The 55,607-nt window shown below is 63.6% G+C and carries 53 protein-coding genes, 1 tRNA gene and 3 pseudogenes (1 of these 57 running past the window's edge); 42 read left to right on the plus strand and 15 right to left on the minus strand.

The features are described 5' to 3' along the window. From BRAS3843_RS26315 to BRAS3843_RS26335, 5 genes are all read left to right on the plus strand, one after another. Positions 1-332, plus strand: a 332-nt coding sequence (locus BRAS3843_RS26315) for a putative zinc-binding metallopeptidase (RefSeq protein WP_008972144.1), incomplete at its 5' end; no start/stop codon positions are given. 64 nt (positions 333-396) lie between these two features. Continuing rightward, entirely contained in the window at positions 397-603 is a 207-nt protein-coding gene (locus BRAS3843_RS26320) for a hypothetical protein (RefSeq protein WP_008972145.1), read from the plus strand. A 147-nt stretch (positions 604-750) separates the two neighbouring features. Next, complete coding sequence (locus tag BRAS3843_RS26325) at positions 751-2,766, plus strand: acetyl/propionyl/methylcrotonyl-CoA carboxylase subunit alpha (protein WP_008972147.1); 2,016 nt, start codon at positions 751-753, stop codon at positions 2,764-2,766. 167 nt (positions 2,767-2,933) lie between these two features. Then, complete coding sequence (locus tag BRAS3843_RS26330) at positions 2,934-3,800, plus strand: isocitrate lyase/PEP mutase family protein (protein ID WP_008972148.1); 867 nt, start codon at positions 2,934-2,936, stop codon at positions 3,798-3,800. Continuing rightward, the gene (locus BRAS3843_RS26335; RefSeq protein WP_008972149.1) at positions 3,797-4,102 is read left to right on the plus strand and encodes an acylphosphatase; all 306 of its coding nucleotides are present in this window, start codon (positions 3,797-3,799) and stop codon (positions 4,100-4,102) included. The genes BRAS3843_RS26330 and BRAS3843_RS26335 overlap by 4 nt, the downstream gene beginning before the upstream one ends. Positions 4,103-4,108: 6 nt before the next feature. Here the strand turns inward: BRAS3843_RS26335 and BRAS3843_RS26340 are convergent, their stop codons facing one another. Beyond that, a complete protein-coding gene (locus tag BRAS3843_RS26340; RefSeq protein WP_008972150.1) occupies positions 4,109-4,933 on the minus strand; it encodes a class I SAM-dependent methyltransferase in 825 nt (274 codons plus the stop codon). 167 nt (positions 4,934-5,100) lie between these two features. Here BRAS3843_RS26340 and BRAS3843_RS26345 point away from each other — a divergent pair, with 167 nt between their 5' ends. Genes BRAS3843_RS26345 through BRAS3843_RS26355 form a run of 3 tightly spaced genes read left to right on the plus strand, consistent with a single transcriptional unit; the run spans position 5,101 to position 7,779 of the window. After that, positions 5,101-5,670, plus strand: coding sequence for a MarR family transcriptional regulator (locus BRAS3843_RS26345; protein ID WP_008972151.1), 570 nt, complete (start codon positions 5,101-5,103; stop codon positions 5,668-5,670). 16 nt (positions 5,671-5,686) lie between these two features. After that, on the plus strand, positions 5,687-6,346 hold the full coding sequence (locus BRAS3843_RS26350; RefSeq protein ID WP_008972152.1) for a DUF4166 domain-containing protein: 660 nt from the start codon (positions 5,687-5,689) through the stop codon (positions 6,344-6,346). Further along, entirely contained in the window at positions 6,343-7,779 is a 1,437-nt protein-coding gene (locus tag BRAS3843_RS26355; protein ID WP_008972153.1) for a TIGR01777 family oxidoreductase, read from the plus strand. Before BRAS3843_RS26350 ends, BRAS3843_RS26355 begins: the two co-directional genes overlap by 4 nt. A 4-nt stretch (positions 7,780-7,783) precedes the next feature. On the opposite strand, the gene BRAS3843_RS26360 is transcribed toward BRAS3843_RS26355, so the two are convergent. Together BRAS3843_RS26360 and lipB are read right to left on the minus strand one after the other, a co-directional pair. After that, positions 7,784-8,764 (minus strand): AraC family transcriptional regulator, encoded by a 981-nt coding sequence (locus BRAS3843_RS26360; protein ID WP_035982835.1) that lies wholly within the window; start codon positions 8,762-8,764, stop codon positions 7,784-7,786. Between the two features lie 218 nt (positions 8,765-8,982). After that, positions 8,983-9,705: a lipoyl(octanoyl) transferase LipB gene (lipB, locus tag BRAS3843_RS26370; RefSeq protein ID WP_008972155.1), complete on the minus strand. Its 723-nt coding sequence runs from the start codon at positions 9,703-9,705 to the stop codon at positions 8,983-8,985. Between the two features lie 63 nt (positions 9,706-9,768). On the opposite strand from lipB, the gene BRAS3843_RS26375 reads away from it, so the two are divergent. The 10 genes from BRAS3843_RS26375 (at position 9,769) to BRAS3843_RS26415 (ending at position 17,345) form a co-directional block, all read left to right on the plus strand. Further along, on the plus strand, positions 9,769-10,017 hold the full coding sequence (locus BRAS3843_RS26375) for a FliM/FliN family flagellar motor switch protein (RefSeq protein ID WP_008972156.1): 249 nt from the start codon (positions 9,769-9,771) through the stop codon (positions 10,015-10,017). 135 nt (positions 10,018-10,152) lie between these two features. Continuing rightward, a tRNA-Leu gene (locus BRAS3843_RS26380) sits at positions 10,153-10,237 on the plus strand. Between the two features lie 214 nt (positions 10,238-10,451). Next, entirely contained in the window at positions 10,452-10,628 is a 177-nt protein-coding gene (locus BRAS3843_RS39840) for a TrbI/VirB10 family protein (protein ID WP_244425479.1), read from the plus strand. A 3-nt stretch (positions 10,629-10,631) separates the two neighbouring features. Continuing rightward, entirely contained in the window at positions 10,632-10,862 is a 231-nt protein-coding gene (locus BRAS3843_RS26385) for a DUF2274 domain-containing protein (protein WP_035982838.1), read from the plus strand. 306 nt (positions 10,863-11,168) lie between these two features. Continuing rightward, entirely contained in the window at positions 11,169-12,341 is a 1,173-nt protein-coding gene (locus BRAS3843_RS26390; protein WP_008972160.1) for an ROK family protein, read from the plus strand. Between the two features lie 60 nt (positions 12,342-12,401). Then, a complete protein-coding gene (locus BRAS3843_RS26395) occupies positions 12,402-13,688 on the plus strand; it encodes an ABC transporter substrate-binding protein (protein WP_008972161.1) in 1,287 nt (428 codons plus the stop codon). Between the two features lie 20 nt (positions 13,689-13,708). After that, positions 13,709-14,614: a sugar ABC transporter permease gene (locus tag BRAS3843_RS26400; protein ID WP_035982854.1), complete on the plus strand. Its 906-nt coding sequence runs from the start codon at positions 13,709-13,711 to the stop codon at positions 14,612-14,614. Next, positions 14,607-15,464: a carbohydrate ABC transporter permease gene (locus BRAS3843_RS26405; RefSeq protein ID WP_008972163.1), complete on the plus strand. Its 858-nt coding sequence runs from the start codon at positions 14,607-14,609 to the stop codon at positions 15,462-15,464. Before BRAS3843_RS26400 ends, BRAS3843_RS26405 begins: the two co-directional genes overlap by 8 nt. A 7-nt stretch (positions 15,465-15,471) precedes the next feature. Then, positions 15,472-16,581, plus strand: coding sequence for an ABC transporter ATP-binding protein (locus tag BRAS3843_RS26410; protein WP_008972164.1), 1,110 nt, complete (start codon positions 15,472-15,474; stop codon positions 16,579-16,581). Next, a complete protein-coding gene (locus BRAS3843_RS26415) occupies positions 16,578-17,345 on the plus strand; it encodes an SDR family oxidoreductase (protein WP_008972165.1) in 768 nt (255 codons plus the stop codon). Before BRAS3843_RS26410 ends, BRAS3843_RS26415 begins: the two co-directional genes overlap by 4 nt. A 448-nt stretch (positions 17,346-17,793) precedes the next feature. On the opposite strand, the gene BRAS3843_RS26420 is transcribed toward BRAS3843_RS26415, so the two are convergent. Together BRAS3843_RS26420 and BRAS3843_RS26425 are read right to left on the minus strand one after the other, a co-directional pair. Next, entirely contained in the window at positions 17,794-18,726 is a 933-nt protein-coding gene (locus BRAS3843_RS26420) for an N-acetylmuramic acid 6-phosphate etherase (RefSeq protein ID WP_035982840.1), read from the minus strand. 19 nt (positions 18,727-18,745) lie between these two features. Further along, positions 18,746-19,687, minus strand: a complete 942-nt coding sequence (locus BRAS3843_RS26425) for a BadF/BadG/BcrA/BcrD ATPase family protein (RefSeq protein ID WP_008972167.1) — start codon at positions 19,685-19,687, stop codon at positions 18,746-18,748. 116 nt (positions 19,688-19,803) lie between these two features. Between BRAS3843_RS26425 and BRAS3843_RS26430 the strand changes: the two genes are divergently transcribed. Together BRAS3843_RS26430 and BRAS3843_RS26435 are read left to right on the plus strand one after the other, a co-directional pair. Beyond that, entirely contained in the window at positions 19,804-20,058 is a 255-nt protein-coding gene (locus BRAS3843_RS26430; RefSeq protein ID WP_008972168.1) for a hypothetical protein, read from the plus strand. A 17-nt stretch (positions 20,059-20,075) separates the two neighbouring features. Next, entirely contained in the window at positions 20,076-20,981 is a 906-nt protein-coding gene (locus BRAS3843_RS26435; RefSeq protein WP_008972169.1) for a ribonuclease Z, read from the plus strand. A 42-nt stretch (positions 20,982-21,023) separates the two neighbouring features. Here the strand turns inward: BRAS3843_RS26435 and dinB are convergent, their stop codons facing one another. The 3 genes and pseudogenes from dinB to BRAS3843_RS26445 all read right to left on the minus strand — a co-directional run bounded on the left by dinB (position 21,024) and on the right by BRAS3843_RS26445 (position 23,842). Then, positions 21,024-22,127 (minus strand): DNA polymerase IV, encoded by a 1,104-nt coding sequence (gene dinB, locus BRAS3843_RS42295; protein WP_008972170.1) that lies wholly within the window; start codon positions 22,125-22,127, stop codon positions 21,024-21,026. 552 nt (positions 22,128-22,679) lie between these two features. After that, positions 22,680-22,982, minus strand: a pseudogene (locus tag BRAS3843_RS42300) (response regulator transcription factor); the annotation flags it as partial. Between the two features lie 65 nt (positions 22,983-23,047). Further along, the gene (locus BRAS3843_RS26445) at positions 23,048-23,842 is read right to left on the minus strand and encodes an IclR family transcriptional regulator (protein ID WP_008972171.1); all 795 of its coding nucleotides are present in this window, start codon (positions 23,840-23,842) and stop codon (positions 23,048-23,050) included. A gap of 281 nt (positions 23,843-24,123) precedes the next feature. On the opposite strand from BRAS3843_RS26445, the gene BRAS3843_RS26450 reads away from it, so the two are divergent. The 7 genes from BRAS3843_RS26450 to BRAS3843_RS26480 all read left to right on the plus strand — a co-directional run bounded on the left by BRAS3843_RS26450 (position 24,124) and on the right by BRAS3843_RS26480 (position 31,096). Next, complete coding sequence (locus BRAS3843_RS26450; RefSeq protein WP_008972173.1) at positions 24,124-24,735, plus strand: flavin reductase family protein; 612 nt, start codon at positions 24,124-24,126, stop codon at positions 24,733-24,735. Between the two features lie 31 nt (positions 24,736-24,766). After that, positions 24,767-26,098 carry an MFS transporter gene (locus BRAS3843_RS26455; RefSeq protein ID WP_035982842.1) on the plus strand — a complete coding sequence of 444 codons (1,332 nt, stop codon included), beginning with the start codon at positions 24,767-24,769 and terminating at the stop codon, positions 26,096-26,098. Positions 26,099-26,120: 22 nt separating this feature from the next. Beyond that, entirely contained in the window at positions 26,121-26,981 is an 861-nt protein-coding gene (locus BRAS3843_RS26460) for a fumarylacetoacetate hydrolase family protein (protein WP_008972175.1), read from the plus strand. Between the two features lie 2 nt (positions 26,982-26,983). Then, the gene (gene hpaH, locus BRAS3843_RS26465; protein ID WP_035982857.1) at positions 26,984-27,787 is read left to right on the plus strand and encodes a 2-oxo-hept-4-ene-1,7-dioate hydratase; all 804 of its coding nucleotides are present in this window, start codon (positions 26,984-26,986) and stop codon (positions 27,785-27,787) included. A 16-nt stretch (positions 27,788-27,803) separates the two neighbouring features. Next, complete coding sequence (locus BRAS3843_RS26470) at positions 27,804-28,199, plus strand: RidA family protein (protein WP_008972177.1); 396 nt, start codon at positions 27,804-27,806, stop codon at positions 28,197-28,199. Positions 28,200-28,210: 11 nt separating this feature from the next. Beyond that, entirely contained in the window at positions 28,211-29,086 is an 876-nt protein-coding gene (locus tag BRAS3843_RS26475; protein ID WP_008972178.1) for an amidohydrolase family protein, read from the plus strand. Positions 29,087-29,398: 312 nt separating this feature from the next. Beyond that, positions 29,399-31,096: a methyl-accepting chemotaxis protein gene (locus tag BRAS3843_RS26480; protein WP_008972179.1), complete on the plus strand. Its 1,698-nt coding sequence runs from the start codon at positions 29,399-29,401 to the stop codon at positions 31,094-31,096. A gap of 76 nt (positions 31,097-31,172) precedes the next feature. On the opposite strand, the gene BRAS3843_RS42305 is transcribed toward BRAS3843_RS26480, so the two are convergent. Then, positions 31,173-32,156, minus strand: a complete 984-nt coding sequence (locus BRAS3843_RS42305) for a 2Fe-2S iron-sulfur cluster binding domain-containing protein (RefSeq protein ID WP_244425475.1) — start codon at positions 32,154-32,156, stop codon at positions 31,173-31,175. A gap of 121 nt (positions 32,157-32,277) precedes the next feature. Here BRAS3843_RS42305 and BRAS3843_RS26490 point away from each other — a divergent pair, with 121 nt between their 5' ends. Further along, positions 32,278-33,606: an NAD(P)-dependent oxidoreductase gene (locus tag BRAS3843_RS26490; protein WP_244425480.1), complete on the plus strand. Its 1,329-nt coding sequence runs from the start codon at positions 32,278-32,280 to the stop codon at positions 33,604-33,606. Positions 33,607-33,609: 3 nt separating this feature from the next. Further along, complete coding sequence (preA, locus tag BRAS3843_RS26495) at positions 33,610-34,935, plus strand: NAD-dependent dihydropyrimidine dehydrogenase subunit PreA (protein WP_008972183.1); 1,326 nt, start codon at positions 33,610-33,612, stop codon at positions 34,933-34,935. Positions 34,936-34,950: 15 nt separating this feature from the next. On the opposite strand, the gene BRAS3843_RS26500 is transcribed toward preA, so the two are convergent. Continuing rightward, complete coding sequence (locus tag BRAS3843_RS26500) at positions 34,951-35,613, minus strand: TetR family transcriptional regulator C-terminal domain-containing protein (protein ID WP_008972184.1); 663 nt, start codon at positions 35,611-35,613, stop codon at positions 34,951-34,953. A 197-nt stretch (positions 35,614-35,810) separates the two neighbouring features. Between BRAS3843_RS26500 and BRAS3843_RS26505 the strand changes: the two genes are divergently transcribed. From BRAS3843_RS26505 to BRAS3843_RS26530, 6 genes and pseudogenes are all read left to right on the plus strand, one after another. After that, positions 35,811-36,596, plus strand: a complete 786-nt coding sequence (locus tag BRAS3843_RS26505; protein WP_008972185.1) for an ABC transporter ATP-binding protein — start codon at positions 35,811-35,813, stop codon at positions 36,594-36,596. Then, complete coding sequence (locus tag BRAS3843_RS26510; protein WP_008972186.1) at positions 36,589-37,533, plus strand: ABC transporter permease subunit; 945 nt, start codon at positions 36,589-36,591, stop codon at positions 37,531-37,533. Before BRAS3843_RS26505 ends, BRAS3843_RS26510 begins: the two co-directional genes overlap by 8 nt. After that, positions 37,530-38,507, plus strand: coding sequence for an ABC transporter permease (locus tag BRAS3843_RS26515; RefSeq protein ID WP_008972187.1), 978 nt, complete (start codon positions 37,530-37,532; stop codon positions 38,505-38,507). The genes BRAS3843_RS26510 and BRAS3843_RS26515 overlap by 4 nt, the downstream gene beginning before the upstream one ends. A 44-nt stretch (positions 38,508-38,551) precedes the next feature. Beyond that, positions 38,552-39,541: an ABC transporter substrate-binding protein gene (locus BRAS3843_RS26520; protein WP_008972188.1), complete on the plus strand. Its 990-nt coding sequence runs from the start codon at positions 38,552-38,554 to the stop codon at positions 39,539-39,541. Between the two features lie 109 nt (positions 39,542-39,650). Further along, positions 39,651-41,108, plus strand: a complete 1,458-nt coding sequence (gene hydA / locus BRAS3843_RS26525) for a dihydropyrimidinase (protein WP_008972189.1) — start codon at positions 39,651-39,653, stop codon at positions 41,106-41,108. Continuing rightward, positions 41,105-42,380: pseudogene (locus tag BRAS3843_RS26530) on the plus strand (Zn-dependent hydrolase). The gene hydA and the pseudogene BRAS3843_RS26530 overlap by 4 nt, the downstream one beginning before the upstream one ends. A 20-nt stretch (positions 42,381-42,400) precedes the next feature. Here the strand turns inward: BRAS3843_RS26530 and BRAS3843_RS26535 are convergent. Further along, a pseudogene (locus BRAS3843_RS26535) lies at positions 42,401-42,649 on the minus strand (efflux RND transporter permease subunit); the annotation flags it as partial. Between the two features lie 20 nt (positions 42,650-42,669). Between BRAS3843_RS26535 and BRAS3843_RS26540 the strand changes: the two are divergent. After that, complete coding sequence (locus BRAS3843_RS26540; protein WP_008972193.1) at positions 42,670-43,089, plus strand: response regulator; 420 nt, start codon at positions 42,670-42,672, stop codon at positions 43,087-43,089. A 604-nt stretch (positions 43,090-43,693) separates the two neighbouring features. Here BRAS3843_RS26540 and BRAS3843_RS26545 read toward each other — a convergent pair. Further along, a complete protein-coding gene (locus BRAS3843_RS26545; protein ID WP_139024979.1) occupies positions 43,694-44,794 on the minus strand; it encodes an AraC family transcriptional regulator ligand-binding domain-containing protein in 1,101 nt (366 codons plus the stop codon). Between the two features lie 230 nt (positions 44,795-45,024). Between BRAS3843_RS26545 and BRAS3843_RS26550 the strand changes: the two genes are divergently transcribed. Next, positions 45,025-48,543, plus strand: coding sequence for an AAA family ATPase (locus BRAS3843_RS26550; protein WP_139024980.1), 3,519 nt, complete (start codon positions 45,025-45,027; stop codon positions 48,541-48,543). A gap of 154 nt (positions 48,544-48,697) precedes the next feature. On the opposite strand, the gene BRAS3843_RS26555 is transcribed toward BRAS3843_RS26550, so the two are convergent. The 3 genes from BRAS3843_RS26555 to BRAS3843_RS26565 are packed head-to-tail and all read right to left on the minus strand — an operon-like array spanning position 48,698 to position 50,903. Continuing rightward, on the minus strand, positions 48,698-49,114 hold the full coding sequence (locus tag BRAS3843_RS26555) for a hypothetical protein (protein WP_008972198.1): 417 nt from the start codon (positions 49,112-49,114) through the stop codon (positions 48,698-48,700). 3 nt (positions 49,115-49,117) lie between these two features. Continuing rightward, entirely contained in the window at positions 49,118-49,852 is a 735-nt protein-coding gene (locus BRAS3843_RS26560) for an SDR family oxidoreductase (RefSeq protein ID WP_008972199.1), read from the minus strand. A 10-nt stretch (positions 49,853-49,862) separates the two neighbouring features. Continuing rightward, a complete protein-coding gene (locus BRAS3843_RS26565) occupies positions 49,863-50,903 on the minus strand; it encodes a LacI family DNA-binding transcriptional regulator (RefSeq protein ID WP_008972200.1) in 1,041 nt (346 codons plus the stop codon). 191 nt (positions 50,904-51,094) lie between these two features. Between BRAS3843_RS26565 and BRAS3843_RS26570 the strand changes: the two genes are divergently transcribed. From BRAS3843_RS26570 to ugpC, 5 genes are all read left to right on the plus strand, one after another. Next, positions 51,095-52,396, plus strand: coding sequence for a sugar ABC transporter substrate-binding protein (locus BRAS3843_RS26570; protein WP_008972201.1), 1,302 nt, complete (start codon positions 51,095-51,097; stop codon positions 52,394-52,396). A 61-nt stretch (positions 52,397-52,457) separates the two neighbouring features. Then, positions 52,458-53,345, plus strand: coding sequence for a sugar ABC transporter permease (locus tag BRAS3843_RS26575; protein WP_035982845.1), 888 nt, complete (start codon positions 52,458-52,460; stop codon positions 53,343-53,345). Between the two features lie 4 nt (positions 53,346-53,349). Further along, positions 53,350-54,177 carry a carbohydrate ABC transporter permease gene (locus BRAS3843_RS26580; RefSeq protein WP_008972203.1) on the plus strand — a complete coding sequence of 276 codons (828 nt, stop codon included), beginning with the start codon at positions 53,350-53,352 and terminating at the stop codon, positions 54,175-54,177. 7 nt (positions 54,178-54,184) lie between these two features. After that, positions 54,185-55,189: a zinc-binding dehydrogenase gene (locus BRAS3843_RS26585; RefSeq protein WP_008972204.1), complete on the plus strand. Its 1,005-nt coding sequence runs from the start codon at positions 54,185-54,187 to the stop codon at positions 55,187-55,189. A gap of 6 nt (positions 55,190-55,195) precedes the next feature. After that, positions 55,196-55,607, plus strand: partial view of a sn-glycerol-3-phosphate ABC transporter ATP-binding protein UgpC gene (ugpC, locus tag BRAS3843_RS26590; protein ID WP_008972205.1) — the beginning only. The gene runs 659 nt beyond the window's last position; only the first 412 of its 1,071 coding nucleotides appear in the window; it begins with the start codon at positions 55,196-55,198; its stop codon lies beyond the right edge, outside the window.

Genomic DNA, 55,607 nt, shown 5'->3' on the forward strand with positions numbered 1-55,607 from the left:
AAATGGCCTCCGAATTCGGCATGGAGGTCAACCCGCCGGCCGACCAGACCGGCGGACTGACCGCGCGCGTCACCTTTGATCCCTATGTGACCAAGGACTTCCAGGCCATCGTCACGGCGTGGCTGCCGTTCACCTTCGCGATCAACAGCGTCGCGCGCGCCATGGGCGTGCGCGATCTCTATCCGTTCATCCTGACCCCGCCGGTGATCGGCAAGCTCGGCTTCATCCACGGCCTGGTGCAGGAGGGCGCGAAGGGAAGGGCCGAGGGGAAGGTTGGGGATAAGCCCAAAGCGGAGACGACGGAGACGAGGGCAGAGCTCAAGGCCGGGTAATCCCGTCTTGACTCCTTAGAACATAAAGTGAACAAAGGCGCGCGAGCCGAAATGAGAATTGGCCATGTCGCCTGATCCGAAACCAGCGCCCGAGGATGACGAATTGGAAGCTGCCGTCGACCAGGCTATTGCGGCCTGCGGCGGTGACCAGCGCGCGACCATTCGCGCGCTGATCGTTGCGAACGATTATCTGGAGACCGAGGTCGGCGAGCTGATGAAGGCGGTCTCGCGTGCGTATGCCAGAGGGCGCTTCCACAGCTATTCCGGCTGACCCCCAGCGGGTCGGCTTTGCCGCAGTGCCGCCCGCCGTGCGGAGCGGGTTGCTTACGGCCGATTTTGCTATAGACGAACCCATAAAGCCCGCGGTCCACGCCTTCGCCGCGGGAGGGGAGCCCGCCCAAAGGTATCAAGCAAAAACATGTTCAAGACCATTCTGATCGCCAACCGCGGCGAGATCGCTTGCCGGGTCATCAAGACCGCCCGTCGCATGGGAATCAGGACCGTCGCGGTCTATTCGGAAGCCGATCGCGATGCGCTGCATGTCGAGATGGCCGATGACGCCTTGCTGATCGGACCGCCGCAAGCGGCCGAGAGCTATCTTCTGATCGATCGCATCGTCGAGGCCTGTCGCAAGACCGGCGCCGAAGCGGTGCATCCGGGCTACGGTTTTCTCTCCGAGCGCGAGGCCTTTCCGCGCGCGCTTGTCGAGGCCGGCATCGTCTTCATCGGGCCCAATCCAGGCGCGATTGCCGCGATGGGTGACAAGATCGAATCCAAGAAGGCGGCTGCCAAGGCCAAGGTCTCGACGGTGCCGGGCTTTCTCGGGGTGATCGAGGACGAGCGGCATGCGGTGCGGATCGCCGACGACATCGGCTATCCCGTGATGATCAAGGCTTCCGCCGGCGGCGGTGGCAAGGGCATGCGCATCGCGCACTCCACGTCCGAGGTCGCGGAAGGCTTCACCCTGGCCAAGGCCGAGGCCAAATCATCGTTCGGCGACGACCGCGTCTTCATCGAAAAATTCATCGTCGATCCCCGCCATATCGAGATCCAGGTGCTGGGCGACAAGCATGGCAACGTGATCTATCTCGGCGAGCGCGAATGCTCGATCCAGCGCCGCAACCAGAAGGTCATCGAGGAGGCGCCGTCGCCGCTGCTCGACGAGGAGACGCGGCGCAAGATGGGCGAGCAGGCGGTCGCGCTCGCCAAGGCCGTGAACTACGACTCCGCAGGCACGGTCGAGTTCGTCGCCGGGCAGGACAAGAGCTTCTATTTCCTGGAGATGAACACCCGCCTGCAGGTCGAACATCCCGTCACCGAGCTCGTCACCGGCGTCGATCTCGTCGAACAGATGATCCGCGTCGCCGCCGGCGAGAAGCTGGCGCTGTCGCAGAAGGACGTCAGCCTCACCGGCTGGGCGGTGGAATCGCGCGTCTATGCCGAGGACCCGTTCCGCAACTTCCTGCCCTCGATCGGGCGGCTGGTGAAGTATCGTCCGCCGGCGGAGAGCAAAGCCGACGGCATCACGGTGCGCAACGACACCGGCGTGCAGGAGGGCGGCGAGATCTCGATCTACTACGATCCGATGATCGCCAAGCTGATCACGCATGCGCCGTCGCGCGCGGCGGCGATCGAGGCACAATCGACCGCGCTCGATGCGTTCTATGTCGATGGCATCCGCCACAACATCCCGTTCCTGTCGGCGCTGATGAACCATCCGCGCTGGCGCGAGGGCCGGCTGTCGACCGGTTTCATTGCCGAGGAATTCCCGAAGGGCTTTGCCGCGCATGCGCCGGCGGGCGAGATCGCACGGCGGCTGGCCGCGGTCGGCGCCGCGATCGATCACGTGCTCGGCGAGCGCAAGCGGCAGATTTCGCAGCAGATGATCGGCCGCCCGGTGAAGCGCCAGGGACGCCGCGCGGTCTGGCTCGACCGCGAGGAGATCCTGCTCGACATCAGCAGAGAGGACGGCAGCATTGCCGTGCGTTTCGTCGGAGCCGACGGTCATGCAGGACCTGCGCATCATCTGGTATCGAGCTGGAAGCCCGGTGATCCCGTCTGGGAAGGCACGATCGACGGTGCCGCGATCGCGGTGCAGACCCGGCCGATTCCGAACGGTGTGCGGCTCGCCCATCAGGGCGTCGAGGCGGCGGTCTATGTCTACACCGAGGCGGAGGCGGCTTCGGCGCGCCTGATGCCGGTCGTCACGGCCGGCGACAGCGGCAAGAAGGTGCTGTGCCCGATGCCGGGGCTGGTGGTCTCGATTGCGGTCACCGAGGGCCAGGAGGTCAAGGCCGGCGAGACGCTTGCTGTGATCGAAGCGATGAAGATGCAGAACGTGCTGCGCGCCGAGCGCGACGGCACGGTGAAGAAGATCCACGCTTCCCCTGGCGCGACGCTCGCGGTCGATGCGCTGATCCTGGAGTTTGCTTAGTGCTATCCGCGAGGTCGTGCGGGTGGTTGGGCAGGCTTTACGTTCTTTGACGCCGTCATTCCGGGGCGATGCGGAGCATCGAACTAGGGTGCGCAATTGCGCACCTGAGAATCTCGAGATTCCGGGGTCCGGTCCTTCGGGCCGTCCCGGAATGACAGGAGAGGATGATGACCTTCCGTGCACGCCGCGAACAGCTGCGTTCGATCCTGACGGGTGATCGCTGCATCCGTCCGGGCTCGGTCTATGACGCAATCTCGATCCGCATCGCCGAGGATATCGGCTTCGAACTCGGCATGTTCGGCGGCTCGGTGGCTTCGCTCGCGGTGCTCGGCGATCCCGATATCGCGCTGATCACGCTGACTGAGCTCGCTGAGCAGATGCGACGGATGTCGCGCGCGGCGTCCTTAGCCGTGCTGGTCGATGCCGATCACGGCTACGGCAACGCGCTCAACGTCCGCCGTACGGTGCAGGAGCTGGAGGCGGCGGGCGCCGCGGGGCTGACGATCGAGGATACGCTCTTGCCGCAGGCCTTCGGCGAGGCAAAGACGCAGCTGATCTCGCTCGACGAGGGCATCGGCAAGATGAAGGCGGCGCTCGACGGCCGCGGTGATCCGTCGCTGGTGATCCTCGGGCGTACTGGGGCCGCGTCGATCACCTCGCTCGATGACGCGATCGCGCGGGCGCGCGCCTATCAGGCCTGCGGAGTGGACGGGCTGTTCTTCACCGGCATCACCGCGCGCGCCGAGCTCGACGCGATCTCCGAGGCGACGACGCTGCCGATCGTGCTCGGCGGCGCGCCGGCGGAGATGTCGGATCTGGATTATCTGGCCTCGCGCCACGTGCGGATTGCGCTGCAGGGCCATGCGCCGATCGCGGCCGCGACGCAGGCTGTCTACGACACGCTCAAAGCGCTGCGCGAGGGCACTTCACCGAAACAGCTGAAGGGGCTAGCCTCGGCGGAACTGACCGCGCGCGTGACCCGCGAGGCCGATGTGAAGGCGCGCGGTCGCGCGGTTCTCGGACTGAAGCAATGACGACGGACGACACCATTGTGCATGTCATGGTTCGCGGCCGGGTGCAGGGCGTCGGCTACCGCGCGTGGGTCGAGGACCAGGCGACGCTGAACGGCCTCGAGGGCTGGGTGCGCAACCGCCAGGACGGCAGCGTCGAGGCGGTGTTGGCTGGACCCGCCGCCGACGTCGCCGAAGTGATTGAACTTTGCCGCAAGGGACCGCCGGCCTCCCGCGTGGATTCCGTCAGCAACATGCCGGCCCATGCCGACCAGCTCAAGCTGCGCCGCGCAGGCGAGGAGTTCTCGGTGCTGCCGACGGTTTGAGAGCTTTCAACCCGCCGCCGAAATCACCAGCGCCTGAATCCCGCCCTCGATCGGGCCATTGCCGAAACGTGACCTGAGCGCTTCTGCAGCCGCATGCGTTGCAGCCTCCAGGCCGGGCGCGCCGCGGGCCTCGATTTCGCCGCGCATCGGCGTGCCCTGGCACAAGGCGATCGCCGCATCCTCGGCCGCGTTTGCCCGGCTTCGATGCGCCACTGTCTCGACGGCAATATCGGTGAAGCCGGCCTTGCTCAGGTCGGAACGGATCTGTGCGGCATCATGATAGCCGTGGGGCGTGCGCTTCAGGAATTCCGGCGGATTGGCAGGAAACACCCGCCGCATGGCCTGACAGACCGTGTCGGTGAATTCATTCTCCTCGATACGGTCCCAGACGTTGAAGACAAAGTGGCCACTTGGGCGCAGCACGCGTCGCGCCTCGCTGTAGCCCTCGACCCGGTCCGGGAAGAACATCGCGCCGAACTGACAAACGACGACGTCGAAGCCTGCATCAGGGAAGGGCAGCGCAAGCGCGTCCGCCTGCTGCCAGGTGATCCCGGGTCCGATCCCGGGCCGTTCGCCGAGGCGCGTCTTCGCCTGCGCGAGCATGGGCTCGTTCAGGTCGGTCACAGTGAGCCGGGTGGCCTCAGGCATCCGGGCTGCGAGCGCGGCGGTGACCGCCCCGGTGCCCGCGGCCGTCTCCAGCACGTCATGCGGTGCAAGCTCCTTGATCCGTTCCGCAAGATCCTGCGCGTAGGGCGCGAAGATCATCGGCACGAGCAGCCGATCGTAGAGCTGCGGAATCGCTCCCGTAAACGCCTTGTCGGACTGCGTCATCATTTTGCTCCTTTGACGGGCCCGGCGCCTCGGCACGGCAAAGTGCCGCAACCTGCGCCGGCGGTCGACGATGCACATTGGTCAATGCCGCTTGCGGCAGGTTCATTGTCGCGGAACGGGGGCCCCGGCCCCTTGACATCCGTCCGGTTCAGTCAGATATTTCTGTCATGACAGAAATAACCGGTAAAAAGAAACTCCCCCCGGCGATCGAGCGCTTCATCCTCAATTGGGGCGACATGGGCGATCAGTGGGGCGTCAACCGCTCCGTGAGCCAGATCCACGGCCTGCTTTATCTTGCCGAGCAGCCGATGACGGCGGAGGACATCGCCGACACGCTCGGCATGGCGCGTTCCAATGTCTCCAATTCGCTGAAGGAGCTGCTCGCCTGGAATCTGATCCGTCGCGTGCCGATCCTCGGCGACCGCCGCGATCATTTCGAGGCCGAGACCGACATCTGGGAGGTGGCGCAGCGGATCGCCGCCGGCCGCAAGGAGCGGGAGATCGATCCGGCGATCGCGGCGCTGCGCGCCAGCGTCGCCGAGGCGACCGACGATCCGACCACCAGCCCGGTTGCCGCGAAGCGACTGAAGGACATGCTGGCGTTCACTGAGCTGGTCGACCGCTGGTTCACCCAGATGCTCAAAGTGCCGCGGCCGCGCCTGGTGGCGCTGATCAAGCTCGGCGAGAAGATCGCAAATCTGCTGCCGTCCGGAAAGTCCAGGTCAGGCAGCGCGTAGGTGAGTGGAGGGTGTCATGGCGTCGGCGCGATCTCACAGGCTTTCAACACCCTCCAATGCCAGGCTCCGTGATGATCACCGCTTCCGTGCATTGTTGTCGGCGGAAGATTGGGGCCGTTTGCCAGTGTCGATCTGGCGCCGCTTCTCCACGCGGCTCGCCGACGGCGCGACCGTGATCTATGTCGGCGAAATCGAGCACGCACAGCTCAGCCGCGCCGGCTGGTGGTTCGCGCTGGCGGCGCGCCTGATCGGCGGGCCGCTGCCGACCTCGGCCGATACCGGCGTGCCGATGATCGTCGCGGTGACCGAAGATGCCGCCAGCGGCGGCCAGATCTGGACCCGCATCTGCGGCCGGATCCACGGCTTTCCGCAGGTGATCCATTCGGCCAAGCGCTTTGCCGGGCCGACGGGACTGGAGGAATATCTCGGCTGGGGTCTCAGTATGAGTCTGCGGGTCTGCGTCGCCGATGGTGCGCTCGAATTTCGCAGCACCGGCTATGCGATTGCATTTGCCGGCCTGCGCTGCCCGCTGCCGTCCTGGCTCACGCCCGGCGATGTCGTCGTCACCCATTCCGATCTCGGCGAGGGTGCGTTCCGCTTCACGCTCGAGATCACCCATCCGCGCTTTGGCCGCATCATCAGCCAATCCGCCGTGTTCCGGGAGGCCTCCTCATGACGCCGCTGTTGTGGACGCTCATCGCCATCCAGATCGTCATGGGCGTGTTCGACACTTTCTACCACCACGAATTCACCGCGCGCATCGCCTGGCGGCCGTCGCAGCAGAACGAGCTGAGGCTGCACGGCATACGCAATCTGCTCTATGCGGCGCTCTTTCTCGGATTGGGCTGGTTTGAGCTCCATGGCCTCTGGGCCTGGCTCGTCATCGCGGTGCTGATGGCCGAGATCGCGATCACGTTGACGGATTTCGTCGAAGAGGATCTGACCCGCAAGCTGCCGGCAAGCGAGCGCATCAATCATACGCTGCTGGCGATCAACTATGGCGCCATCCTTGCGTGGCTGGTGCCGGTCCTGATCGGCTGGGCAATGCAGCCGACTGCAGTCGTGGTCGCGTATGCAGGCGTGCTGAGCTGGATCGCTGCGGCGGCCTGCATCGGCGCTGCCCTGTGCGGTCTCCGGGATTTTGCCGCCGCGAGGCGCCTTGCGCGCCTGGCAACGCCGCTTGCGGGTGAACTGGTCGCGGTGCTGCCGCCGGCGAAGACGGTGCTGGTCACCGGTGCGACCGGGTTCATCGGCGGGCGCCTCGTCGCAAGCCTCACCGAAGCCGGTCACCACGTCATTGCGCTGGTGCGCAACCGGGCCAGGGCGGCATCGCTGCCGCTGCCGATCACGCTGATCACCAGTCTCGATCAGCTTCCGTCCGACACACGGATCGAAGCGGTGGTCAATCTCGCGGGCGAACCGATCGGCAATCAAGCATGGACCGAGGCCAAGCGGCAGACGATCCTGCAGTCACGCCTCTCCGTGACATCAGATGTCGTGCGCCTGATCGGCCGTCTCGATCGCAAGCCCATGGTGCTGGTCAATGGCTCGGCCGTCGGCTGGTACGGCCTCTGGCAGGATCAGCCGCTGACCGAGTCCGCCAAATCGCATGCCTGCTTCAGCCATGATCTGTGCGAAGCGTGGGAGCGGGCGGCGGGAGCTGCCGAGGCCCACGGCGTGCGGGTGGTCGCCTTGCGGATCGGCCTGGTGGTGGCGCGAGACGGCGGGGTCCTGTCGCGTCTGTTGACGCCGTTCGAATTCGGGCTCGGCGGCCCGCTCGGCTCCGGCCTGCAATGGATGTCATGGATCGAGCGCGACGACCTGGTCCGGCTGATCGCCCATGTGATCGCCAGGCAGGACCTGTCGGGCCCGATCAACGCCACCGCGCCGCTGCCGGTGCGCAATCTCACCTTCACCGCGGAGCTGGCGCGGCGGCTGCGGCGGCCGGCGCTACTCCGCGTTCCCGCGGCATTGCTGCGCAAGATTGGCGGCGATCTCGCCAATGAGCTGCTGCTCGGCGGCCAGCGCGTGCTGCCGAACAAGGCGCTCAGCAACGGCTTCGTGTTCCGCTATCAGAGCCTGCGCAGCGCGCTGGAGGCAATCCTGTGACGCTTCAGCGCGCGGCTCTGGCCACGGTCACCGACGGCAGCTCGCCATAGGTCTCGCGGTAATAGCGGGCGAAGTGTCCGGGATTGGCGAAGTTGCAGGCGGCCGCGGCCGACGCCACGGTGGCTGTGGGATCGCCGGAGAGCAGCATGTCGCGGGCGCGACGCAGGCGCACCGATTTGGTGAAGGCGATCGGCGAATAGCCGCGCACGCGTTCGAACGCCCGGAACAACGAGCGCGCGCTGACGCCGGCCTCGGCGGCCAGACGCTCGATCGTGATGGCCTCGCGCCAATTCGCCTCGATGAACTCCTCCAGCCGCTTGACTAGGCCGAAGTCGGGGAGGGGGCCGGGCGCGGCAATCTGGTCCCTCAGCTTGTGGCGGCTCGTGGAGAGGAAGGCGATCTGCACGGCGTCTTCCAGCTCGCGATAGACCGCGGACGTGAATCCGGATGGAGCCTCGTTAAGCTGGCGCGCCAGGAATTCGAGCAGACGAAACAGGCTGCCCGCTTGCGGATCGTCGGCGGAAATCGCGCTGTCGAACTGGTAGTTGGCTTTCGGCTTGACATCGACGAGCGCGGCCAGGCGCCGCAGCAGCGCGTCCTGTTTGATGCGCAAGGTGAGCCGTTCATGGCCGCCCTGACAAACCATCTGCCAGGACACTCCGGCCGAGGTGACCGCGAATTGCCGCTCGTTGATGTCGGTGACCTGACCACCGATGCAGGCGAGCCCGCGTCCTTTGAGTGCGATCTGCAAGCGAACGAAATCGGCGGCGAAGGCGTCAGCGACGAGATCGCAGCTTGTGGCCCCGAAGCCGAGCGCAATGGTTTCGAGCTCGACAGCATTGAGCCGGGCGTGAAGGCTGCCGGTGTTGCGGATATCGACGCGATCGGCACCCAAGAGGTGAGTCCCAAGATGCCGCAACTCCTCAGGATCAGACGTCCGGATCAGGGGAAAGTGATGCAGTGGATCAGGACGGGCTTCGCTCATCTCGATGCAGCTTCGCTCATCGTCACGCGCATGACTTTGCGAGGAACCAGCAACGTCGGTTGCGCAAGAGCCGACGGCACATCGATTCCGCTTCCTCGCCTGCCGCTCATGCTACATGACGAGGGGATCGCGTCAATTCTGCCGGCCTCGGATCGCGCTCATGTGCACGTCGTTCCGGCGTCCGGCATGCGCGACGATCGGCCTCGCGCACATGGGGATCAGACCGCTTCCGGCAGCCTGGCCGTCGTCGCGCCGAAGATGTCCTGAAATGCCTGCCGAAGCGCGATATCGACGTCGGCCATTCCGACGGGAAGGCCGAGATCGACGAGGCTGGTGACGCCATAACGCGGATCCACCACGCCGCATGGCACGATGGCGGCGAAATGCGACAGGTCCGGCTCGACATTGATGGCGATGCCGTGAAAGGATACCCAGCGCTTCAGTCGCACGCCGATGGCGGCGATCTTGTCCTCGTAACCAGAGCCCTTGTCCGGACGCTTCACCCAGACGCCGACGCGGTCCTCGCATCGCTCGCCGCGGACGTTGAAGGCCGCCAGGGTGCGGATGATCAGCTCCTCCAGCGCCGCCACATAGGCCCGGACATCAGGCCGTCGCCGTTTCAGATCCAGCATCACATAGGCCACGCGCTGGCCGGGACCGTGATAGGTCACTTGCCCGCCGCGGCCGGTCGGAATCAGCGGGAAGCGGGGATCGAGCAGGTCTTCAGCTTTTCCCGAGGTGCCGGAGGTGTACAGCGGCGGGTGCTCGAGCAGCCAGACCATCTCCGGGGCCTCATGGGCGGCGATCGCGGTGGCGCGGGCCTCCATGAACGCGGTGGCTTCGGCATAGTCCACCGGCGAATCCGAGATGCGCCATTCCACCGCGCTGCCGGAGGGGGCGGCAAAGCTGGTCAGATCGAGGTTTTCGCGGCTGTTAACCATTGGCTAACCACAACATGATGATGTCGGCACAGGCAATTTAGTCGTGACTTCGGTGGTCTTGCAGTGTCAACCCTCGATAAAGTGACCGTCGACCTCATGGTCGTCCTCGGGACCTCCTCCATGCCCATCCATCAGGTTCTACGCCTGTCGCGCGGCGCGATCATCGAACTTGATGCCACCGAGGCCGACGAGGTCAAGGTGCTGGCCAATAATCTGCCGATCGCCAGCGGCGTGGTTCTGGTCGACCGCAACCGGATCGCGGTCGAGGTCAAGCAGATGTTGCCGAAATCACCCGGCGGCGGCGCCCGATAGGCGAGGAAAACGTCCACAAACCTTCACTTTGAGGGTAGGGCAGGCCTTGTGGCCCCTGCACCGATTTGTTACATCGGCGCCACTGATCTGGACCGGCCTGAGCCGGTTCCCGAGGCCGGTTCCGGCCTTCCCTTCGCGCTCGTGGCGGAATTGGTAGACGCGCTGCCTTGAGGTGGCAGTGGGTAACACCGTGGGGGTTCGAGTCCCTCCGAGCGCACCACTCCCACGCGTAAGCAGCTGAAGTGGTTAGAGTTTTTTCCGAAAATTGCTACGGAAAGTTACTACTCTGTTCTGTCTGGACGTTCCAGGCTCGTTCTCATCCGGCATGGCCAGGAAGTCATCGAGCGACTGGCTCCGATCGAACGCCGCGACCTTGTCCATGCCTCTGACGCCGAGCTTTTCCCGGTTCGCCTGAGAATAATCTCGTCAAGGCGCTGCGACAAAGCGCGGAGCAGACGACCAATCGGGCAGGGCAACGCGTGGTGGAGCGCGAGCTCGACATGCAGCCGACGATCACGGTCCGGCCGGGATGGCCGCTACCGGTGATCGTTTCTAAGGATCTGGCGATGAAGCCGTATGAGGACGTTCGGACGGTTGCGAAGGGGAGGTGAGGGATCAAGCTTGGGAAACTGCCAGATCGGACACCGGTCAAAATGACCATCGTTCTGGCGCCGAGCCTTGCGCGGATGCTTCGAGAGTATGCTGATTTCTATGTGGAGACCTACGCCAGCCGGGAGGAGGTGGCGGACCTGATACCGTTCATGATCGAGGCATTTCTCGAGAGCGATGCGGCATTCAAGAAAGGGAAGAAAAGAACTCCGGCAGAGCCGCTGTCAAGCAACTGACCTTAACGGCCGCTCCTCACGGATCGAGCCAATTCTGTCTCGGAGCGCATATCAAGCAACGCAGCTCTCACGTGGGGAAGCCGACACGAACAAGAGTGATCCCCGTAAGGCCGAAAAGAGAGACGCGCAGCGCCCGGCTCCGGATAGTACGTATGCCTTACAAAATGAGAGCTTATTCTGGCGAAGCGCCGTTCGTTGCTGCCGCGCACAACACAAACCGAAGCCTCAAGCCAGCAAGCGCCTTGACAGGCGAAATGATCCGCGCCCACATTCTTACCCTAAGTAAGAATGACGACAGGGACGGAAATGTCTGAGCAGCCGAGAAGTCGGCGGCAGACGCGTGCGGCCATTTTGGGGCAACTGCTTCAATCGGGCGGCATGTTTCGGCCACCTCTGGCCAAGGCGGTGCGCCTCTCCGAGGCGAGCCTGTCGCGCATTCTGTTCGACCTGAAAGCGGAAGGCCTGATCGAGGAAGTCCGGCGGCCGGCGCCCTATTTCGGCGGCCCCACGGCTCTCGTGTCGCTCGATGACTCTGTAGCGCTGGGCGCCATCGAGCTCACAGTTCAGCGGCTGAGCGTGGGCGTCGGCTCGATGTCCGGCGAGCTGCACTACACCGAGCGATTGGGTTTGCCGAAAGCGCCGACCGTAGAATCCGTCGGCCGGGTATTTCGCGAGGCGCTCGCATTGCTGCGCGACTGGACTCGACGGCGCCATGTCGAGCTCGCGCAGATCGGAATCTGCGTTCCGGGCCTCGGCAGGTTGAGCATCTCGGGCAATGCCATCATCCGCTGCGACATTGAACGCCTGCGCGCCCTGCTGGGCGAGATGTTCGCGAACGTGCCCGTCGCCTTCGCCAATTCCGTGGTGGGCCATGCCATGTTTCACCGCTGCCGCACCGAAGACTATCCGTTCAGCGGCGCGCATCTGTTCGTCTTCGTCGGGCAGGGCGTCGGCGGCACCTGGATGGACGAGGCGATCGAGGCCGACGGTTTGCAGCCAGTCGAACTCGGCCACATGGTGTTCGGCGAGGGGGGTCCACGCTGCCGTTGCGGTCATCATGGCTGCGTCGAAGCCTACACCTCGCTTCCGGCCCTCGCCGGGCTGCTCGGCATCGCCGAGCCGGAATTGCTGCAGCTCGGCAGCGACTGGGTGGACGCCATCCCTCGCTCATCGCGCATGCGCCAGGAGTTGCGGCAGCGGCTGTTTCGGCTGGGCCTCGCGATCGGCAATACGCTCAACGTAAGATCCTGTCCCGCGGTCGCCATCAGCGGCTGGCCCTCGCTCCTTCCCGAGCGCGAGCGGAAGCCGCTGGCTGACGGAATCGATTCCTGCCTGCTGGGAGGGCTCAAGTCCGCCGAGCTGTCGCTCGCTTTCGTGCCGCCATCGGCCGGTCAGGATCCGAATGCCGCGCTGGCCTTCGCCGCCAGTTGCCTGGCCTGCCGCGGCGGGATGCCGGCCGAAGCAACGGAGGCCGCCTGAGATGTGGTGAGCTGTGCGGATCGACCGCCGATGAAGTTCAAGCTTAGGGAGGAACATGCCATGCCGATGACCATAACCAGGCGCCGTCTGCTCGCTGGATCCGCGACCGCGCTCGCACTGCCGGCATTGGTTCGTGCGCAGAGCGGGGTCAAGCCGCGCCTGACCGTGATCTCGCAATGGTCGGCAGGCAGCGATGGCGCGGCGATCACGGCGCTGGGCAAGAAATTCGAGGAGAAGGGCGGGATCTGGCAGCACTCGCCCGTTCCTGGGTTCACCACGGAGATGATGAACAAGCTGCGCGCTCAGATCATGGCCGGCGATCCGCCGGCTTGCTCGCAGCTCAAGGGTCCCGAGATTGCGGCCTGGTCGAAGATTGCACCGACCGTCGATCTCGACAACCTTGTCGCTGCAGCCGGGTATGAGAAGGTCGTTGCGCCAGACCTTGCACGGTTACACAAGCCGGGCGGCAACTGGATTTCGCTGCCGCTGCAAATCTACAGCACCAACATGCTGTTTCTGTCGAAACGCGCGATGGACAAGGCCAAGGCTGACAAGATCCCGGTCACATGGGCGGACTTCAATGACCTCGCCGATAAGATGAAGGCGGGCGGAGTGGCTTATCCCGTCGCCAACGGCGGGACCCGTCCCGACGATGGACAGAAATTCGAGGCCGCTCTTGCGGGCATCAGTCCCGCGGCATACCGCGCAGCCATCGTGAATCTCGACGAGAAGGCTTTGAAGGGTGCCGAGGTCAAAGCCGCTTTCGTACAGGTACGCAAGATCGCCGACTGGATGGACCCGAACGTCGGCGCCCAACACTTTTCTACCAACCTGAAGCGTTTCATTGAAGCCGACATGGGCATGATGATCCAGGGCGGGTGGGCGCAGGGCGTGTTGCGCAACGCTGGTTTCAAGTTCGAGGACTTCATCATCGCGCCGGGGCCCAGCGACAATGGCAAGCCGGTTTTCCTGCTCAATGCCGATGCCTTCATCTTCTGGAAGCGCAACGAGCCCGATCTGCAGGCCGGCCAGACATTGATGGCGCAGCTCGTCATGGACCCGGCCATCCAGACCATGTATTCGCAGATCACGGGCTCCATTCCCGTGCGCTCCGATGTCGACCTGTCCGGCGCCGGCTGGTCCGATGGTCAGCGGCGAACCGCTGCAGCGCTGAAAGACGCCGTCGCCAGCGACCAGGCCGTCCTGAGCCTCGCGCATAACATGGCGCAGGAAAACGGAATGACCGCAGCGATGATCGACGTGATCACGGAGTACGTGAAGAACAAGGCGATGACGCCGGAGCAGGGCGTGGCCCGTCTCAGCGACGCCGTCGAGGGCGCGCGTTGACCGGCGAGCTCTCGGTGGCAATGCAGCCGGGCCGGTCGGCGATTTCCGGCCTGCTCCGCCGGCTGCCCGAGCAACTGATGATATGGGTGCCGCTGCTGCTGGCCGCCGGACACATCGTTTCGTTTGCGCTGTGGACGATTTGGATTTCGTTCACGCCGTCGACCCTCGTTCCAGTCTCGGGCTGGGTGGGCTTGCGCAACTACACGGCGGTCTTGGCAACACGGAATTGGCAGATCGCCTTCAACAACCTGTTGCTGTTCGGCAGCACTTTCGTTCTGCTGAGCTTGGTGACCGGCCTCTTGCTGGCGATTCTGCTCGATCAGCGCATTCGCGGTGAGAACGTACTGCGATCGATCTTCCTCTACCCCCTGGCGGTCTCCTTCGTGGTTACGGGCACGGTCTGGAGTTGGCTGCTCAATCCCGGCCTCGGGATCGAGAAGCTCGTCCACGATCTCGGCTGGATCTCGTTCCGGTTCGACTGGCTGATCGACCGCGACATGGCGATCTGGACCATCGTCATCGCCGCGGTCTGGCAATCCTCGGGCTTTGCCATGGCGCTCTTCCTCGCCGGGCTTCGGTCGGTCGACAACGAGCTGATCAAGGCCGCACAGATCGACGGCGCTGGACCTGTTCGCATGTATCGGCGCGTCATTCTGCCGACACTCTGGCCGATCACCATCACCGTCGTCGTCATCCAGCTGCAGTTCGCGATTTCGACCTTCGACCTCGTTCGCGCGCTCACCAATGGGGGGCCCGGAATTGCGACCCAGCTACCTGCCCTTGTCGTCTATGACCTGATGTTCCAGCGCGGCCTGCTCGGCCGCGGTGCGGCGGCGGCGGTGCTGATGTTGCTCATTCTCCTGGCGGTGCTGCTGCCCTATGCAGCGTGGCGATTTGTCAAGCGACGGCAGGCCGGTCATGCGTAAGCTGAGCTTCGAGCCCAGTCGAGTCTTGATCTATCTCGTCGTTTCATTGCTCGCGGCAGCCTATCTCGCGCCGCTGGTTGTGGTCGTGCTGAATTCGTTTCGCAGCAACCAGGAGATCGCGCAGGCCTCGATGATCGGCTGGCCGAAACAATGGGCCTGGAGCAACTACGCCGCAGCCTGGAGCGGCTTCTGCGTCGCCGAGACCTGCACCGGCATCCGTCCATACATGCTGAATTCCGCGCTGGTCACGATCCCTGCGACGATCATCTCCACCATGCTCGGCGCGGTGGCCGGTTACGCCGTGTCGCTATGGCGGTTTCGCGGCGACAGCTGGATCTACGGCATCGTAACCCTTGGTCTCTTTCTTCCCCAGCAGATGCGTCTGCTGCCCTGGACCGTCGTGCTGCGGGACATCGGTCTCATCAACACGCTGACGGGGCTCGTGCTGGTTCACACCATCCAGGGCCTCTCCTTCACCACATTGTTCTGCCGGAACTACTACGCCGCCGTTCCGCATGAACTGATCAGGGCTGCGCGCATCGATGGCGCCGGGTTCTTTCGGATCTTCTGGCGCATCATTCTGCCGCTCTCGTCTCCGATCCTGATCGTCACTGTCATCTGGCAGTTCACGCATATCTGGAACGAATTCCTCTATGGCGTGACATTCACGACCGGCCAGCAGCAGCCTGTCACGGCTGCTCTGATCGCGCTCTCCGCGGCCATCGCGGATATCCCGCAGCACGGCGTGCAGAGTGCCGCAGTGCTGATCGCGGCGCTCCCCACGTTGTTGGTCTATTTCTTCGGTGGCAGGTACTTCGTTCGGGGCCTGACCGCCGGCGCCGTCAAATAGGATCCGCATGTCAGCGCTCACTGTCCGCGATCTCACCAAGAAGTTCGGTCCCGTCGAGGTGCTGAAAGGAATTGACCTCGAAATCGGCACCGGCGAGTTCATTGTGCTGGTCGGGCCTTCCGGCTGTGGCAAGTCAACCTTGCTCAACATCATCGCCGGTCTGGAGCGCCAAAGCTCCGGTATGATCGAAATCGGCGGCCGTGTCGTCAACGACGTCGCACCGAAGGATCGCGACATCGCCATGGTGTTCCAGTCCTACGCGCTCTATCCGTCGATGACGGTGCGCCAGAACATCACCTTCGGCATGGAATGCCGTCACGAGCCCAAGTCGAAGCAGGATGCCGCGGTGGCCGATGTTGCCCGGCTGCTGCAGATCGAGCGGCTGCTCGGCCGCAAGCCGTCGCAGCTCTCCGGCGGACAGCGGCAGCGCGTTGCCATCGGCCGCGCGCTAGTTCGCAATCCCCTGTTGTTCCTGTTTGACGAGCCGCTGTCCAATCTCGATGCCAAGTTGCGCGTCGAGATGCGGATGGAGATCAAACGCCTGCACCAGCGCATCGGCGCCACCATCGTCTACGTGACGCATGACCAGATCGAGGCGATGACCATGGCGACGCGGATCGCGGTGATGCATCGTGGACAGGTGCAGCAGTTCGCCGATCCCGACACCGTGTACCGCTATCCGGCCAACCTGTTCGTCGCGCGCTTCATGGGTTCGCCGCCGATGAACACAATGCGGGCGCGGCTCGAGGCCGGGAACGGCGGCCCGGTGGCCGTGATAGGCGCGGGGCGGCCAGACGAAGTCCGCATCCACTTGCAGCGATACGATGCGGCGGCCTCGTTTGTCGACCGCGAGGTGGTGTTTGGGATCAGGCCCGAATGCATCGCCGAGAGCAGCCGGATGTTTACCGGCGCCGCGCCCATCATCGTCAGCGCGCCGGTGGAGATGGTGGAGCCCACCGGTGCGGAGACGATCGTGCTGCTGCGCCTTGGCGGGGAGGCCGCGATGGCGCGGATCACGCCGGATCTCCGGCCCACACCTGGTGCATGCGCCGACTTTGCGCTCGATACGCGGCGCATCTGCCTGTTCGATCCCGAGACGGAGCGGCTGATCACATGATTGAGACGAGTTATTCCGGACTTGCGGGCCGTGTGGTGTTGATCACGGGTGGCGCCAGCGGCATCGGCGCCACCTTGGTGCACGCGTTCGCGGCCCAGCAGGCCCGGGTCGCTTTTCTCGACATCGATACGGAAGCAGGCGAGGCGCTGGTGGACGAGGTGGCCGATGTGTCCGGTGTCACGCCGCTGTTCGTGCCATGCGATCTACTTGATATCGACGCCCTGCGCGAAGCGATGGGAGAGATTCACCGCGTCCTCGGTGGTGCCGCTGTTTTGGTGAACAACGCCGCCAACGATCAACGTCAGGTTCTCTCCGAGGTGACGCCGGCCGAATTCGACTGGATGATCGGGGTCAATCTCAAGCACGTCTTCTTTGCGGCGCAAGCGATCGTGCCGCAAATGCAGGCGCGCGGCGGTGGCTCGATCATCAACATGTCTTCGGTGGCGTGGATGCGCGGCGCGCCGGCGCTGCCGGCCTACGCCGCAGCGAAGGCGGCGATCGTCGGGTTCACCAACTCGCTCGCGCGGCTTGTCGGCCCCGATCGCATCCGCGTAAACGCGATTGCTCCTGGCATGGTGATCACTGAGCGCCAGCGCCGGCTCTGGTTTCCAGACGAGCAGAAGATTGCCGAGGTGCGGTCGCGTCAGGCCATACCAGATGCGGTGACGCCTGACGACGTCGCGCGCATGGCACTGTTTCTGGCATCCGACGAGAGTCAGCGCATTACGCGACAGTGCTTTCAGGTCGACGGGGGACTCGGCTAGGCGGGAAGGCACAACGCAGCCTGTTCGACTTGCCGATGCCCATCATGACCTTCAGTCCTGCCAATTAGACAGACTGAATCACCGATATCCCTGCGCCGCAACTGCCGACTTTTCAACGGAGTCGGGGGACAAGCGGAAGGGGCGGCCGGAGGACTAAAAGACCGCTTGTGACCTTGGCTGTGTGAAAACGTGAGAACTGAACAACCTCGGAGAATCCGCTTCTCGGATGCAGCCGCGCCCTAGCTCAGCATGCTCCTCGCGCTTGCAGAGGAGTGTTCATCTTCGCTTATCTCTGGTGAGGTCGCAGAATGACAATCATCGCGGTGAATGCGCAGCAACATTCGCTGCAGTTTCGTGCATGACTGTCGCGCGTGACCGCGCTTTCGCGAACGACGTTGGCGACAACGTCAGCGCTTTTCAAGGATTTAGCTCGCCATCGCGGATGTCGTCACGACTTATTCGCCCCGCTTTGCTTGCGCTCGCCATTGTCGTTAACATCCGCGGCTAACTCCGCAAACACGCGCCGGAGATTGCCGTCACAATCTTTCAGAACGGCCTCGGCGTCGCTCCTGTCGACGCCCAAGGCCAGCAGGACTGCCGTCTTGATGTCGCCCCCGGCCTGCTCGAGCGAGCGTGCCGCGTGCGGCAGATCACAGCTCGAGATTTTCGCCACCATGGCTTCGGCCCGCCGCTTCAGTTTGGCATTGGTCGGTAGCATGTTCACCATCATGCCGCGATACACCCGGCCAAGGCGCAGCATGATCCCGGAGGAGATCAGGTTGAGCACGATCTTCTGCGCTGTGCCTGCCTTCATCCGCGTCGAGCCGGCGATCAGCTCGCGGCCGGTCTCGATAAGGATCGGAAACTTTGCGGATGCCAGCAGGGCGGTGCCGGGATTGTTGGCGAGACCGATCGTAACTGCTCCGAAAGAGCCTGCCTTCTGCAGCGCCGCGACCGTGAATGGCGTTGTCCCACTGGCGGCAACGGCGATCACCACGTCCTGCGGTTTCAGCCGCGCGGCATTGATCTGCCTGACCGCATCGTCGACATCATCCTCCGCACCCTCGATGCTGGTGACGAATGCGCTGTCCCCACCGGCGACGATGAAGCGGACGCGCTTGCCGGGCCAGGCGAAGGTCGGTGTCAGCTCGGCGCCGTCCTGGACTGCCACACGGCCCGAGGTGCCGGCGCCGACATAGACAATGCGACCGCGATCGCCCAGCGCCGACTTGGCCGCTTCCGCCGCCGCAGTGATCGCGGGAAGGGCATGGCCGATCGCGGCGACAGCCGCAAGCTGGCCCTCCCACATCGCTTCCATCGCGGACCCCAGCGGCCATGCATCAAGATCGGCAAAACGGAGATCGACGTCTTCGGTTGTCATATTGTTGATCCAAGCGCGATCAAACGCGGAATTTCGAATCCTGGTCATGATCAGTTTCTCTCTTGGGCCGGTCGAGCTTGGACGAGCCGGGCTTGGGCAAGTCGAACCGTCCTCGTGCCACCCGTAAAGCGCCGGCATCAGGATGCCTCAGGCGGGCGCGCAGATCGGGCGTCAGCCAGGGCGTGATGTCATCCGCGAACCCACCCAACGCCGAGAGTCGGTCAAATCCTCTCGCCAGGAATAGATCGAGCAGGTCGCCAATGGCATCGGCCGCGCGTTCGACAAAGCGACCGCCGACCGGATCGCCCTGATTGGCATCTCGCATCACGATCGGCGCGAACACCGCATAATCTGTTGCCCTGGCTTCATCAGACCAGGCCACCGCCTGTTCAGGATCATGATCGAACGCGCCCAGTGCCTCCGAAAGCAATGATATCAGCTCGCCCCGGCGATCCGCGGTCCGAAGCGCAAGTCGAACGACCTGCAGGCCGAGATCGGCGCCGCTGCATTCGTCCGACACGGTAAAGCCGTAACCGGCGACACGGATTTCGCAGCCGTCGATCAGGCCGACACTCACCGAGCCCGCGCCGGCGACCACGATCGCCCCGTCCGCGCCGCTATGGGCGCCGAGACAGGCCGCCAGGCCGTGGCTGATGAAAGCAACCGACGCAAAGGGATACGAGACCTCGTTGAACGCCGCTTCCGCGCCCCGGCGGCGCAGTCCGGCAAGGCCAATCCCGGCGTGCGTCCGCGTGACATCCTCCCGGGCCTGGCCTGACTGTGCGGCTGCCGCTTGAGTGATCTCCATGATGGATCGCCGTGCCTTCTCAAGGCCAATCCGGGTCCTGGCAGGCCCCGAGCTTGCTTCACCGAGCACCCTGCCGTTTTCGTCCTCGATCCGCGCGCGGCGACGAGTTCCGCCGCCGTCGATGCTAAGATACGTGGTACCGTTTGCTCCCATGATGAGTTAACGCCAGGGTTTCGCTCCGGGTCCTCACAAGTCCCCTGGTGTACATATGAAGCCTTGGACGGGACTCATCTCACGGGCCCGTTACTGCCGTTCTCGGATCGATACTGATGGGCTGCGCCGCGTCTTCCTCCCTCACGATTGCCGCGCGGCACATCTTTGATAGTGCCGCCAGATTCCATGAAAACGCACACAAGCTGGTCGATGGCGGCTTTCTCGCCAACGGGCATCCGCTTAGTCAGCCGCCCGCCGTGGATGCGCACTGGCAACCGCTGGCAGCGCAAAATCGCGGCCGTTTCCAGGTGCCGACGTTGCGCAATGTCGACAAGCGGCCGAGCCTCTCGGACGACTTTCACGGATTGTAGAGATTTCGGGCCACGAAATGTTTGCGCTCACCTTTCTGGGGACGTCAGCAAGCGTCCCGTCCGCCGACCGCAATCACCCCGGACTTCTCGTGGAGGCGGGAAATCAACGCATTCTGGTGGATTGCGGAGAGGGGACGCAGCGCCAGCTGTTGCGTAGCGGCGCCGGTTTTCGAAGATTGGACAGCCTGCTGTTGACCCACGGGCATTTCGACCACGTGCTGGGCATTCCCGGTCTCTTCTCGACCCTGCGGCTGCGGCAGAGTGCCGAGGTCATGACAATTCACGCCAGCCAGGGCACCCTGGAAGTCATTGTCCGGATGCTCGCAGGCCTGTGGGGCGAGGGAAGGGCGCCCATTCCGCTGCAACTCGCTGAGTTGACTGCAGGTCAGGTCATCGCTAACGGCGAATTCGCCATCCACTGCTTTCCGGTGCGTCACCGCGACACCGACAGCTTCGCCTTTTCCTTCGAAAGTCCTGCTCGTCGTCATCTTCGGCCGGATCGCCTCGCGGCCTTCGGCGTACCGGACGGCCCGGTACGGAAGGAACTCGCGGAGGGGAAGCCAGTGACGCTCCCAGACGGCACAACGATCGATCCCAAAGAGGTGCTCGGCCCGCCGGAGGGTCGCAAGAAGCTCGCGATCGTTGGAGATACCGAAACCATGGAGGGTCTGGCAGAGCACGTTTCCGATGCCGATGTGCTGGTCATCGAAGCGACATTCCTGGACCGCGACGCCGCCATTGCGCGTGACTACGGACATCTGACCGCAAGGGAAGCGGCCACGCTCGCCGTGGTGAGCAATGTCAAGATGCTTGTCCTGACCCACATCTCCGGTCGCTATCCGGATGAGGAGATTCTGGCGGAGGCCGCGGCGATTTTCCCGAACAGCCGGGTTGCCAGAGATTTCGATCGCATCGTGATCTAACGCTGGCGGGTGGACCTGAGCCGAAAACAAGCCGCGCATCGCTCAGATCGGCAGGTCCAGTTGAGGTCCGCACTCCGCCTCGGACTGCAGCGACGATAGTGAGACGCCCAATAGTCTGACCGGCTTCGGCGTTGGCATCTCGCTTTCGAGGAGACCGATGGTCAAGCGTCCCAGGTCTTGGCGGCTGGAGATCGCCGATGCGAGCGAGCGGCTACGGGTGATGATCTCGAAGTCGGAAAACTTCACCTTCAACGTCACGGTGCGGCCGAAATTGCCGGTGCTTTCGCAGTGACCCCAGATCTTGTCGACCAAAGGGTCGAGCTCCGCGACCAACGCCGCAAACTCGGTGAGGTCGCCGGAGAAGGTGTTTTCGGCGCCGACAGACTTCCGAATACGGTTCGCGCGAACGGGGCGTTCGTCGACACCGCGTGAGATCCAGTAGTAGTAGGCGCCGGCCTTGCCGAAATGGGCGTTCATGAACTCAAGGGTCTGATTGCGCATGTCCATGCCGGTGAAGATACCGAGCCTGTTCATCTTCGCATTGGTCGCCGGACCGATCCCGTGGAATTTCCCGACCGGGAGCTCTTCGACGAAAGCTGGTCCCATCTTTGGGGTGATCACGAACTGGCCGTTTGGCTTTCGGTGATCCGAGGCGAGCTTCGCCAGGAACTTGTTATAGGAGATGCCGGCGGATGCGGTCAGGCAGGTCTCGCGCAGGATCTTCGCCCTGATCGCCGTGGCGATATCGGTGGCGACGGGAATGTGCTGCAGGTTCTCGGTCACGTCAAGGTAGGCCTCGTCAAGTGAGAGAGGCTCGATGATTGCGGTGTGCTCGGCGAAGATGTCGCGGATCTCCCGGCTGATCGCCTTGTAAACCTCGAACCGCGGCCTGACGAAGATCAGGTCGGGGCATTTGCGCTTAGCGGTCACCGATGGCATTGCGGAGCGGACGCCGAACGCTCGAGCTTCATAGCTCGCTGCGGCCACGACGCCACGTTCCTTCGATCCGCCGACGGCGACAGGCTTGCCGCGCAAGTCCGGATTGTCGCGCTGTTCGACGGACGCGTAGAAGGCATCCATGTCGATGTGGATGATCTTGCGATGGGGCGCTCCTGGTGCGCCATGCTTCGGATCGGACTCGGGCATACCTGGATTGTACAGAAACTTGCCAGGCAAGTCGCCGGTCGGGCCCAGTCGGTCCCTGGGCTTTCGGGGCAGGTGTCGACGATCAACTCGAGCACGTCCGTGACGGCGACGGCCGCTGCTTCCGGCGAGATCTCGGGCGGCGAACCTTCTCGGCGATGCGGCCAACGACCTCCAATTGCATTGGTCCGTCTCAGCCGCAGTTCGTGCCGCGGATATCGGTCGGCAAGCGCCGCCGAAGGATACGAGTCGGCTGAGGTCTACCGAGGTTGTTGCTGTGAACGTTCTGCTTCTTGCGAGGTGGTGGCGCGCGCCATACGCCAGGACTCCAGCCCCTCTCTGCCGATGAGGGTGGTCAAAAGCGGCGGTCGTGCCGCATTCGCCAGATGTCTGCTTATCCCCTGACGGCGGCCGAACAGCGGGGATACCTCGACCGCCGCTCAGGGCCGGCGCGCGCCTAAGTGTTCGACCACGCTTCGTGGCCCGGACGGCCGTGACGCGCGCGATGTCCTCGCTTAAGAACCGTCCTCCGCCCGCGACGGTCCTCACCGCGCTCAGCAGGTCTTCCGGTTTGGTGCTCTTCGTCACGTATCCCGATGCGCCGGCCTCGAACGCCTTGAGCGCGAAAGCCGGGCCGGCGTGCATGCTGAAAGCGAGCACCTGGGCGTCCTCGTCCCACTGCTGTATATGACGCACCGCCTCAAGGCCGCTGGCGCCGGGCAGGGCGATGTCCATGATCGCAACGCCTGGACGGTGGTCCTTGTAGGCGCAATAGGCCTGTATCGCGTCTTCGGCTTCGGCGCACACATGAAATCCGGCCTGGCGTTCAAGCAGCCGGCGATAGCCTTCGCGCCTCATTCCATCAGCGCAAGGCGGCCCTTAGCGGAGGGATACGTTACCCTTGGTTGCGGCAATGGGATTCATCAAAGCGCGTGTTCAATTGACCGAGCGGCGCGCATCGCCGTCTCCGCGACCTCGGATGCTCGCCGAGGATTGAGGCGCCTTCGAATTGCGGACACCGTCACCGCTGCGAGCGCCTGTCCATCGCGGCCGGTGATCCAGGCCGAGATCGAGCGGGTGCCCTCGATCAGCCCCTTGTCGCGCAGATTATAGCCGCGCCGGCGTGCCTCGGCGATCTGCTCGAGGATCACGGAGACTGTCGTCTTATATGAGCCGAAGCGGTTGGCGTTCCTTTCGAGGATCGCGCGCGCTTCACGCGCCGGCATGGCAGCCAGGATCGCCACGCCAGCACTGCTGACGCCGAGCGGCCGGCGCGCACCGACCTCGATCGACAGCACCTGGATTGGAAAGCTGCCCACGCGTCGCGACACGCACAGAGTATCCAATCCCGTGCGCGTGGTCAGAAACACTGTGTCGCCGATCTCTGCGGACAGTTCTGCAAGCGAGCGCTCGGCGACGACGAGCAGCTTCGAGCGTGTCTGGCGCGCCAGCGCGAGTTCGGGCACCTGCCGCCCGACCGCGAAACGATCGCTCGCCTCGATCCGTTCGACGATACCTTCCTCGATCAGCACGTGAATGATGCGATGGACGGTCGGCCGCGTCAGCCCCGTGGCGCGCACGACCTCGCGTAACGGCAATCCGTTCTCGCGGCCCGCCGCCAGAATGCGGAGAACTGCGAGTGCGCGCCGGATGGCCTGCGCGCCCTGGCGCGGGCGTTGCCGTGGCGCTGCATCCACAATCGATTTGTTGCGCTGCACCCGTTTCTCCATTGTCCACAATATGGACAAAATGGACATAATTTCCTGGACGCTGCAAGCCCCACGGTTCACATCACGCCACAACTATACGCGTTCGACATCGATCGGGAATGCGTGAACAACAACAGACGCGGCAAGCGGACTTCAGATGGGTTGGAAACATTGTTATCGTAGCGGCAATACGCCGCAGCCACATGAACAAGATGCATCGCCCGACAACGCGAAGCGCTATCGCAGCGTAGCAGCTCCGGTCGAGGCGCGTGTGCAGCGGGGATCGGCTTATGCCAAGCATTGATCCCAGGGATCTCGGCGCCGAGCAGGCCTACAGATTGCTGACCGGCATCGTGGTGCCACGGCCGATCGCCTGGGTTACGAGCCTTTCGCGCGCGAAGACCGTGAATCTGGCACCGTTCAGCGCTTTCACCTTCGTCTCGCCCAAGCCGCCGATGCTCGCCATCAGTGTCGGACGCAAGGGAAATGTCTACAAAGATACTGCGCGCAACATCCTCGATCTCGAGGAGTATGTCGTGCACATCGCCGATGCGCCGCTGATGAATGCCGTACACGAGAGCTCCGTCGAACATCCATCCGACGTCAGTGAGGTCGACGTGCTTGGCCTGGAGACGGTCGCAAGTGACCGCATCGCGGTGCCGCGACTGGCGGCGGCGCCGGTCGCGATGGAATGCCTCTTCCGGCAATGCCTCGAATTCGGCGAAACACGCAGCCGTCTGATCGTCGGGGAAGTGATCGCGTTTCACATCAGGGAGGAGCTCCTCAGCGACGGCAAGATCGAGACCGAGAAACTCAACCCGATCGCCCGGATTGCCGGGCCGCGTTACGCCCGGCTCGGTGAGATCGTCACGCTGAAGTCTGTTTTTCAAACCTCGAAGTGACCCGATGACAACAATCTCGCGAGCCGATGACATGCTTCAGGCCGACGCAGCGCCGATCGCGGCCGATCAAGGTTACACCTCGCGCGAGCGCGTCGCGATCATCCTGTCGTGCATGCTCGGCTTTGCGCTCGATCTCTACGATGTCCTCATCATGCCGTTCCTGATGGGATCGATCCAGAGGTCGCTCAACATCTCGCTTGGCCAGGTCGCCAGCGTCACCAGCCTGACATTGATCGGCTCGGTGCTGGGCGGTGCGCTGTTCGGCTGGGCCGGCGACCGGATCGGCCGCCGCCAGTCGCTCCTGCTGACCCTCGGTGTCTTCGCCATTGGCTCGATCGCCTCGGCCTTCGCCTGGGACTATGCGAGCCTCGCCATGCTGCGTTTCGTCACTGGCGTCGGGCTTGGCGGCGAATGGGGCGCCGGCATGGTGCTGTTCAACGAAGCCTGGAACAAGGAACGCCGTGGCCTGGGCAGCGCCTTCATCCAGGGCAGCGCGGTGATCGCCAGCGCCGGCGCCTCGATCGTCGGCGTCTGGGCCACGACGTCATTCAGTCTCGAATGGGGCTGGCGGATCGCACTGCTGACCGGCGGCTCGCCGCTGCTTCTGATGATCTTCATCCGCTTCTTCATGCCGGAATCAAAGGCGTGGCTGCAATTTGATCGCCAGCGCAAGGCCGGTACGGCACCAGTAGCGGCTCGCTCGACCAACACGCTGGCCGCCATGTTCGGCCGGGACCTGATCAAGGTCTCGGTGATGTCGCTGCTGTGGATGATGGGCTACATGTTCTGTTACTACGGCGTCGTCGTGTTTATGCCGACCTTGTTGCAGCGTTCGCTCGGCACCCCGCCCGATATCATCAGGAACATCTCGGTCGTCGCCTCCTTCGTCGGCGGGCTCTCCTACATCAGCATGGGATTGCTGAACGACAAATTTGGCCGGCGGTTCGGTGCGCTCGTTCCGGCGCTCGGCTGGATCGTCATGGTCGGCGGACTCTATGTTTACGGACACCAGGCCTTCGGCGGCAGCGTGCTCGGCTTCCCGATGCTCTGGATCTATTTCGCCTTCGTGATCGGTAACTCGGCGCTCGGTGTCGTCGGCACCTGGCTCTCGGAGCTCTATCCGATCGAGGTGCGCTCCACCGCCGTCTCCGTCGTCTACATGGCCGGCCGCGGCGTCGGAAGCCTCGCGCCCGTGGTGGTGCCGATGGTTGCGGCGGCGTCCGGCGGGCAACTGGCGGCGGGCATGCTGATCGTCGCGCCCGCGCTGTTCGTGTTCCTCGCCATGACCTTGATGCTTCCGGAAACGCGCGGCCGCGATCTCAGCGTTCACGCCAGCGCCAGGATCCGGCAGCAGGCGATTTGAGGGCTATTCTCGGAGGACCCTGATGAAACTCTGCACCTATCTTGTCGATGGGAAGAACCAATACGGCGTCGTCATCGGTGATGGCGTGGTCGAGCTGAGCGAGCCACTCGGCTCGGAATTTGCCGATCTGCGCAGCCTGATCGCCGCGGACGCACTCGCAAAGGCGAGGGTCGTGGCAGCGGGGCGAAAGCCGGACCGTCGGCTGAGCGAGCTGACATTGCTGTCGCCGATTCCGGCACCGGAAAAGATCTGGTGCATCGGCGTCAACTACAGGGATCGCAACGCGGAGTACAAGGACAATTCGGACCTGCCGAAATATCCCAGCCTGTTCGTGCGCAATCCGTCGTCGATCGTCGGTTCGGGGCAACCAATCGAAAAGCCAAGAGTGTCTGAGCAGCTCGATTATGAAGGCGAGCTCGTCATCGTCATCGGCAAGGAAGGCCGACACATCAGCCGTGAGAATGCGTGGTCGCATATCTTCGGCATGACCCTTTGCAACGAAGGCTCAGTCCGGGACTGGCTGCACCACGGCAAGTTCAACGTCACCCAGGGGAAGAACTTTGACCGTTCGGGTAGCATCGGGCCGTGGATCGTCACCGCGGACGAGTGCGATCCAAAGGGCCCGCACGATATCATCACGCGGGTCAATGGCGAGGTACGGCAGCAGGACTCCACCGAGCGGCTGATGTTCACCTTCGACTACCTGATCTCATACCTGTCGACATTCGCTACGCTCAAGCCGGGCGACATGATCGCGACGGGAACGCCGACCGGTGCCGGCGCCCGGTTTACGCCGCCGCGCTGGCTCAAGCCCGGCGACGTCGTCGAGGTCGAGTCGACCCGGATCGGCATCCTGCGCAACGCGGTCGCCGAGGAGAAGTGAACGTGCTCGACCAGAAGACAATCGACATGCTGGCGCGCCGCCTCGACGAGGCCGAGCGCACCAAATCCCTGATCTCGATGTTCACGGCCGAATATCCGGATATGGTGATCGACGATGCCTACGCGATCCAGCGCAGCTGGACGGCCCTTCAATTGGAGCGTGGCCGTGTCATCAAAGGCCACAAGATCGGCCTGACGTCGAAAGCGATGCAGAACGCGGTCGGCATCTCCGAGCCGGACTATGGCGTGCTGTTCGCCGACATGTTCTATCAGGACGCCGGCACTATCCCTTATGACCGATTCCATGCGCCGCGCATCGAAGTTGAGCTGGCCTTCGTGCTCAAGACCGAGCTGCGCGGGCCCGATTGCACGATCTTCGATGTACTCAACGCCACCGGCTACGTCACCCCCGCGCTCGAAATCCTGGAAACGCGGATGCATCGCGTCCATCCCGAAACGAAGAAGCCGCGGACGGTCATCGACACGATCTCGGACAATGCGGCGAACGCCGCGCTGGTGGTCGGCGGCCGTCCGTTCCGCCCGCTCGATGTCGACCTGCGCTGGGTCGGCGCGCTGCTGTTCAAGAACGGACAGGTCGAGGAGACCGGCATCGCTGCCGGTGTCCTCAATCATCCGGCCTATGGCATCGCCTGGCTCGCCAACCGGCTGGCGCCGCATGGTGAGCATCTCGCTGCGGGGGAGGTGGTGCTGGCGGGGTCGTTCACGCGGCCGATCGAGATCAGCCGCGGCGATACCATCCACGCCGACTACGGTCCCCACGGATCGGTCTCCTGCCAGTTTGTCTGAAGTTGGAGTTCACCCGATGACATCGACCTCGAAGCGACGCCGCAGCGTCCATATCGGCGAGTTCAAGCACGTCAATCCGATCCCGAACGCGAGCCGGATCGGCAATCTCCTGATGTCCGGCGTCATCCTCGGACGCGACCCGAAGACTGGCGAGATGCCGGCCGACATCGAGAACCAGTGCGCGAACATGTTCGCGCATATGAGGGCTATCGTGGAGGCGGGCGGTGGCACCACGGATGACATCATCAAGATGACGGTCTGGCTGAAGGATCGCAGCCAGCGCGGTCCGGTGAACGTGGAGTGGCTGAAGATGTTTCCGGACGAGCATTCGCGTCCAGCGCGCCACGCGCTTTCCATGGAGATGGAAGGCGGCGCGCTGGTGCAATGCGACTTCACCGCCGTCATCGATTGAGGAAGAGTTTGATGCCGACCTATCTGCCATTCGATCCCAATCCGCGCACGCCCGCCAAAAAGCCGCCGCGCAAAAGCATCGACAGCCAATTTCACGTGCTGGGCTCGCCGGAGCGCTATCCGGCCCGACCAGGTGCGGCGTACCAGATGCCGAGCGCGACCTGGGAGGCCGCATTGCGGGTGCACACGGCGCTCGGCATCGAGCGCGGCATCATCGTGCAGACCACGACCTATGGCGCGGATCACGCGGTCGTGCTGGACGCTCTCGCGGCCATGGGACCGAACTACAAAGCCTGTGCCAACGCGCTGGTATTTGCCGAGCGTGACGATGCCTATCTCGCCAAGCTGAACGACGCGGGCGTCGGTGGCGCGCGTTTCAGCTTTCGCAAAGAACTGGGCGCTGTGCTGTCGGACGGCGACTATGCGCGCGCCATCGCGCGGATCAAGGAGCTTGGCTGGTACGCCAAGTTCCAGCCGGAAAAGGACGGCATCGTCGCCAATCTCGACAAGATTGCTTCGCTCGAGGTACCGGTCCTGATTGATCACATGGGGCGGCCGGACCCGGCCTTGGGTAAGAACGATCCAAATCTCCGTGCGGTGCTCGATCTGCTGTCGAAGGGCAATTTCTGGGTGATGCTTTCGCTTGGCGAGAAGACATCGAAGAAGGGGCCGCCCTGGGACGACGTGCTGCCGATCGCGCACGCCTATCTGGAGGCGGCGCCCGACCGCTGCGTCTGGGCCAGCGACTGGCCGCATCCGGTCTCGGTCGTACAGCCACCTAATGACGCCGACTTGCTCGAGCTGCTTTACCGGTACGTACCGGACGAGGCCCTGCTCGAAAAGGTTCTGGTCAAGAATCCGGCGACGTTGTTCAAGTTTTTTGACTGAACGGAGATTACATAGTTGGCACGCCGAAGGCGTGAGGAAAGCGATTCCCGGCACAACAGCGAACTTCGGGACCGTCAAGCATGTTCGTTGGCCGGTGAACGGCTTCTGAATTGCTGCCTCATCGCTGGTCAGGCGGACGCGGATCGCATCCGCCGCATGTGGATGTCCGTCCGAGTCCAGATCGGCACGGCGACGTTCTCCGAGCACTCGCTGTGAACATCCGAGCGATCGGAGCGGAACGCCTGGCAATAATTCATTATTAGTAAGCAGTTGCACGCTATCGTTAGGAAGATTGTATTCTGGGGACAGAAGATGAGCCTGCTTAGTCGTTTCAAGATCCGCACCAAGTTCGCCAGCATGGTAGTCTTGGCTGCGTTGGCAGTCTGCGCGATCGTTGGTGTGGCCAGTTTCCTTACCCGCACGCGCATGATCAACGATCGCATCGGACAACTCCACGCGGCCGTTGACCTGCTGTACGGCCAGGCGCAAATGCTTCAGGATGAAGTCGCCGCCGGAAAGATCAGTATCGACCAGGCCAAGGTCGAATTTCGCCGCATCGGCCATCATATGAAATTCAACAACGGCCAGATTTATCCGATCGCCCATAACATGGCCGATTCCTCGGTGCTGCTGAATGGTGCGGACGAAAAGCTGGAAGGCAAGGTGCTCGGCATGAAGGATGCCAACGGCGTTGTGATCTCAGAGGCTCAGATCGGTGCAGCCCGACAGGGGCCAGAGGGTGGTACAAGTTCCTATCTCTATCCGCGGCCCGGCCAAACCCAGCCGCTGCGCAAGCTGGTCTACGGCCGTGCCTTCGCGCCCTGGAACATCAGCATGAGCTACGGGGTCTATGTCGACGATCTCGACGCGGACGTAAACGCGCTGCTCTTGCGCCTTGGGACCGTCGGCAGCGGTCTCACGCTGCTGCTCGCCCTTCTCTCATGGTTGGTGTCGCGGAACGTCGTCGGCGGCCTGCATCGGCTGGAAGATCGGATGCAGGGTATTGCCGGCGGCGCCCTGGAGACGCCGGTTGCCGAGACCGACCGCGGCGACGAGATTGGACGCATGGCCCAGACGCTCGAGGTGCTGCGCCAGACCGCGATCACCGCGCGCACGCTCGAAGAGGAACAGGCCATCACCAAGCAGCGCGGCGAGAAAGAGAAGCGCGCGGCGCTGATCACGCTTGCTGACCATTTTGATGCTTCCGTCGGTCAGCTCGTTGCTCTGATGGCCTCCGGCGCGGGCGAGCTCGAAACCACTGCGAAGTCGATGACCGGGACCGCCGAAAGCACCAACCAGCGTGCATCGGCCGTCAGTCTTGCAGCGACACAGGCAAGCTCGCGGGTACAGACGGTTGCGGCCGCCGCGGAGGAGCTCTCCTCCTCGATCACCGAGATCAGCCGCCAGGTCGCACAGTCAGCCGAAGTGACCGGGCGTGCTGTCGAGAGCGCCCGGCGCACCGATACCATCGTGCGTGCGCTCTCCGATGGAGCCCAGCAGATCGAGCATGTCGCCGAGCTAATTTCAAGCATCGCCGAACAGACCAACCTACTTGCGCTCAACGCCACAATCGAAGCCGCGCGCGCAGGTGATGCCGGACGCGGCTTCGCAGTCGTGGCGGCTGAAGTGAAGACATTGGCTGGCCAGACCGCCCAGGCAACCCAGGAGATCGGCGAACGTATCGCTCAGATCCAAACCGCGACCAAGGAAGCTGTCGGTGCCATCGCTGGCATCACGTCCACGATCGAAGAAGTCAGCGCGATAACCACAACGATTGGATCGGCGATCGAGGAGCAAGGTGCGGCCACCGCGGAGATCGCGTGCAACGTGACGCAGACGGCGGAAGCTACTCGCGATGTTACCGCCAACATCGGCGGTGTTTCCACCGCTGCGAACGAGACCGGCGGCGCCGCCGGCCGCGTGCTCACCGCCGCCGCCAACCTCTCCAAGCAAGCCGAGCGACTCGCGAGCGAAGTGAACACCTTCCTCGCTGGCGTCCGCGCCGCGTAAGCTTCAACAAGGAATCGCCAAGCGTCCGCGACCCGCAGTAAAGAAGGTAGGCGCCGAGGCTCGGAGCTGTTGGTGGTTACTCAAATGACCAATTTAGCGCATAAGAGTGCGCATTGTTCATCGAATAACTGATCGCATGACCCACGACGGTTTCGTCGTCACGTCTCGCTGGGATCGTCTGCGGTGTGACTTGTTGCGGTGATCGAATGGGCGGATGAGCTTGGAGCGGCGACCTGGACCGCGCTTGCGACGAATAGTTGTGCAAATGGTCTGTTGCGCAAGCTAGCCAGTCGCCAGGTCCCATTCTCGGTGTGGCTCGTCCGCGACGGAAGCGGAGGCGCGCGCCCGGCGGATAGGCGCGCGCGAGCTGATTATGCGCGATCCGGTGCTGCACCATCTCCCGGCGGGCTTGACGCTCGTCAAGCATAAGGATCAGATCTGAACATGGCTTGGTGCAGCATAGCAGCAGGAGGCCGGCTTCGGCGTCCTCGGGATAGACCGTAAGCGCGCCGGAGCGGTCGACCTCGCCCGACAATAGGCGCGCCGCGCAGGCGAGGCACCAGCCCTGCTCGCAAATGTGGGGGCTCTCGATGCCGGCATCGATCATGCTGTAGAGCAAATATTCGTCGGCTGGGGCGTCGAACGTGAATGTCCCATCGGTACGTTCGAGCTGGATGCGAAATCGCCTGGCGCCGCCTTTATCGTTCATTATTGTGCCTCCGTCATTGCTCACCACCGGCTGTCCGGCAACGCGACCTCGCCGATCCGACCGCTTGCGTTGCAATGCGCCGCCGCGATGATGCGTGCAGCAATCGCGAGCTCGCTGTCGTCGCGGGGCGCCTGGCCTGGCGAGACTTCCGCTGCCGCTCGCGTGACTCTGTACGGACGAAGACGCGCCTGTCGTTGTCGCCTGGTGATCTGCAAGCTCCGCCGGATCGCTCAAACCAAGGGCAATCATTGCCACGGGAATCGGCAGTGCGCCGGTCGCGCGGGCAGAGGCCGTGTTCAGGCGCGCGCCGACATCTTTTTTGCGGCCGCAACGCATGTCGGCGTTTGACAATTTTGATCAATTGGTCAAATCTTCCGGAGCAAGATCGTTCTCGCACTGGTCGCTCAGCGACCGAGACTGCAGGAGGACTAGGTTGAGCAACGAACCGGCTGCCGGCCTCGCGGGCCGCAGAATCTCTGCCGAGCTATGCCGCGAGAATTTCAAGGATCTGGTCGCGCCACTCCATCCCAACGAGGCGCGCGTCGCCGCCGAGCGCTGCCTGTTCTGCTACGACCCGCCTTGCGTCGCGGCGTGCCCGACCGAGATCGACATTCCGCTCTTTATCCGGCAGATCGCGAATGGTCTTCCGGTTGCTGCTGCCAAGACCATCCTCGATGCCAACATCATGGGTGCGATGTGTGCCCGCGTCTGTCCCACTGAAAATCTCTGCGAGGGCGCCTGCGTGCGCGAGTCCTCGGAGGCGCGGGCGGTGGAGATCGGACGGTTGCAGCGCCATGCGACCGACGCGCTGCTCGCGAGCGGGCGCCAGCTCTATCGCGCCGGTCCGCCGACAGGACAGCGCGTCGCCGTGGTCGGTGCCGGTCCGGCCGGGCTGTCCTGCGCGCACGCGCTGGCGCGGGCCGGTCATCAGGTGACGATCTACGAGGCGCGTCCCAAGGGCGGCGGACTCAACGAATATGGCATCGCCGCCTACAAGGTCACCGGCGACATCGCGCAAGCGGAGCTTGCTTATGTTCTTGCCGTCGGCGGGATCACGATCGAATACGGCAAGGCGATAGGGCGCGACATCACCCTGGCCAACCTGAGAGTGGAACATGATGCGGTGTTTCTCGGCCTCGGCCTTGGCGGCACCAACGGGCTTGGTTTCGGCGAGGTGCCGGCGGGCGTCAGCGATGCCGTGGCGTTCATCGCAGCGCTGCGTCAGGCGCCGGACAAGACCGTGCTGCCGATCGGGCGCAACGTCATCGTGATCGGCGGTGGCATGACCGCGATCGATGCGGCGACCCAGGTCAAGCTGCTCGGCGCGGAATGTGTCACCATCGCCTATCGCCGCTCCAAGGCCGAGATGCCGGCCTCGCGCTATGAGCAGGACGTGGCGCAGGTGCGCGGGGTGCTGATCCGCGAGAACCTCGTCCCGGTTGCGTTCGAGAGCGCCGATGGTGCCGTCAGCGGCGTCACCTTCGAGCGGACGCGCAGCGAGGGCGACCGGCTGGTCCCGACCGGCGAGCGGGTCACGCTCGCGGCCGACCAGGTGCTGACCGCGATCGGCCAGACTCTGCTCGCGAGCGACCTCGCCGATAGCGGTGTCAGCTTCGAGAACGGCCGCATCGCGGTCGATTCTGCGCGCCGCACCAGCCTTCCCGGCGTCTGGGCCGGCGGCGACTGCGTTGCCGGTGGCAGCGATCTCACCGTGGCCGCCGTCGCCGACGGCAAGGCGGCTGCGGCGTCCATCCTCGCGGCGCTGCAGTCCGCTGCAGTGCCCGAGCACGCAGGAGCTTGAGTCGTGGCCGACCTCCGCAGCAGCTTCGCCGGCATCACCTCGCCCAATCCGTTCTGGCTCGCCTCGGCGCCGCCGACAGACAAGGCCTACAACGTCATCCGCGCCTTCAAGGCGGGCTGGGGCGGCGTGGTCTGGAAGACGCTCGGCGAGGATCCGCCGATCGTCAATGTCAGCGGTCCGCGCTATGGCGCCATCCATGGCAGCGACCGCCGCGTTATCGGTTTCAACAACATCGAGCTGATCACCGACCGTCCGCTCGAGGTCAACCTGCAGGAAATCACGCAGGTCAAGCGCGACTGGCCGGACCGCGCCGTCGTGGTCTCACTGATGGTGCCCTGCGAGGAGCCGAATTGGACCGCGATCATCAAGCGGGTCGAAGAGACCGGCGCTGATGGCATCGAGCTGAATTTCGGCTGCCCGCACGGCATGAGCGAGCGGGGCATGGGTGCTGCGGTCGGCCAAGTGCCCGAGTACATCGAAATGGTCACGCGCTGGTGCAAGGCGGCGACGCGGATGCCGGTCATCGTGAAGCTGACGCCGAACGTCGCCAGCATCCTGCCGCCGGCGGAAGCGGCAAAACGCGGCGGTGCGGACGCGGTGTCGCTGATCAACACCGTGAACGCGCTGATGGGCGTCGACATCGACCAGATGGCGCCGTGGCCGCATATCGACGGCTACGGCACGCATGGCGGCATGTGCGGCTCGGTCGTCAAGCCGATCGCGCTCAACATGGTCTCGGCGATCGCGCGCCACCCGGCGACGCAAGGCCTGCCGATCTCAGGCATCGGCGGCATTGAGAAATGGCGTGATGCGGCCGAGTTTATGGCGCTCGGCGCGGTTAACGTCCAGGTCTGCACGGCGGCCATGGCCTACGGCTTCAAGATCGTCGAGGAGATGATCGCCGACCTGTCGGAGTGGATGGACCAGAAGGGCTACGCGCGAACGGAGGATTTTGTCGGCCTTGCCGCGCCGCGCAAGACCGAGTGGCAGCATCTGAACCTGGACTATGTCGTCAAGGCCCACATCGACGAGGACCTCTGCATCAAATGCGGCCGCTGCCATATCGGCTGCGAGGACACCTCGCACCAGGCGATCACCAGCCTCAAGGACGGCCAGCGCCATTTCGAGGTGATCGAGGAGGAATGCGTCGGCTGCAATCTCTGCGCCGTTGTCTGCCCGATCGAGAACTGCATCACCATGGTGCCGCTGAGGGAAGGCGACGTCGATCGTCGCACCGGCCTGAAGGTCGGCGGCCACCGCACCTGGCTCGAACATCCGAACAATCCGATGGCGACGAGCCCGAGGCCCGCCAAATATGCCGCGGAGTAGTTCGGCTCAGTCCTGCTACGGCCCGAGCACGGCGTCGAGGATCGACTGCCGTGCCGCGGTGAAGAAGGCGGGATGATCAAGCGTGCGGCCGGTGATGGCCTCGACCTGTGTGGAGAAATCGGCGTAATGTTGCGTCGTCGCCCAGATCATGAAAATGAGATGATGCGGGTCCCGTCGCGGCAGTTTGCCCTGTGCCATCCAGCGCCGCAGCAAGGTCACCTTGCTGTCGACCTGCTGCTTCAGGTCGTCCTGCAGCACCTTGCCGAGCACCGGTGCGCCGCGCATCACCTCGATGGCGAACAGCCGCGATGCCTTGGGATGGTCGCGGGCATACTCCAGCTTCTCGGTGATGTAGTCGGTCAGCGCGATTCGCGGGTCGCTCTGCGCGTCGATCCGCGCCAGCGGCACCAGCCACATATCCAGCGTCCGCTTGAGCACCGCGAGATAGAGATCCTGCTTGGTGCGGAAGTAATACAAGAGGTTCGGCTTCGACAGGCCCGCCAGATCGGCGATGGCGTCGATGCGGGCGCCGGCGAAGCCGTCCATGGCGAATACCGAGAGCGCGGCGTCAAGGATGCGCTGCACATTGGCCTCGCCGCCGCGCGTCTTGGCCCGAGTCTCCGTATCAGGAGCCGCCGTTTTGCGGGCCTTGCGTTTCAGGATCGTGCGCGCCGCCATCAGACAGTCCGTTGCAAATCGATGAGATCGTGTAGATTGGTCCGCAGGCAGCATGCAACAGATCTGACCAGATGGTCAAATCTTGCGCAGGCGGATTGGACGCATTCGCAAGTAATGCCTTTTACGTTAGGGAGCAGGGCATGGCATACGGCTTGCTTCGATGCGCGCGATCGAGCGGCACCAGGGAAGGGTGAGCGGTGAGCGCGCAGACGGCCATCGACATTCGCAATCTGTCGCTGACTTTCCAGACCGGCGACGGTCCGGTCTACGCGCTCGCCGATGCCAATCTCACAATCGCGAAGGGCGAGTTCGTCTCCTTCATCGGCCCGTCAGGCTGCGGCAAGACCACGCTCTTGCGCGTGATCGCCGATCTCGAGCAGCCGACATCCGGCAGCATCACCGTCAATGGCCTTGCGCCACATGAGGCGCGTCTGAAGCGCCAATATGGCTACGTGTTCCAGGCTCCGGCGCTGTATCCGTGGCGCACGGTCGAAGCCAATGTGATGCTGCCGCTCGAAGTGTTCGGCCTGCCGAAAGCCGAGCGCCGTGTGCGGGCGCGCAAGCATCTCGACATGGTCAGGCTGTCGGGCTTTGCCAAGAAATATCCGTGGCAGCTGTCCGGCGGCATGCAGCAGCGCGTCTCGATCGCGCGTGCGCTGTCGTTTGAACCTGAGCTGTTGCTGATGGACGAGCCGTTCGGCGCGCTGGACGAGATCGTGCGCGACCAGCTGAACGAGCAGCTCGTCAAGCTCTGGAACGAGACCCGCAAGACCGTCGTTTTCGTCACGCACTCAATTCCCGAGGCTGTGTTCCTGTCGTCGCGCATCGTGGTGATGTCGCCGCGCCCGGGCCGCATCATCGACGTGATCGATTGCGACTTCGGTGCCGAGCGCACGCTCGACATTCGCGAAAGCCCGGAGTTTCTCAAAGTGGCCCACCGTGTCAGGGAGGGGCTGCGCGCCGGCCACAGCTACGATGACTAGCGTCGCTCTGGGGTCACCGCGCGAAGCTTCGGCCTCCCACCGGACGTGGGACGGCCTGCGGCGCGGCAGACTGGTCCCGGTGTTGACGCTGACGGCGATCGTATTGGCGGTGTGGTATCTCGCCTGTCTGCCGATGAACCGCGACCTGCCGCAGCTCGCGCGTGTCGAGGGGTTCGCCAATCGCTACGAGGTGGCCTGGAGCCTGGAGAGGCCGGTGCTGCCGGCGCCGCACCAGATCATCGGCGAACTCTATGCCTCGACCATCGGGACGCGGCTGCTGCGCGAGACCGCCGGCGGCCTCGTGCTCAATCCGCGCAATCTTCTCACCCACGCCTGGGTGACAATCTCTGCGACTCTCGCAGGCTTCGTCATCGGCGTGCTGCTCGGCATCGCGCTAGCAGTCGCGGTCGTGCACGTCAATGCGCTGCGCCGCAGCCTGATGCCGTGGATCGTGGCCAGCCAGAGCATTCCGATCCTGGCGATCGCGCCGATCATCATCGTCGCGCTCGGCTCGATCGGCATCGTCGGCTTGCTGCCGAAGGCCGTGATCTCGGCCTATCTGTCGTTCTTCCCGGTTACCATCGGCATGGTCAAGGGCCTGACCTCGCCCGACGCGATGCTGCTCGACCTGATGCGCACCTACAACGCGTCCGCGACGCAGATCTTCGCCAAGCTGCGCCGGCCGGCCGCGGTGCCGCTGCTGTTCGCCAGCCTGAAAGTGTCGATCTCGATCAGCCTGGTCGGCGCCATCGTCGGCGAGCTGCCGACCGGCGCGCAGGCTGGCATTGGCGCGCGTCTGCTCTCGGGCTCCTATTACGGCCAGACCGTACAGATATGGTCGGCGCTGGTGATGGCCGCGCTCCTCGCTGCGCTCCTCGTGGCGCTCATCACGCTCGCCGAAAGGCTGACCTTGAAGGCAATGGGGACGCGGCCATGAGTGCCATCGCGTCAGCCGCAAGCGATCGCAAGCAGGCGATGTCACTGATGGCATTGCTCGCAGCCGGAAGCCTGCTCGCCACCCTTGCACTCATGCTCGCGCATCGCGGCGCATCGGGCTCGGTCGTGATCACACTCGCACTCGCGACCTGGGCCATCGCCTGGTTTGCCAACGTCATCTGGAGCCGCTCGGAAGGTCTGCCTTCGCTACTGACTCGGCTTGCCCCGGCCGCTGTGCCGCTGCTGTTCGGACTGACGCTATTGTTCCTGTGGGAAGTGATCTGCGTCGGCTTGAAGGTGCCGACCGTGCTGCTGCCGGCGCCGTCGCTGATTCTGGCGCGGCTGTTCGCGTCGCTGCCGACGCTCGGCGCCGACTTCGTACAGACCTTCGTCCGAGCGGCCGTTCCAGGCTGGCTGATCGGCTCAGCCGCCGGCTTTCTGGTCGCGCTCGCCTGCGACCGCTCGGACTTCCTGCGCCGTGGCCTGATCCCGATCGGCAACTTCGTCTCGGCGCTACCGATCATCGGCATCGCGCCGATCCTGGTGATGTGGTTCGGCTTCGACTGGCAGTCGAAGGCCGCCATGGTCGTCGTCATGACCTTCTTCCCGATGCTGGTGAACGCGGTCGCAGGCCTTGCCGCGGCCGGGCGGCTCGAGCGCGACCTCATGTACAGCTACGGCGCCTCCTGGCTGCAGACCCTCTTGGCGCTGCGGCTGCCGGCAGCGATGCCGTTCCTGTTCAATGCGCTGAAGATCAACGCGTCGCTCGCGCTGATCGGCGCGATCGTGGCGGAGTTCTTCGGCACGCCGACGCTCGGCATGGGATTTCGCATCTCGACCGAGGTCGGCCGCATGTCGCTCGACATGGTGTGGGCGACGATCGTGATCGCAGCCATCGCTGGCTCCGCCTTTTTCGGCGCGCTGGTGCTGCTCGAGAAACGGGTGACTTTCTGGCACCCGTCCAACCGGGGTTGAGACGAGGTTTGTTGGTTAGTGGTGTTGAACAGGGGAGACGACGGATGCTGAAGAGATTGATACTCGGCGCGGCGCTGCTGGTGGGAATTGCGGCTCCTGCGTCGGCCGATGACAAGGTGACCTTGCAGCTGAAATGGGTCACGCAGGCGCAGTTCGCCGGCTACTACGTCGCCAAGGACAAGGGGTTCTACAAGGCGGAAGGCCTCGACGTCACCATCAAGCCGGGCGGTCCCGACATCGCTCCGCCGCAGGTGATCGCCGGCGGTGGCGCCGATGTGATCATCGACTGGATGCCGGCCGCGCTCGCCGCGCGCGAGAAGGGCGTGCCGCTGGTCAACATCGCCCAGCCCTTCAAGCGCTCGGGCATGATGCTGACCTGCCGCAAGGACTCCGGCGTCGCGACCCCGGCCGATTTCAAGGACAAGACGCTCGGCGTCTGGTTCTTCGGCAACGAGTATCCGTTCATGGCCTGGATGGCCAAGCTTGGCTACAAGACCGACGGCTCGGCCGGAGGCGTCAAGGTGATCAAGCAGGGCTTCAACGTCGATCCCCTCATCCAGAAGCAGGCCGCCTGCGTCTCGACCATGACCTACAATGAATATTGGCAGGTGATCGACGCCGGGCTAAAGCCCGACGAGCTCGTGGTGTTCAACTACACCGACCAGGGCGTCTCGACCATGGAAGACGGGCTCTACGTGCTCGAGAGCAAGCTGTCGGACCCGGCCTTCACCGCCAAGATGGCGAAGTTCGTCAAGGCCACGATGAAGGGTTGGGAATTCGCGCGCAGCAATCCGGACGAGGCGGTCAAGATCGTGCTCGACAACGATGCGACCGGTGCCCAGATGGAGGCGCATCAGAAGCGTATGATGGGCGAGATCAACAAGCTCACCGCCGGCTCCAACGGCAAGCTCGATCCGGCCGATTTCGATCGCACCGTGACGACGCTGCTCGGTGCGGGCGGCGACCAGCCGGTCATCACCAAGAAGCCGGAGGGCGCCTGGTCCCACGCCGTGATCGACGCCGCTCTGAAGTAAACACGCGCCATCGCCAGCCATCTCGGCTGCAGCGCCTCACGGTGCTGCAGCCATCCACTCCTGATCACCAAGCTCGACACGACCACGCCATCCAGCCGGAGGAGCGCTCATGACCATTCTCATTCGCGGCGGCACCGTCATCAACCATGATCATTCCCGCCGCGCCGACGTCCTGATCGAGGACGGCAAGATCGCAGCAGTGGCCGAGAAGTTGTCGGCGCCGACAGACTGTGAGGTGATCGAGGCCGGCGGCTGCGACATTCTGCCAGGCGGCATCGACCCGCACACCCACATGGAGCTCATGTTCATGGGCACGGTGTCGGCGGACGATTTCGAATGGGGCACCAAGGCGGCGCTGTGCGGCGGCACTACGATGATCGTCGACTTCTGCATCCCCGCTCCGGGCGAGTCGATGCTCAAAGCCTATCAGGATTGGCGCCACAAGAGCGAGAAGGCGGCCTGCGACTATTCCTTCCACATGGCGGTGACGTCGTGGACGAAGGAGACCTATGACGACATGGAAGCCGTGGTGAAGACCTACGGCATCAACACTTTCAAGCATTTCATGGCCTATAAGGGTGCGCTGATGGTGAACGACGACGAGTTGTTCAACTCGTTCTCGCGCTGCGCCGCGCTCGGTGCCCTGCCGCTGGTGCATGCCGAGAACGGCGACGTCGTGTTCCGCCTGCAGGAGACCTTGATGGGCAAGGGCGCGACCGGACCTGAAAATCACGCCTATTCGCGGCCGCCCGAGGTCGAGGGCGAAGCCACCAACCGCGCGATCATGATCGCCGACATGGCGGGCTCGCCGCTCTATGTGGTCCACACCTCCTGCCGCGAGGCGCATGAGGCGATCGCCCGCGCCCGCGCCTCCGGCAAGCGCGTCTATGGCGAGCCGCTGATCCAGCACCTCGTGCTCGACGAGGACGAATACCGCAATCCCGATTGGGACTACGCGGCGGCGCGCGTGATGTCGCCGCCGTTCCGGCCGCGGAAGCATCAGGACTCGCTGTGGGCCGGGCTGCAGTCCGGCTCGCTGCAGGTGGTCGCGACCGACCACTGCTCGTTCACGCGCGAGCAGAAGCAGCTCGGCCTGAACGATTTCCGCATGATCCCGAACGGCACGGGTGGCGTCGAGGACCGGCTGCCGGTGCTGTGGACCAAGGGCGTCAACACGGGACGGCTGACGAAAGAGGAGTTCGTAGCAGTCACCTCGGCCAACATCGCACGCATCCTCAACATCTATCCGCGCAAGGGCGCGGTCGCGGTGGGCTCGGACGCCGATCTCGTGATCTGGGATCCGGCCAAAAGCAAGACCATCTCGGCCAAGACCCAGACCAGCCGCATCGATTACAACGTGTTCGAAGGCATCGCCTGCACCGGCGCGCCGCGCATCACGCTCTCGGGTGGCCGCATCGCCTGGCAGGACGGCGAGCTGCGCGCCGAGAACGGCGACGGGCAATTCATCGCCCGGCCGCCATTCCCCGCGTCGCATGTCGCCAACAGCACCTGGAAGGAATTCTCGGCGCCCAGGCCGGTGTCGCGCAGCATGCTGGTGGTGCCATGAGCGAGACCGTGACAACTCCGGCCAAGGGCGACCGCACCAATCTGTCGATCGATCCGCAGCGGCTGTGGGACAGCCTGATGGAAACGGCGCGGTTCGGCGGCACGGCGAAAGGCGGCATCTGCCGGCTCACGCTGTCCGATGACGACCGCAAGGTCCGTGACTGGTTGAAGCGCGCCTGCGAGGCGATCGGCTGCACGGTCACCGTCGATGATTGCGGCAACATGTTCGCGCGCCGTCCCGGCAAGCGCACCGACCTGCCGCCGATCTGCATGGGTTCGCACCTCGATACGCAACCCACCGGCGGCAAGTTCGACGGTGTGCTGGGCGTGCTCGGTGCGTTTGGAAGTGATGCGCACCTTGCACGCGACAGGCTACGAGACCAACGCGCCGCTCGAGATCATCAACTGGACCAACGAGGAGGGCTCGCGCTTCGCGCCGGCGATGCTGGCCTCTGGCGTGTTCGCCGGCGCCTTCACGCGTGAGTTCGCCTATTCGCGCCGCGACCGCGACGGCAAGGCGTTCGAGGCCGAGCTGACCCGTATCGGCTACAAGGGGAGCGAGCCGGTGGGACAGCGCAAGATCGGCGCGATGTTCGAGCTGCACATCGAGCAGGGGCCGATCCTGGAAGCGGAAGGCAAGACCATCGGGGTCGTCACCGGCGTGCAGGGCATGCGCTGGTACGAGGTCACAGTGGCTGGTCAGGCTGCGCACACCGGCGCGACGCCGATGCATCTGCGCAAGAACGCGCTGCTCGGCGCGTCGCGCATGGTCGAGCAGATCCACGCGATCGCGATCAAGCATTCACCCGATGCCGTCGGCACCGTGGGGCTGATGGAGGTGCGGCCCAACTCGCGCAACGTGGTGCCGGGCGAGGTGTTCTTCTGCGTCGACTTCCGGCATCCCGATGAAGCTGTGCTGGAGACGATGGAGCAGGAGTTCCGCGCTGCGCTGAAGGACACGATCGAGCCGCTCGGGCTGACCTATGAAGAGAAGCGCATCTGGGACAGTCCGGCGGTGCGCTTCGATACGGAGATGATTGGCTGCGTGCGCGGCGGCGCCGAGAAGGCCGGCTATCTCACCCGCGACATGGTGTCCGGCGCGGGCCGCGACGCCGCCTATATCGCGCGCGTCGCACCGACCACCATGATCTTCGTTCCCTGCGCCGGCGGCGTCAGCCACAACGAATCCGAATCCACCTCGTTTGACGAGTGCGGCAGCGGCGCGCAGGTGCTGCTTGAAGCCGTGCTCGCCTATGACCGGCGCTTCGGTTGAGGACGAGTCCCAGCTCTCGATCAGCGAATGGCAGCGGCGCCTGTATTGCGCCCCGTCCGCGCATTGTGGACGAACCGGCCGAAACGCAAGGCGAGTGTCGGTAGCACCAGCAGGTTCAGCGCCATCGACGTCGACAGACCGCCGAGGATGACGACGGCCATGGGGCGGCCCTCGATGTCCCGGCCAGGCTCGCCCGCGCCGAGCGCGAGCGGCAGCAGCCCGAGGTTGGTCAGGAGCGAGGTCATGAGGATCGGCAACAGACGGTCGGCGGGGCCGCCCAGCATGTCCGGTGGCGACTGCTGCTGGATGTCGATCGCGCCCCCAAGACCTCGCCGAGTCCGCCGCCCCGCAGGGCGGGGGCGAGTCGATCCTGGTTGTCGAGGATGATCCGTTGGTCCGCCGCAACGTCGTCGTTCAACTCGAGAGTCTCGGGTACACGGTGATCGCGGCCGGCAATGCCGTTGAAGCGCTGGAATTGGCGGATCGGGGTGTTCCATTCGATCTCCTGTTCACGGACGTGATCATGCCTGGCGGCCTGAACGGACGGCAACTTGTCACCGAAATTCTCAAGCGTCGGCCCGGCGTTCCCGTCCTCTACACATCGGGATATCCGCGGAACACCATCATTCACCAGGGTCGGCTCAATCCGGACGTTGCCGTTCTCAGCAAGCCGTACCGGAAATCGGATCTTGCGCGGATGATCCGCTAAGTCATCGCGGCGCGCACAGATGCGTAGGCGGCTGCGAACTGGTGCGCCTGACGCAGGGCGTGAAAAGCACCTAGAGGCGGAAAATGCACGCTGAACCTAGCCCATGCCCGTAGTATTGAAATCGCAACAAATGCGACTGCCGCTCCGAGCGCACCAAGGGGGCATAAGTCATTGATCCGAAGAAGATTCGCCAAGACTTATTCCCACATTGTTACCCGCGGCGAACGTTAGCGAGCAGATTTCCTTTTGCCTCGTGTGTCGTGCTCTTTCTTGCACTGTCGCAAGTTTGTTTGGACGACGCGCCCGCGTCTGAAAACCTCTATCTGCTCAGTTGGGGCCAAGGGCTTAGCCCAGCGTAGACATCGGCGGGTCGGAATTCTTGCGGTGGTTCCAGGTTTGATTAGCAAAGGCTCTACCGCCAGACATTGAGGCCTGCCGGCGTCATGCCGGCACCTCCGAGCGCGCCAAACCAACTTTGAAGCTTTGAAATCTCACTAAATTCCGAGTTGTTGGCCGCGGAATCCAACTGCTCCGTTCGGGCGCCCGGTGAGGCCATTTCCGAATCAAGGTAATGCAGTGATCAGCCCGAGTGCAGCGTCGCCGATTACCATTCCGTTCCTTGCCGACCATCCTTTTTGAAACGCGCCGGCGGTCTGTTCGCTTTGCGACGACGGCACTCGGATGATCGGAATTGCCTTGGGGTCGTTCCAGTCCACCGCCTGAATGCATTTGTCAAAGAACTAGTTTCCCGATAGCCCAGCAGCCACGCTATTTCGGAAACCGGCAACTCGTGGTCGCTCAAATATCGTTTGGCGAGAGCGGCCCTCAGTTTTTCTAGCATATCCGCGTAGGTAACGTCCTCGTCACGAAGTTTCCGCGATAGCGTTCGAGAACTCATACCAAGCTGGCGCGCGACTTCCGACGCATTGGCTCTGCCGTGAGGAAGGAGCTGCACTATTATTCGCTCCACGTTTGAACGAATGCTCGCGCGCTCTTTTGGCCGGGAAGCAAGGGCTTCGTCCGCGTATCGTCGCAGCAACTTGTTTAGATAATTGTCGCGTCCCACAATCGGAAGCGATGCCGCGGATAGCGGAAAGGTGATCTCGTCAGCATCAGCGCCAAATTCAACATCAGCCCCAAAAAAGATTTTGAATTCCACCGGCGGCTCATCGCGAAAATGCCTGACTCTCAATTTGTGTGGGGTCAGCGTGTTGTCTGTCATCTGTCGGCAGATTCGCACCAGCGTAACCAGCCAGAACTCAAAGTGATGCCGGTCCGACGATCGGTCAACACTTATGTAATCGAGACCGATGGTCGCCGTTCGACCCAAGCTGAAACGCAGGCGCACACCTTCATTGTTGATTTTGCTGTAGCGCTCGCAGTTGCGGAGAGCATCCGCAAGATCCGCAGAGGACGCCATCACATAGTAAACCAGACCGAGCTCGCGCAGGTCGAAGTCATGTGCCAGGTGAAATCCGAAGAATTCGTCCTGAAGCTCACGGGCGGCTATTTCCAGAACTTTGATCTCGGTGCGCACCTCAAGCCGAGTACCCGGGTCATCGGCCTCCTGGACGGTCAGTCCGGCGCCCGACATCACGGGCCTGGGGTCTTTGCCTAACTTGCGCAGCTGGGCCAATGCTAGGCGAGCGATCCCTCCAGTGGCGCTCGGTATCCTGCCGAAACTTCTGGGTGTGACGGGGTGCATGTCTCCCAACCGGTCCAATCAGGGCTACGACGCCAAAAGCCAAAATCATTGGCTCGCAATCACAAGATTTTCTCTTTAGCGCGTCCTAAAAATCACCCTGATTTTTTCCGGGCCGGTTTGCGCCCTATTGATTTGGGTCAAGAAAGCCCGAAAACGCTGATAGGCCAATTGCCAATCCACGCTCCTGAAGATGCTGGCTATTGTCTGCGGCAGCAGGACGGCGAACATGATTGTTAATCAAGAGATGGCGGCTGCGGCGCGCCAAGTCGACCGCTCAGGATTCGGGAATCTGCCTGCAAATCCCGAACTTGAATGTACGGGCGCTTGCATCCACGACCTCGCGCGACGGGAGGCGTAACGCAATGCCGTCGATCAGAGAGTGGCTAGCTTCGCTCGGACAGTCCGAGTATGCGGACCGCTTTGCAGAACACCGTATTGACTTTTCGATCCTTCAGGACCTCACGGACAAGGATCTCAAGCAGGATCTTGGCATCATACCTCTTGGAGATCGCCGGAAATTGCTCCGAGCGATTGCCGAACTTGCCGGAGCCGCCCCCATCACACCAAAACATGCGCCTGGGTCAGAACCGGGCCAGCGGGACGAAGCCGAGCGCCGGCAAGTCACGGTGATGTTCGCTGATCTGGTCGGTTCGACCGCGCTCGCCGCCGGCATGGATCCCGAGGATTTGCGAGAGGTCATTTCGGCTTACCAGAAATGCGTCGCCGACGCCGTGCACCACTTCGGCGGGTTCGTCGCCCGATGTGTGGGGGATGGTGTCCTCGTGTACTTCGGTTATCCGTACGCCCATGAGGACGACGCCGAGCGTGCTGTGCGGGCTGGGCTTGATCTGGTTACGGTCGTTGCGGGCCTCAGGACGCCTGCGCGTCAGCAAGTCCGGGTCGGCATTGCGACCGGAGTGGTTGTTGTCGGGCACCTGATCCCATCGGGTGAGGCGGAGGAGCGGGGCATGGTAGGCGAGACGCCGAATCTTGCGGCGCGCCTGCAAAGCATCGCCGAACCGGACACGGTCGTCATCGCCGAAAGCACGCGAAGGCTTCTCGGCAGTTTCTTTCAGCTCGATGACCTCGGGATAAGGAGCCTCAAAGGTATCGCCGGGCCGGTGCGGGCGTGGGCGGTGTTGCGGGCGAGTTCCGTGACAAGCCGCTTCGAGGCCCTGCACGCGACTGGCTTGACCGCCCTCGTCGGACGCGAACAAGAAATTGAATTGCTACGGCGGTGCTTCTTCAAGGCAACGGACGGCGAAGGCCAAGTCGTACTACTCTCTGGCGAAGCCGGTATCGGGAAATCACGACTCATGAGCGCGTTTGCGGGACTTCTTGCTGGCGAGCCCCACATACGCCTGCGCTTTTCCTGCTCCCCACAACACGCTGACAGCCCGCTTTACCCGATCATGGACCAGATCGAACGTGCCGCCGGACTGGCGCGCGAGGACACCCCGAGCACGAAACTCGATAAACTCGATGGATTACTCAAACAGACCTCGACATCGACGCAAGACGCCGCACTCTTTGCCGTAATGCTATCGCTCCCACACGACCCACGCTTTCCCGTGGTCGAGCTCACTCCGCAGCAGCGCCGGCAAGGAACGCTGCAAGCACTCACCCGGCAAGTGGAGGCTTTGGCCCGCTCCTGTCCGGTGCTGATGGTTTTCGAGGATGCGCATTGGGCCGACCCCACCAGCCTGGAATTGCTGGGTCGGGTGGTAGACCGGATTGAAGCACTAAACGTGTTGTTGATCGTAACCTTCCGGCCGGAATTCAAGCCCGGCTGGGTAGGTAAGCCGCACGTGACCTCCCTCAGTCTCAATCGGCTGGCGCGCCCCGAGGTCGGCGCCATTATCGACCACATCGTCGGAAACAAGGCGCTGCCGGTGGACATACGGCAGGAAATCATCGAGCGCACGGACGGCATCCCCCTGTTCGTGGAAGAGATGACGAAGGCGGTATTGGAAGCGGAGAGCGAAAGCGAAGCACGGCGGACCGCCGCCCTGGTTCCTTCGCCGGCATTGGCGGTCCCCGCAAGCCTGTACGCATCCTTGATGGCACGGCTCGACCGGCTCGGCCCCGCCAAGGAGTTGGCGCAGATCGGGGCGGCGATTGGACGCGAGTTCTCCCATCCCCTGCTGGCGGCGGTCGCGCACAAGCCGGAGGCGGAACTGCAAGCGGCGCTTGAGCGTCTCATTTCGGCTGGTTTGCTACTCCGGCGCGGTGGCGTGCCGTACCCAACCTACTATTTCAAACATGTGCTGGTACGGGACGCGGCTTACAGCACGCTGCTGCGCGAGCCAAGATATGCGCTCCATGCCAGAATCGCCGAGACCCTCGAAAGTCACTTCACCGATATCTCCGAGAATCGACCCGAGCTGATTGCCCATCATTACCGCGAGGCGGGCGATGTGGCAAAGGCGGTTGCCTATTTGTCCGCCGCCGGGGACCGCGCGCTGTCGGACTCGGCGTTGAAGGAGGCGTACGAGCACATCACTCAGGCTCTGCAGCTGATTTCCGCATTGCCCGACAATGACATCCGACGGCGTGGGGAGTTGAAGCTGCAGACTGCGCTCGCCCGAACGCTGCAAGAACAGAAGGGCTACGCCGACCGACAAGTGGGTGAGGCCTACATCAAGGCGAGCGAGTTCTCGAAACGCTTGGGCGATGCAGGAATGCATCTCGCGGCGCTCTATGGGCTCTGGGCGTATCATTACCTCAGTGGCCAACCCGCCGCGATGCTGGAGCAGGCCAATGAATTCCTGGCCTTCGCCGAACGCGAAGGCGAAACGGGCCCGATCATGGTCGGGTACCGACTGGTCGGAACTTCCCGTCTGATCAACGGATACATCGCGGGCGCGAGCGACGCACTGTATCAGGCGCTCGTGCGCTACGATCCCGACATGCACGACGCCGCCTCGCCGGTCGGGCGAAGCCTACGCGCGCGCTTCGGCCACGATGTGGGCGTGACGATGTACTCGTATCGATCATGGGCGCTTTGGCTCTCCGGCCAGCCCGCGGACGCGGAGAAGGCTGCGGAAAGTGAGTTGGAACGAGGTCAGGCGCTGGAGCGCGACGATCAGTCACGTCTCTATGCGCTATGGCATGCCGGGATCACCTACGTGCTGCTGCGCAATGTGGACAAGGCGGCAGAGATCGGAAGTAAACTGACCGAACTCGCCAATGATCGCCAGCTTCGGTATTGGCAGGCACTCGCCGACTTTTTGTGCGGCTGGTGCGCCATGCGCGCAGGCCGAGCGGGAGATGCGGTCGGGCTGCTGCAAGAGGGGCTGCAGCTTTGGGCGCAAACGGGCTCACGGATATTTCGCCCGATTTGCCTGGCGTTCCTCGCCGAGGCCTATGCCGCAGACAAGCCGGACCTGGCTCATCGCACGTTCGAGGAGGCGCTTCGGACTGCGAGCGAAACTGGCGAGCGATGGGCTCAACCGGAAATTCATCGCTTATTCGCCGATCTCCTTATCCGCGGTGGATCGAGCGCCGAGGCGGTCGCCCATTACGAACAGGCGATCGCCGTCGCCCGCGAGCAGGGATCGCGATCGTTCGAACTGCGCGCGACAACGAGCCTCGCTCGTGTCTTGTCCGATCAGGGTCGGCACGCGGAGGCATATGATCGCCTGCTGAACATCTATCGGTTCTTTGACGCAGGGCGGGATGCGGCGGACTTGGTCGATGCGAAGGCCCTGCTCGATGGGTTGTCGTCCTCGCCGCAGCCCGGGCAATAACGTGCTAGCTGCTGAAAAGCACCCTAGGGGGGAAATGCAATTCGCGGACTTGCCTTGCTCTCCGAGGCATTGAAAGTCCAAACACTTCCCCGCCCTCCGAGCGCACCATTTCCTCACGTTTACCATTGAAATCCCTCAACTTTTTTTCCGGAAATTACTGATCGGTATTACTGCTCCGTTCCGGTCCGCCGACGAACACCTGCTCGCCAATGACCCCGGCAGCGCGTGCTGCCCGCAGACTCACGGCGAAGTCAGGATGGATCGGCACCGACGCGACGGTGCGGCCCTGTCTCTTCTCAGCGGCGATCTGGAAAGCCATCTGCTTGATTATCTTCATCAGGTGCGGCGGTCCGAACCGGGAGGCGCCGCCGACACGCAACATCGTGTGCGCGAGAATATCGATCATAAGGCGCGCCTCGGTGCCGAGGGGCCAGCGATCCCGATAGGCCGCCAAGTCCTGATCGGTCCATGGGATCCAGCCGCCGCTCTCCCGGCTTGCTCGCGCCTTAGCCGATTTCAGGCCGATTGTCGGATCATCATCCTCGTCGAGAATATCGCGTTCTGAATCCATGGCTCATCCGGCGAGAAACCCGCCATCCACGGCAACGACGGTGCCGGTCGCATATTGCGAGGCCGGCATGCAAAGGAAGGCGACCGCGCCGGCAATATCCTCCGGCTGTCCCCAGCGCTTGAAGGCGGTGCGGTCGGCGATGCGCTGATAATGCGCCAAGTCGGTGCGGCCGGCGGCGTTGATCGCGGTCTCGATATAGCCGGGCGCAACCGCGTTGACGCGGATGCCTTCCTCGGCCCATTTCAAGGCTAGCGCCTTGGTCAGCATCACGACGCCGCCCTTGCTGGCGCAATAGGCCGGAATGCGCGGCAGCGCCAAGGTCGCATTCATCGAGGCGATGTTGACGATCGAACCTTTGGCCTCCGCGAGCAGTGCGTGGAACGCCATGCAGGTGCGGAATGTCCCGGTGAGATTGACGTCGATCACCTTCACGAATGTCTCGATCTCGAATTCCTTGTCGCGCGCGAGAATGCCGGCACAGTTGACCAGCGCATCGACGCGCTTGTGAGTCCCGGCGAAGGACGTCACGGCCGCATCGTCGGTGACATCGAGCGTCACCAGCGTGAGGCCCGCGCGCGGCTGGAGCAGCGTGCGGGTAAGATCGGCTTCGTTGGCGCCGGTTGCAGTGACCGTCGCGCCGAGATCGCAAAACTGGTTGCTGATCGCAGCGCCGATGTCGCCGGCGCCGCCTATCACTACGGCATGAAAGCCGGGCGCGAGAGAAAAATTCGAACTCATGGGGAGGATCTCACTTCAGGGATTTCGGAGGCGGGGCCGTCGACTCGCGAACCACCAGCGAGAAGTCGATCTCGCGATGCATGATGGTCTGCTCGCCGGCCAGGCTGCGCACCAGATATTCGCCGGCGCGCTGCCAGGTTTCTCCGGTCGGCACGTGGATCGTGGTCAGGCTCGGCCGCAAATGCCGGCTCCAGTCGAGATCGTCGAAGCCGACGACGGAAAGGTCGCGGGGCACGGAGAAGCCGTCGCGCTCCGCCTCGAGCAGCACGCCATAGGCGATGACGTCGTTGCCGCACACCACGGCCGTCGGGCGGTCCTTGAGGTTGAGGAGATAGCGCGCCGCCTCACGCGCGTCGTCCAGCGTATAGGGCACCTCGACATGCCATTGCGGGGGAAGCTCGATACCGCTTTCCGCCAAGGCGCGGCGAAATCCCGCGACGCGCGCGCTGGCGCGGTCGTTGTTGCGCTGGAGCGCAGAGACGATCCCGATGCGGCGATGGCCGAGCTCGATGACGTGCGCGGCCGCGCGATGGGCGGCGGCTTCGTTGTCGGTGCCGACGCAAGGGTAGGGCCGGTCAGGCTGGTAGATGCCGACATTGATGAACGGCACCGAATTGTCCGCGAGCAGCTTTCGCAGTCCGTCATGGTGGCAATCGCCGCGCAACACGAGGCCGTCGACACCGCGGCTGACCAGATTGCGCGCCTGCTGCAATTCGACGTCGAGATCATAACCGCTCGTGGTGAGGAACAGCATGTATCCGACCGAGGACAGATACTGCTGCAGCGAGGCGATGCCGCGCGCGAACATCGTGTTGTCGATCGTCGGCACGATCGCGCCGAGGGTGCGCGAACGCCTTGAAGACAGGATGCGCGCCGGTGCGTGCGGGATGTAGCCGAGCGCGTCGATGGCCTGGTCGATGCGCGCACGTAAGGAGGGGCTCACCGCATCGGGATTGTTGAGGGCGCGCGAGACCGACGCGGTCGAAACGCCGGCCCGGGCCGCCACGGCGCGGATGCCCTGTTTCGCAGATTTGGCGTTGGTCAGTCTCATGGATGTAACGTTACATGGTGCAGTGCGAACCGCAAAGTAGCGAGAATATCGCAAATCTGGCGCAGATTATGTGCATTGTCCATTGCTTGACACCACCATTGTGAGGTCTATTTTGTAACCGTTTTCAAAGGGTTTTAAACCTGTTCAAAATGGTCCGTCAGCTTAAGGCGGCCAGCCGGGAGGAGAGTTCGATGAAGGCCAGGATGCTCGCGACGCACGTCGCGTTGCCCGTTTTCGCGATTGCCGCGATGACTGCGCCGTCGCGCGCAGCCGATTTCGACTGGATGAAGTTCAAGGGCAAGACCGTCACCTTTCTTGCCAACAACAATCCGGTCTCGCAGGCGCTGCTGACCTACAAGGCCGATTTCGAGAAGCTGACCGGCATGACCCTGAAGGTCGACGGTTATCAGGAACAGCAGATGCGCCAGCGTCTGGTCACGGTCATGAATGCGAACAGCGACGAGGTCGACGTGTTCATGACGCTGCCCTCGCGCGAGGGCGAGCAGTTTGCCGCCGCTGGCTGGTACAGCGATCTCACCGCGATGGCCAAAAACGAGGTGGCCAAGGATTATGACCCGAACGGACTAAGCCAGGCCTTGCTGAAGGCGGCCACCTTCGGCGGCAAGCTGACCAGCATGCCAATGAACATCGAAGGTCCAATCTTCTATTACCGCACCGACATCTTCAAGAAATGTGGTCTCGAGGCACCGAAGACCATCAAGGAGGTCGAGGCGGCCGCCGAGAAGATCAAGACCTGCGACAGCACGCTGACGCCGTTCGTCTCGCGCGGCCTCAAGCCCGCGGTCGCCTACACCTTCAGCAACATGCTGCACAACATCGGCGGCAGCTATATCGCGAATGGCAAATCGAACCTTTGCTCGACCAAAGGCAAGGAAGCGCTCGACACTTATAGCCGACTACTGCGTGACTTCGGCCCGCCCGGCGTCGTCAACTACAGTTTTCAGCAGATTTCCGCGCTCTATCGCAGCGGCCGAGCTGCGATGGCGTTCGAATCCTCGAACGAATTGCGCACGGTGATGGAAGGCGGCGCGCGCTTGAAGGACACTGGTCTGTTGCCGTTCCCCGCGGGCGATGCCGGCCAGGTGCCGACCACGATCGGCTGGGGCATGGCGGTGTCCTCCCACAGCAAGCAGCCGGATGCGGCCTGGTATTTCGTGCAATGGGCGACAAGCCCGGAGGTGCAGAAGAAAATGGCGCTCCAGGGCATTGCCCCGCCGCGTCCCTCGGTCGCCAATGACCCCGAATACCGCAAGTGGATCGACGAAGAGCCGGTCCGCAAGGAATGGCAGGCCGCGCTCGACGTGCTCGCCACCAAGGGCTCATCCGAAGTCGGCTATCCCATCGTCGCCAATCCGCAATCGCGCGAGTTCATCGGCCAGGCGGTGCAGGATTTGATCCTGAAGCAGAAACCGATCGACCAGGCCTGCGCGGATGCCGACAAGGCGCTCGACGCGCTTATCGCGCTGAACTAGCCGCCCGATGACGGCTGGCTTCGCACCGGCCGGAAGCTCATTCGATCGAGGACACGAATGCATGTCTGACACGGCTGCGACACTCACGCAGGACCGGCAGAAGCTGGAAATGGCGGCGCTTTCGGCGCCGGCCGTGATCTTCACGGTCGCGATGATCGCGTTTCCGGTCGTCTACACGATCTGGCTCGGCTTCCAGACCTTTTCCTCGACCGGCAAGCAGTCCTTTGCGGGCCTCGCCAATTATTCGAAGCTGGTCTCGGACATCGAGTTCTGGCACGGGCTGTGGATCACGATCGCGCTGTTCGTGCTGTCGCTGACGCTCCAGCTCGTCTTCGGCATCTGGCTCGCGTTGGTGCTGTTCCACGCCAGGCGACTGCCGGGCATCGTGCGCTCGCTGTTCATCTCGCCCTTCATGATGCCGCCGGTGGTGGCCGGCATGATGTGGCTGGTGATCCTCGATCCGTCGCTTGGCGCTGCGAACTATATCCTGCAATCGTTCGGCCTGCCACCGTCGGACTGGCTGGCCTCGCCGTCCCTGGTCATTCCGACCGTCGCGCTGATCGACAGCTGGCAGTGGACGCCTTACGTCGCGCTGATCGTGCTGGGCGGATTGCAGTCGCTGCCGCCGAGCGTCTACGAGGCTGCACAGATCGACGGCGCATCGCCGTTCAAGACGTTCCAGCGTATCACGCTGCCGCTTCTGCTGCCGACCATCGTGACTGCGGCGATCCTGCGCAGCGTCGATCTCCTGCGCTTCTTCGACATCATCTATATCACCACCCAGGGCGGCCCGGGCAATGCGTCGAACACGCTCAACATCTACGGCTTCCGGGTCGGCTTCGAGTTCTTCAACATCGGCTATGCCAGCGCCCTGATGCTGACGCTGACGGCGATCGTGTTCGGCGCCGTGCTTGCCTTCAACCGCCTGCGCAGCGCCGTGGCGTGGTGACGTCATGAACGATGCCGCCAACACCGACCGCTGGATCCGCTGGCTCAACACATTGCAGCTCGTGCTCGCCGGCGTGCTGATCATGGCGCCGACGGTCTGGATGGTGCTGTCCTCGTTCAAGCCATCCTTCGAGGTCACGGCCTATCCGCCGACGCTGATCTTTTCGCCGACGCTCGAAAACTATGTCGAGCTGACCAGGACCACGCCGTTCCTCAGCTACGCGCTTAACAGCCTTGTCGTCACCGTCGGTTCGACCGCGCTCGGGTTACTGTTCGGAATTCCCGCCGCTTTCGCCGTCTCCTGGACCCGCATCTCGTGGCCGGCGATCCTGACGCTGGCCGCGCGCATGGCACCCGGGACGCTGTTCCTGCTGCCGTGGTATGTGATGTTCCGGCAAATCGGCATGATCGGCTCCTACACTGCGCTGATCCTCAGCCACGCAGTCATTACGCTGCCGATCGTGATCTGGGTTCTGTTGCCGTCCTTCGATGCCATTCCGCGCAGTGTTTTCGAGGCGGCGCAGGTCGACGGATGCAGCGTCACGCGTATCCTCTGGCGCATTGCGATGCCGCTGGTGGCATCAGGCATTGCGGTCTCGGCGATCCTCGCCTTCGTGTTTTCGTGGAACTACTTCCTGTTTGCGCTGGTGCTCTCCAATGGCGACACCAAGACGTTGATCGCGGCAGCCTTCAACTTCATCGGCGAAGGCTCGACGCAATGGGGCGCTCTCATGGCAGCTGCGACGCTGATCGCATTGCCGCCGCTGGTGCTGGCCGCTCTGGTTCAGCGCTGGCTGGTGTCCGGACTGACGCTCGGTGCAGTGAAAGGCTAGGTATCTGATGAACGTGTCCGCCCGTCCAAATTCGGTCATGCAGGCCGCGGTCTTTCACGGCAACGACCGCATCACCATCGAACGTGTGGCGATGCCGGACGTCGGCACTGGCGAGGTGCTGGTCCGCGTGTCGCGTACCGCGCTGTGTGGCTCGGACTTCAAGCTCTGGCACAAGGGAGCCGAGTTCACCGCCGGCCACGAGATCTTTGGCGTGGTCGAGCGGCCCGGTCACCGCCTGCATGGCCGGCGCTGCGCCGTCTACATTCCCTTGCACTGCGATCGCTGTGCAGCCTGCAAGCGCGGCGACACCCAGATGTGCCTGGAAGTCTCCAGCCTGATCGGCTGGAACAGGCCGGGCGGCTATGCCGAATATGTGCCGGTGCCGGAAAACTGCCTGCTGCCGGTGCCCGATGATATCGAGGACAGCCTCGCGCCACTTTTGCTCGACACGATCGGCACATCAGGTCACGCCGTGCGCTTCGTCAGTCGCGTGGTGCCAGCGAACGAAGCCGGGCCAGTTCTTGTGATGGGCGCGGGGCCCGTCGGCCTTGGCGTCGTGCTGGCGCTCCGCGCGCTCGGCTATGACGATGTCTACGTCGCCGATCCCAATGCAGCGCGATTGAAGATCGCGCAATCCTTCGGCGCAAAGGCCCACCCCGTCGGCGACACCTCCAGGCGCTTTGAGCTGATCATGGAATGCTCGGGGGCGCATGCGGCGCGCAATCTCGGCATCGAGCTCGTACTGCCACGCGGCGCGCTGGTGCTGGTCGGCGAGAACGCCGCGCCCTGGACCATCGAGGAAGGCAAGGTCTTCCGCCGCAAGGATTTCTACATGATCCGGACCTTCTACTTCCCGGTCTCGGATTTCGAGCCAAACGTCGAGCTGCTGCGCAAGTACAAGGACGAGTACCGCGTCCTCGTCGACGGCGAGTTCGGCTTACAGACTCTGCCCGAAAATTTCGCCCGCTTCGCCAAGGGCGAACTGATCAAGCCTGTGCTGGCGTTGGGCTGAGCGATCATGGCCTCGATCTCGATCCGCAACCTGGTCAAACGCTACGGTAATTTCACCGTGATCCCCGATCTCAATCTGGAGATCGCTGACCACGAGTTCGTCGTCTTCGTCGGCCCGTCCGGCTGCGGCAAGTCGACCTTGCTGCGGATCATTGCCGGCCTCGAGCCGATTTCGTCCGGAGACCTCTATATCGGCGATAAGCGGGTCAATGGCGTCCGGGCCGCGCAGCGCGACATTGCGATGGTATTCCAGGATTACGCGCTCTATCCGCACATGCGCGTCTACGACAACATGTCGTTTGCGCTGGAACTGCGGGGCACGCCGAAGGCGGAGATTGACGCTCGGGTGAAGCGCGCCGCAGCCCTGCTGCACATCGAGCCTTATCTGGACCGCAAGCCGAAGGAGCTGTCCGGTGGCC

The sequence above is a fragment of the Bradyrhizobium sp. STM 3843 genome (assembly GCF_000239815.1).
GTDB lineage: Bacteria > Pseudomonadota > Alphaproteobacteria > Rhizobiales > Xanthobacteraceae > Bradyrhizobium.

Bases quoted from the DNA above. Each gene is read 5' to 3' on its own strand.
- BRAS3843_RS26500 (WP_008972184.1), bottom strand. From the start codon at position 35,613: ATGGCGGCGCGCACGATCCTGAAACGCAAGGCCCGCAAAACGGCGGCT.
- BRAS3843_RS26355 (WP_008972153.1), top strand. From the start codon at position 6,343: ATGACGCCGCTGTTGTGGACGCTCATCGCCATCCAGATCGTCATGGGC.
- BRAS3843_RS26350 (WP_008972152.1), top strand. From the start codon at position 5,687: ATGGCGTCGGCGCGATCTCACAGGCTTTCAACACCCTCCAATGCCAGG.
- BRAS3843_RS26335 (WP_008972149.1), top strand. From the start codon at position 3,797: ATGACGACGGACGACACCATTGTGCATGTCATGGTTCGCGGCCGGGTG.
- BRAS3843_RS26400 (WP_035982854.1), top strand. From the start codon at position 13,709: ATGCAGCCGGGCCGGTCGGCGATTTCCGGCCTGCTCCGCCGGCTGCCC.
- BRAS3843_RS26390 (WP_008972160.1), top strand. From the start codon at position 11,169: ATGTCTGAGCAGCCGAGAAGTCGGCGGCAGACGCGTGCGGCCATTTTG.
- BRAS3843_RS26435 (WP_008972169.1), top strand. From the start codon at position 20,076: ATGTTTGCGCTCACCTTTCTGGGGACGTCAGCAAGCGTCCCGTCCGCC.
- BRAS3843_RS26450 (WP_008972173.1), top strand. From the start codon at position 24,124: ATGCCAAGCATTGATCCCAGGGATCTCGGCGCCGAGCAGGCCTACAGA.
- BRAS3843_RS26415 (WP_008972165.1), top strand. From the start codon at position 16,578: ATGATTGAGACGAGTTATTCCGGACTTGCGGGCCGTGTGGTGTTGATC.
- BRAS3843_RS26560 (WP_008972199.1), bottom strand. From the start codon at position 49,852: ATGAGTTCGAATTTTTCTCTCGCGCCCGGCTTTCATGCCGTAGTGATA.
- BRAS3843_RS26420 (WP_035982840.1), bottom strand. From the start codon at position 18,726: ATGACAACCGAAGACGTCGATCTCCGTTTTGCCGATCTTGATGCATGG.
- BRAS3843_RS26410 (WP_008972164.1), top strand. From the start codon at position 15,472: ATGTCAGCGCTCACTGTCCGCGATCTCACCAAGAAGTTCGGTCCCGTC.
- BRAS3843_RS26405 (WP_008972163.1), top strand. From the start codon at position 14,607: ATGCGTAAGCTGAGCTTCGAGCCCAGTCGAGTCTTGATCTATCTCGTC.
- BRAS3843_RS26555 (WP_008972198.1), bottom strand. From the start codon at position 49,114: ATGGATTCAGAACGCGATATTCTCGACGAGGATGATGATCCGACAATC.
- dinB (WP_008972170.1), bottom strand. From the start codon at position 22,127: ATGCCCGAGTCCGATCCGAAGCATGGCGCACCAGGAGCGCCCCATCGC.
- BRAS3843_RS26430 (WP_008972168.1), top strand. From the start codon at position 19,804: ATGGGCTGCGCCGCGTCTTCCTCCCTCACGATTGCCGCGCGGCACATC.
- BRAS3843_RS26425 (WP_008972167.1), bottom strand. From the start codon at position 19,687: ATGGGAGCAAACGGTACCACGTATCTTAGCATCGACGGCGGCGGAACT.
- BRAS3843_RS26570 (WP_008972201.1), top strand. From the start codon at position 51,095: ATGAAGGCCAGGATGCTCGCGACGCACGTCGCGTTGCCCGTTTTCGCG.
- BRAS3843_RS26395 (WP_008972161.1), top strand. From the start codon at position 12,402: ATGCCGATGACCATAACCAGGCGCCGTCTGCTCGCTGGATCCGCGACC.
- BRAS3843_RS26575 (WP_035982845.1), top strand. From the start codon at position 52,458: ATGTCTGACACGGCTGCGACACTCACGCAGGACCGGCAGAAGCTGGAA.
- BRAS3843_RS26565 (WP_008972200.1), bottom strand. From the start codon at position 50,903: ATGAGACTGACCAACGCCAAATCTGCGAAACAGGGCATCCGCGCCGTG.
- BRAS3843_RS26460 (WP_008972175.1), top strand. From the start codon at position 26,121: ATGAAACTCTGCACCTATCTTGTCGATGGGAAGAACCAATACGGCGTC.
- hydA (WP_008972189.1), top strand. From the start codon at position 39,651: ATGACCATTCTCATTCGCGGCGGCACCGTCATCAACCATGATCATTCC.
- BRAS3843_RS26360 (WP_035982835.1), bottom strand. From the start codon at position 8,764: ATGAGCGAAGCCCGTCCTGATCCACTGCATCACTTTCCCCTGATCCGG.
- BRAS3843_RS26340 (WP_008972150.1), bottom strand. From the start codon at position 4,933: ATGACGCAGTCCGACAAGGCGTTTACGGGAGCGATTCCGCAGCTCTAC.
- BRAS3843_RS26580 (WP_008972203.1), top strand. From the start codon at position 53,350: ATGAACGATGCCGCCAACACCGACCGCTGGATCCGCTGGCTCAACACA.
- BRAS3843_RS26510 (WP_008972186.1), top strand. From the start codon at position 36,589: ATGACTAGCGTCGCTCTGGGGTCACCGCGCGAAGCTTCGGCCTCCCAC.
- BRAS3843_RS26585 (WP_008972204.1), top strand. From the start codon at position 54,185: ATGAACGTGTCCGCCCGTCCAAATTCGGTCATGCAGGCCGCGGTCTTT.
- BRAS3843_RS26515 (WP_008972187.1), top strand. From the start codon at position 37,530: ATGAGTGCCATCGCGTCAGCCGCAAGCGATCGCAAGCAGGCGATGTCA.
- BRAS3843_RS26520 (WP_008972188.1), top strand. From the start codon at position 38,552: ATGCTGAAGAGATTGATACTCGGCGCGGCGCTGCTGGTGGGAATTGCG.
- BRAS3843_RS26345 (WP_008972151.1), top strand. From the start codon at position 5,101: ATGACAGAAATAACCGGTAAAAAGAAACTCCCCCCGGCGATCGAGCGC.
- BRAS3843_RS26480 (WP_008972179.1), top strand. From the start codon at position 29,399: ATGAGCCTGCTTAGTCGTTTCAAGATCCGCACCAAGTTCGCCAGCATG.
- BRAS3843_RS26320 (WP_008972145.1), top strand. From the start codon at position 397: ATGTCGCCTGATCCGAAACCAGCGCCCGAGGATGACGAATTGGAAGCT.
- BRAS3843_RS26475 (WP_008972178.1), top strand. From the start codon at position 28,211: ATGCCGACCTATCTGCCATTCGATCCCAATCCGCGCACGCCCGCCAAA.
- BRAS3843_RS26325 (WP_008972147.1), top strand. From the start codon at position 751: ATGTTCAAGACCATTCTGATCGCCAACCGCGGCGAGATCGCTTGCCGG.
- BRAS3843_RS26545 (WP_139024979.1), bottom strand. From the start codon at position 44,794: ATGCACCCCGTCACACCCAGAAGTTTCGGCAGGATACCGAGCGCCACT.
- BRAS3843_RS26330 (WP_008972148.1), top strand. From the start codon at position 2,934: ATGACCTTCCGTGCACGCCGCGAACAGCTGCGTTCGATCCTGACGGGT.
- lipB (WP_008972155.1), bottom strand. From the start codon at position 9,705: ATGGTTAACAGCCGCGAAAACCTCGATCTGACCAGCTTTGCCGCCCCC.
- BRAS3843_RS26470 (WP_008972177.1), top strand. From the start codon at position 27,804: ATGACATCGACCTCGAAGCGACGCCGCAGCGTCCATATCGGCGAGTTC.
- BRAS3843_RS26455 (WP_035982842.1), top strand. From the start codon at position 24,767: ATGCTTCAGGCCGACGCAGCGCCGATCGCGGCCGATCAAGGTTACACC.